The organism is Mesorhizobium sp. B2-7-1, assembly GCF_006440735.1.
Taxonomy (GTDB): domain Bacteria; phylum Pseudomonadota; class Alphaproteobacteria; order Rhizobiales; family Rhizobiaceae; genus Mesorhizobium.
Map to the genome: position 1 here is coordinate 1 of NZ_VFUA01000029.1, position 57,252 is coordinate 57,252.

A 57,252-nucleotide genomic window follows, 5' to 3' on the forward strand; every position below is an offset into this window, starting at 1 on the left:
GGACTGTAACCGAAGCTCCGGGGGCGGACAGCGATTTCAAGGCTTTTCGTTAAGCGGCGCGGTTAAGGAATTGCTACCTTGCCAATGGCTTAGGTTCGACAACCGGGACCGAGCCGTCTCATAGGTCCAATTCGCCTCAGCCGCCGACGCCGCAACGCTTTACTAGACTTAACCAGATGGCTAGGAGAGGCGGCCTTGCGCTAGGGTGAGCCGGCATCCTATTTAGACCGTAACCGATCCAGAACGATTCCGCGCGATTGCTGATATACCGAGGCGCCGGAATCCATCTCCAACAAGGGTAGTCCATGAATAACCCCGTTGAAACCTACATGAACCTCGTTCCGATGGTGGTCGAGCAGACCAATCGTGGCGAGCGTGCCTACGACATCTTCTCGCGCCTCTTGAAGGAACGCATCATCTTCATCACCGGTCCGGTCGAGGACGGGATGGCGACGCTGGTTTGTGCACAGCTTTTGTTCCTCGAGGCGGAAAACCCCAAGAAGGAAATCAACCTCTATATCAATTCGCCGGGTGGCGTCGTCACCTCGGGCATGGCGATCTATGACACGATGCAGTTCATCAAGCCGGCGGTGTCGACGCTCTGCATCGGCCAGGCCGCCTCGATGGGCTCGCTGCTTCTGACCGCCGGCCACAAGGACATGCGCTTCGCCACCCCGAACGCCCGGATCATGGTCCACCAGCCGTCCGGCGGCTTCCAGGGTCAGGCTTCGGACATCGAACGTCATGCGCAGGACATCATCAAGCTGAAGCGCCGCCTGAACGAGGTCTATGTCAAGCACACCGGCAAGAGCTATGACGAGATCGAGAAGACGCTCGACCGCGACCACTTCATGACCGCGGACGAGGCCAAGGACTTCGGTCTGATCGACAGGGTAATCTCAAGCCGCGAGGCCGTCGAGACCGCTACGGCTTCAGCCTGACCATCGACGGCAAATGGCAGCATAACGCGGTTTTGGCGTGTCTTGCGGCATTTCGGCCACATTTGGCTGTTCCCACAGGCGTTGGGATTGCCTACGTTAAGGCTATGTTGATTTTCGACGGCTTAGCTTTGCGTGGGGTTGCTGCGAATCATTGCCGCGTTTTCTGAATTGTGTTTCGTACGGAATGCGCTGTGTGAGCCGGAACACTGGCGGTGGCGGATTCCCGCGATAGATTGGTGAGACGTCACTCAAAGCCAGGCGGTCGCAGGGCGTCGGTGAAAGGACAGTAAAATGAGCAAGGTCAGCAACGGCGGCGGTGATTCAAAGAACACGCTTTACTGCTCGTTTTGCGGCAAGAGCCAGCACGAAGTCCGCAAGCTGATCGCCGGGCCGACGGTCTTCATCTGCGACGAATGCGTCGAGCTCTGCATGGACATCATCCGCGAGGAGAACAAGACCTCGATGGTGAAGTCGCGCGAGGGCGTGCCGACCCCGCAGGAGATCCTCAAGGTCCTCGACGACTACGTCATCGGCCAGCCTTACGCCAAGCGCGTGCTGTCGGTGGCGGTCCACAACCACTATAAGCGCCTGGCGCATGCCGGCAAAAGCAACGATGTCGAGCTGGCCAAGTCGAACATCCTGCTGATCGGCCCGACCGGCTGCGGCAAGACGCTCTTGGCGCAGACGCTCGCCCGCATCATCGACGTGCCGTTCACCATGGCCGACGCCACGACGCTGACCGAGGCCGGTTACGTCGGCGAGGACGTCGAGAACATCATCCTGAAACTGCTGCAGTCCGCCGACTACAATGTCGAGCGCGCCCAGCGCGGCATCGTCTATATCGACGAAATCGACAAGATTTCGCGCAAGTCGGACAATCCTTCGATCACCCGCGACGTGTCGGGCGAGGGCGTGCAGCAGGCGCTCCTGAAGATCATGGAAGGCACGGTCGCCTCCGTGCCGCCGCAGGGCGGCCGCAAGCATCCGCAGCAGGAGTTCCTGCAGGTCGACACCGCCAACATCCTGTTCATCTGCGGCGGCGCTTTCGCGGGCCTCGACAAGATCATCTCGGACCGCGGCCGCAAGACCTCGATCGGCTTCGGCGCGACCGTTGCCTCGCCCGAGGACCGGCGCACCGGCGACCTGTTCCGCCAGGTCGAGCCCGAGGATCTGCTGAAATTCGGCCTGATCCCGGAATTCGTCGGCCGTCTGCCGGTGCTGGCGACGCTGGAAGACCTCGACGAGCCGGCGCTGATCCAGATCCTGACCGAGCCGAAGAACGCGCTGGTCAAGCAGTATCAGCGGCTGTTCGAGATGGAGAATGTCGACCTGACCTTCCACGAGAACGCGCTGTCGGCGATCGCCAAGCGCGCCATCGAGCGCAAGACCGGCGCGCGCGGCCTGCGCTCGATCATGGAAGCGATCCTGCTCGACACCATGTTCGAGCTTCCGGCGCTGGAAGGCGTGCGCGAGGTGGTGATTTCGGAAGAAGTGGTGACCGGCAGCGCCCGGCCGCTCTACATCTATTCCGAGCAGAAGGAAAAGAAGGGCAATGTCAGCGCCTGAATGGCGTTTGACCCCACAATTTTCATGGAACGGCGCCCGCGTGGCGCCGTTTTGCTGTGAGAGGCGTGGCGCTATGCAATGGAAGGGATCGAGCAACCGTGTTAGCTCTTGATCTTTGCCCCGGCTGCATCCACCTAACACTGGAAGGCCGAGGCGCCGAATTCTGTGCTGTAAAACTCCCGTCACAAACGGTGGTAGGCGGAACGACACTCGGTCGTTAATATGAGATTCGCGGTTGGCTAAATAAGCAGCCGCGACATGAAAGGTTGGACAATGGCCAAGATATCCAAGGCTTCCGGCGACGGCGTTTTCGCAGTCCTCCCACTGCGCGATATCGTCGTGTTCCCGCATATGATCGTTCCGCTCTTCGTGGGCCGTGAAAAGTCGATCAAGGCGCTGGAAGAGGTGATGGGTCAGGAAAAGCAGATCCTGCTTGCCACCCAGATGAATGCAGCCGACGACGATCCTGAGCCCGATGCGATTTTCGACATCGGCACGCTCGCCAATGTGCTGCAGCTTTTGAAGCTGCCCGACGGCACCGTGAAGGTTCTGGTCGAGGGCGCCTCGCGCGCCAAGATCGTCTCGTTTACCGACCGCGCCGATTTCCATGAGGCCCGCGCCACCGCGTTGACCGAACCGGAAGAGGAAGAGGTCGAAATCGAGGCGCTTGCCCGCTCGGTCGTCACCGACTTCGAGAATTACGTCAAGCTGAACAAGAAGATCTCGCCCGAAGTGGTGGGTGCCGCCAGCCAGATCGACGACTATTCCAAGCTCGCCGATACGGTTGCCTCGCATCTCGCCATCAAGATTCCCGAGAAGCAGGAAATGCTCGCCACGCTTTCCGTCAAGGAGCGTCTGGAGAAGGCGATGGGCTTCATGGAAGCCGAAATCTCCGTGCTCCAGGTGGAAAAGCGCATCCGTTCGCGCGTCAAGCGCCAGATGGAGAAGACGCAGCGCGAGTACTACCTCAACGAGCAGATGAAGGCGATCCAGAAGGAGCTCGGCGAAGGCGAGGACGGCCGCGACGAGGCAGCCGAAATCGAGGCGCGCATCAAGAAGACCAAGCTTTCCAAGGAGGCCCGCGAGAAGGCGGAAGCCGAACTGAAGAAGCTGCGTTCGATGTCGCCGATGTCGGCTGAATCGACGGTCGTGCGCAACTATCTCGACTGGCTGCTGTCGATCCCGTGGGGCAAGAACTCCAAGGTCAAGCAGGACCTTGCGTTCGCCCAGAACGTGCTCGACACCGATCATTTCGGCCTCGACAAGGTCAAGGAGCGTATCGTCGAATATCTCGCCGTGCAGAGCCGCCAGAAGAAGCTGAAGGGGCCGATCCTGTGCCTCGTCGGACCGCCCGGCGTCGGCAAGACCTCGCTCGGCAAGTCGATCGCCAAGGCGACCGGCCGCGAGTTCATCCGCATGGCGCTTGGCGGCGTGCGTGACGAGGCCGAGATCCGCGGTCACAGGCGGACCTATATCGGCTCGATGCCCGGCAAGGTCATCCAGTCGATGAAGAAGGCCAAGAAGTCCAACCCGCTCTTCCTGCTCGACGAGATCGACAAGATGGGCCAGGACTTCCGCGGCGATCCGTCATCGGCCCTGCTCGAGGTGCTCGATCCGGAGCAGAACTCGACGTTCATGGACCATTACCTCGAGGTCGAATACGACCTGTCGAGCGTGATGTTCGTGACGACGGCGAACACGCTGAACATCCCTGCGCCCTTGATGGACCGCATGGAGATCATCCGCATCGCCGGCTACACCGAGGACGAGAAGATCGAAATCGCCAAGCGTCACCTGATGCCCAAGGTGATCCGCGACCACGCGCTCCAGCCGAACGAGTTCTCGGTCGGCGAGGACGCGATCCGCGGCATCATCCAGACCTACACGCGGGAAGCCGGCGTGCGCAGCCTTGAGCGCGAGCTGATGAAGCTCGGCCGCAAGGCGGTGACCGAGATCCTGCGGACGAAGAAGAAGACGGTGAAGATCACGGCGGACAACCTTGCCGATTATCTCGGTGTGCCGCGCTTCCGCTTCGGCCAGGTCGAGGCCGACGATCAGGTCGGCGTGGTCACGGGTCTTGCCTGGACCGAAGTCGGCGGCGAGCTGCTGACGGTCGAAGGCGTCATGATGCCCGGCAAGGGCCGCATGACGGTGACCGGCAATCTGCGCGACGTGATGAAGGAATCGATTTCGGCAGCGGCGTCCTATGTCCGCTCGCGCGCCATCGATTTCGGCATCGAGCCGCCGCTGTTCGACAAGCGTGACATCCACGTCCACTTGCCGGAAGGCGCGACCCCGAAGGACGGCCCGTCCGCCGGCGCTGCCATGGCCACGGCCATCGTGTCGGTACTGACGGGTATCCCGGTCCGGGCTGATGTGGCGATGACCGGCGAGATCACGCTGCGTGGCCGTATCCTGCCGATCGGCGGCCTGAAGGAGAAGCTGCTCGCGGCACTGCGCGGCGGCATCAAGAAGGTGCTGATACCGGAAGAGAACGTCAAGGATCTGGCGGAGATTCCGGACAATGTGAAGAACGGCATGGAGATCGTGCCGGTCTCGCGGGTCGGCGAGGTGCTCGCGCACGCGCTCACCAGGATGCCGGAGCCGATCGAGTGGGTCGAGCCGGTCAATACGCCGGCTCCGGTCGACAGCGGCGACGATGCCGGAAAGTCGCTTGCACATTAGCTTTTGCTAACGTTGCAACGCACAAAGAGAGAGCCGGGCTTCGAGCCCGGCTTTTTCATGTGAAAAAGCCACGAAAAAATGCAAAAAAGCCCGGAATTCCGCGGTTTTTGGCTTGGGTTCCGGAACGCTTCTTTCTAAAGTCCGTTTCCTGCCGGATGAGTCGTAAGTTCCGGTTTTCTCATGGAAGGGAATTTTTATGAACAAGAACGAACTGGTGTCCGCCGTCGCCGACTCCGCAAGCATTTCGAAGGCTGATGCGCAGTCTGCCGTCGATGCGGTGTTCTCCGTGATCACTGGCGAACTGAAGAAGGGCGGCGATGTCCGGCTTGTCGGCTTCGGAAATTTCACCGTGTCAAAACGCGCTGCTTCGACCGGCCGCAATCCGCAGACCGGCGCGGAAGTGAAGATTCCGGCGCGCACCGTGCCGAAGTTCTCGGCCGGCAAGGGCCTCAAGGACGCGGTCAACTAAGATCTTTTTCTTTAAGAGCAGAAAAGCCGGGCTTGCCCGGCTTTTCTTTTTTGCAGCTGATGGGCGGCGGCTCAGGCCGTCGGCGCGTCGGCGCGCATCAGGCCTTCCTGTTTCAAATCCGCCCACAGCGCCGCCGGTATCTTGGTGTCCAGCAGCGCGCGGTTGCTTTCGACCTCGGCCGGCCGCTGGCCGCCAGGGATCACCGACATGACCGAAGGATGCTGCAGCGGGAACTGCAGAGCCGCCTCGATCAGGCGTACATTGTGGCGCTTGCAGACGGCTTCGATACGCGCCACGCGATCCAGGATCTCTTTCGGCGCCTCGCTGTAATTGTAGAAGGCGCCGGGCTTCGGTCCGGTTGCAAGCACGCCGGAATTATAGGGGCCGCCCAGCACGATACCGCTGCCGCGCTTCTGGCAAAGCGGCAGGAAGGATTGCAGCGCCTCCTGCTCGAGCAGCGTGTAGCGGCCGGCCAGCAGGAACAGGTCGAAGTCGCCGCGTTCGGCAAGCGTCTGGGCGACCTGCCACTCGTTGATGCCGCCGCCGAAAGCCTTGATGACGCCCTGGTCGCGCAGCGCCAGCAACCCGTAATAGCCGGACGACATGAACTCCTCGATGCGGGCATCCGAGGCTTCCCTGCTGCCATGGGTGAAGATGTCGACGTCGTGGACGAACAGGATGTCGATGCGATCGACACCAAGACGCTCCAGCGAGGCCTCGAAGGAGCGCATGACGCCGTCATAGCTGTAGTCGTAGACCTCGCGGCGCGACGGCGTCTCGAAGAACTTGCCGATGCCGGTGCGCTGGTCCGGCGGGGCGACGCGCATGATGCGGCCGACCTTGCTCGACAACACATAGTCGTCGCGCTTTTTGCCGCGCAGGAACGGGTTCAGGCGGGTCTCCGACAGGCCGAGGCCGTAAAGCGGGGCCGTATCATAGTAGCGGCAACCGGTCGCCCATGCCGCTTGCAAGGTGGCATTGGCGTCCTCGTCGGAGACGGCGCGGTAGAGATTACCGAGCGGCGCGGTGCCGAAACCCAGCTCGGTGAAGGTGATGCCGCCATTGCCGATGCGGTCGAAATGCCGTGTCTTCATGTCTGACGATGTCCCGGAGTGATTTGTCTGACATGACACTATCACGCTCGTGGCCCAGCAAAAGTGCCGAGGCTCGTTGGACAGCGATTTTCGCGGTGGTAGCATGAACAAAAACAAGCCTTTCGCAGGCGGTCAGCCGCCAAATCCGTAGAGCCAAGCGATACCTCGGCAGGAGGGTGGGCCGTCATGACCAAAGTCGGATCAGTCCTGTTCGCGACCGCGCTGGACGAGCTTGGCGCGGTGCTGGCGCGCACGGATGAAGCCCGGATCGACGCCGCCTGCGCAATGCTTGCCGGCGCCGGCAGGATTGCCGCCTATGGCTGCGGCCGCGAGGCGCTGCAGGTGAAGGGCTTTGCCATGCGGCTCTACCATCTCGGCCTGCCGGTGTCGGTCGTCGGCGACATGACCACGCCGCCGCTCGGAGAGGGCGATGTCTTCCTGGCGAGCTCAGGGCCCGGCGAGACCAGCACGGTGCTGACCCTGATGCGGGTTGCCCGCGAGGCCGGGGCGAAAGTGCTGCTTTTGACGGCCGAACCGGCAGGCAGCGCCGCAAAGCTCGCCGATTTCACCCTGCTCATCCCGGCGCAGACGATGGCCAGCGACCAGGGCGCGGCAAGGACCTCAGTGCTGCCGATGGGCTCGCTGTTCGAAGGCGCGCTGTTCCTTCTGTTCGAAATCATGGTGCTGAAGCTTAAACGCCTGACCAATGCCACGCCGGAAGCGATGCGCGCCAGGCACACCAATATGGAGTAGGGGATGCGCTACGAGCTGATGCTGCCGCACCAGATCCGCAAGGCGATCGAGGAGAACTGGCCGGTCGTGCTCCCACTCGGCGTGCTCGAATACCATGGCGAGCACATGGCGGTCGGCATGGACACGCTGGCCGTCATCAAGACGGTGGAACTGATCGAGAAGGAGAGGGACATCGTCATCCTCCCACCTTTCTACTACGGCGCGGCAAGCTATGCGGTCGCGGTGCCGGAAGGCAGCGGCTCGGTGCAGGTCGGCGGTAAGGTGCTTTCGCCTTTCGCGGAGGAATTGTTCTATGGCCTGCTGCGCATCGGCTTTCGCAACATCCACGCCATCATCCACCACCAGACCGAGAATTTCGCGGCCGGCATGCCGACAGACCTCGCCTTCAAGACCGCCGGTCGGCAGGCGATCTTCCGCTTCCTGGAGAAGGAGCGTGGCGAGGGCTGGTGGGGTTCCAACAGCATGGCCGATTACTATGCCGGCCATGCGCAGGGCGAGAATGTCTTCAATTGGGTGCAGGTGCATCCGCTGATGCCGGCGACGATGAACGGCAAATATCCGTTCGACCATGCCGGCATCGGCGAAACCTCGCTGATGCTGGCGCTATGCCCCGAGGCGGTGGACGAGAAGCATTTCGCGGACAATACCGGCTGGTACACCAGGGGCGCTTCGGAAGCTTCGGCCGGTCTCGGCAACATCGGCGTCGCCATGATCCTCGACCATTTAAGGTCGATCTTGGTGCGATAGCGTGGCTCTTCCTTCTCCCCTTGTGGGAGCCTTGTGGGAGAAGCGGATGAGGGGTGTTCCAGGGAACGCCGGCGTCTCGCTCCGCTGGAACACCCCTCATCCGTCTTGGCGCTGCGCGCCGATCCACCTTCTCCCTCAGGGGGAGAAAGAGAGGCTCCCGCCTATTTCACCGAGCCGGCGGTCATGCCCATGATCAGGTAGCGCTCGAGCGCGATGCCGATGATGGCCAGCGGCGCGATCGCTGCCGTGGCAAGGGCCGCCATCGACCACCAGTTGATGCCTTGCGAGCCGGTCTGGCTCGCCACCATGACGGGGATTGTCTTGGCATCGGTCGACGTCAGAAGCGCGGCGAAGAAATACTCGTTCCAGCACAGCACCATCGCCAGGATGAAAGCGGCGACCATGCCCGGCAGCGCGATCGGCATGACGATGCGGAAGAAGGCGCCCCAGATCGACAGCCCGTCGACCAAAGCTGCCTCCTCCAATTCGACGGGAATGGAGTTGAACTGGTCGCGCATGATCCAGATGACGATCGGCAGCACCATCAGCGTGTAGAGGAGCACGAGCCCGATGCGCGTGTCGAGGAGGGCGACTTCGCGGTAGAGCACCAGGAAAGGCAGCGCCAGCACGACCGGCGGCAGGATCAACTGCGACAGGAAGAAGAAAGAGATGTCCTCGTTCTTGAACCAGGCGAACTTGTAGCGGTAGCGAACAAGGCCATAGGCCGCGAGGCTGCCGATGATGATGGCGAGGCCCGATGCGCCGACGGAGGTGATGACCGAATTCATGAAGCGCTTGAGGAATTCGTCGCGCACGGTCGATGTCTGGAAGATCGAATCCGGCGACAGGCCGAGCGAGCGCCAGCCCTTCCAGTCCGGCTGGAAGTCGACGAAGGGAACGAGATGGCCTTGCGTGACGTCGACCGCCGATTTGAACGAGGTGGTGATCGTCCAGTAGATCGGGAACAGGCACACGAATGCCCAGAAGACAAGCGCGCCGTAGATGAAGACGCGGCTGGCGATGAAGGCCGCCGGTGAGCGGATTTCGGAAACGGTGTAGTCGGTGGTCTGGACGCTCATGACGGCCGCTCAGTTGACGTTGCGCACGAAACGACTGGCGAATTTCAGGAGCCAGGTCACGAACACGACGATGATGATCAGATAGGCCATGGCCAGCATGGTGCCGTAGCCGACATTCGAGCGGTCACGGTATTCGCGGTAGATGAAGCTCGACACGGAATCGGTGGCGCCGCCGGGTCCGCCGGAGGTCAAGGTGATGATGATGTCGGCAAGCTTCAGCTTGAAGATGATGCGCAGGATCACGGCCGTCACCGACACCGGCAGCATCAGCGGAAAGGTGACCTGCCAGAATGTCTGCCATGCGGTCGCGCCGTCGACGCGGGCGGCTTCCAGCACCTCGCGCGACATCGCCTGCAGGCCGGCAAGCAGCATGATCATCATGAACGGGATGAAGGTCCAGGCGTCGAGCATCATGATCGAGATGCGGGCGGTGATCGGGTCGGAGAAGAAGGCGGGATTGTCCCAGCCGAGATGACGCGCCAGCGTCGCCGCCGGTCCGAACCGGTACTCCATAAGCGATTTGCCGACCATCCAGGACACGGCGACCGGCGACAGCATCAGCGGCAAAAGGAAGACGACACGGAAGAATTTGCGGGCCCGGATCTGGGCGTTGAGCAGCAGCGCCAGGCCGAAGGCGATGACATATTCGACCAGCACCGCAAGCACATAGAGCACCATGTTGAACAGCGCGTTGCGGTAATAGGGATCAGCCAGCATCTGCCAGAAATTGTCGAGGCCGTTGAACCTGCGTCCGGCAAACGAGCTGAGGTTCCAGTCGGTCAGCGCGATATAGAAGCCGAACAGGGTCGGGAAGATCACCATGGCGATGGTGAAGAGCAGCGCCGGCAAAAGGAACAGCGCGCGCTGGCCGTCCTCTCCACGCGTCAAGACCTGCCAGGCGCCGAGCGCCGCGCCCCACACGATGTAAGCGTAGATCACCGGTCGCCAGGTGTCGAAACCGACCGTGGACATCTCGGTCTTGTAGAGGACCTGCACGACGATGATCGCCAGCAGGCCAAGCGTCGCGAGGGCCAGCAGGCCCCAGCCGAGGCGCTTGCGGCCCGCCGGGATCAGGTCGGCCGGATCTGCCGGCCACGCATTCGCGGTCGAAGTCTGCTCAGCCACGCCTTGCCTCTTTGCGCTTCAAACCGGCCGGGCCGGTAAAGATGCGGCCCGGTGACGATGTGCCACCGGGCCGCGACGTCTCATAAGCCAGCCTACATGCCGAGCGAGGCTTTGTAGAGCTTGATCTGGTTTTCGCGGCCGATCTGGTCGGTCAGCTTTTCCCAGGCCGCGGCGATGGCGTCGGCGCCTTCCTGTGCCTTCATCTTGCCGGCGAAGGTGTTGGCAAGGATGTCCTCGGCGGCGGAGTAGTACTGGAAGATGCCGGGGATGCGCGGCTCGATCGCCGCGTTCGGATGGTTGTAGCTGTCGCCTTCCGACTTGAGATAGGAGGTGATGAAGGCCTCGTCATAGCCTGCCGCCACCCATTCCGGAATGTTGAAATGGGAGTTGCGGTAGGGCTGGAAGCCCGACGGATACATCGCCGTCCAGATCGACAGGTCCTTGCCGCCGAGATGGGCGGCGGCGGACCATGCGGCCTTCTTCTTCTTCTCGTCCTTGTCGACGCGCGCCATGACATAGACGCCCCAGCCGAGATAGGCGCAGTTCGGCGCATAGTTGGGCCCACTGGCGAGCTTGTCCCACTTGCCGGTCTTGGAATTGTAGACGTCGTCGGAGCCCGGCAGGATCGAGAAGCCGGTGACGTCGCCGATGACCGAAGAGTCGTTGGTCTTCACGTTCGAACCGACGTCGCCCCACCAGGGGATCATCGAGCCGGTGCCGGCCAGGAACTGCTGGAAGGCGGTCGTGTTCGGATCGGCATTGATCTGGTCTGCGGGCTCGGAGGGCAGGGCGTCGATCACGTCCTGGATGGCGCGCACCCAGGCCGGATTGTTGACGCGCGGCTTCATCGTGTCGGCATCGAACAGCCAGGCCTTGTCGTCCGGATGCTTGGCATAGGCGGTGGCGCGGCTGCCGAGGAAGTAGAAGCCGAAACCGCCCCAGGGCTTGGGCGCGTCGAGATAGCCATAGACGTCCTGGCCCTTGAATTTCTTGCCCTTGAGGAACTTGGTGACGGCCTGCACTTCCTGCCAGGTCTTCGGCACGCCCCATTCCGTCGTTGCGCCGCTATCCTTCCACTGCTTGGCGAGGTCGGCATCGGAGAACACGTCGGTGCGGTAGTTGAAGTTGTGCGTGTCGCCGTCGATGGTGACGCGATACTGCTTGCCGTCCCAGGTGCCGACCGGCGGCTTCAGGTAGTTGACGAGATCGTCGAAGTCGATCTGCTTCTTGACCCAGTCGGGCATCTCGGAGGTGAGGCCCTTGCCGCAGACATCGCCTTCGAAGGGCGCGCCCATCTCGATGATGTCGAAGTCGACGGTGCCGGTGGCGATCGACTGCTGCAGGCGGGCGTTGTAGTCGGCCTGGGCGAGGTCGATCCAGCTGATCTTGGCGCCCGTATAGGCCTCCCATGGCTTCAGGAAGCCACGGAACAGCACGTTGTGCAGGTTTTGGTTGTTGAGGCCCATGAAGGTGAGCTCGACACCGGCGAACTCGCCTTCCTTGACATTGGCTTTGGTCGCTTCGAGGCAGAGCTCGCCGACCTTCTGGAAGTCGGCATCGGTCGGCTGGCCCTTGCCGACGCCGGGAATCTGCAGGATTTTCTTACGCAAATCATCGTCGGCGGCGGCGGGCCTTGTCAACGCGCCGAGCCCGGCGCCTGATGCGGCGGCGATCGCGGCCATGCTGGCCGCGCCTTTCAGCAGATCGCGGCGGCTGGCGCCGGCGCGCATCAGTTTTTCATACAGGTCGACTCTCATCTACAGGTTCCTCCCAGAACAACAGCGATTGAATTGAAGTGCCAATCTCTCGGACGTCGAAACGTCTCTCGGTTCTCCTCGATCATACGGGGACGTGGGACCCCACCCTGCGTCGCCGGAGCTCCGATCTCAGGGTAACAGGCCTGCTCTCGGATTGGCACTCGCCACTATTCGCGTAATCGATTACCTTGTCAACAAGATTGGCTTTTTATCTATAAGATACCGACTTGCCGTTGCCGTTGGCAATGGCTAGCTTCACCGCAAACGATAAAGGGGAGACGATGGCTCAAGTCGCGATCAGCAGTGTGGCCAAGGCGTTCGGAACCGTCAAGGTCCTGCATGAGGTCAGCGTCGATATTGCCGACGGACAGTTCGTCGTGCTGGTCGGCCCGTCGGGATGCGGCAAGTCCACGCTCTTGAGGATGGTGGCCGGGCTGGAGACCGTTTCCGGCGGCACGATCTCGATCGGCGACCGCGTCGTCAACAACCTGCCGCCAGCCAAGCGCGACATCGCCATGGTGTTCCAGAACTACGCGCTCTATCCGCACAAGACGGTGGAGCAGAACATGGCCTTCGCGCTGAAGCTGCGCGGTACAGATCCGGCCGTCGTCGCCGAACGGGTCAAGCGCGCCGCCGACATCCTCGACCTCGCGCCCTATCTCAAGCGCTACCCGCGCCAGCTTTCCGGCGGTCAGCGCCAGCGCGTCGCCATGGGCCGCGCGATCGTGCGCAATCCGCAGGTGTTCCTTTTCGACGAGCCGCTTTCCAATCTCGACGCCAAGCTGCGCGTGCAGATGCGCACCGAGATCAAGGAACTGCACCAGCGGCTGAAGACGACCACCATCTACGTCACCCACGACCAGATCGAGGCCATGACCATGGCCGACAAGATCGTGGTGATGCGCGACGGCCGCATCGAGCAGGTTGGCGCGCCGCTCGAATTGTTCGACCGACCGGCGAACCTTTTCGTCGCCGGTTTCATCGGCTCGCCCTCGATGAACCTGCTCAAGGGTACTGTAAAAAATGGGGGTACCGTGAAGAAAGCTGCGAAGCCGGTCGTCGAGATCGCCGGCACGGCGTTCCCGATGCCGTCGAGCGCGGTTGCCGAGGACGGCCAGGCCGTCGTCTATGGCGTGCGGCCGGAACATCTGGAGATCCACCCGGACGGCGTCGCATCCACCGTCTCGGTGGTCGAGCCGACAGGCTCCGAGACGCTGGCCTTCGTGCGCTTCGGCGAGGGCGAGATGGTGGCGCTGTTTCGCGAGCGCCACGACTTCAAGCCGGGCGACACGCTCAAGCTCAAGCCGCGTCTCGACCAGGTCCACCTGTTCGACGCCGGGACCGGCAAGCGTCTTTAGAACTTTACGCAATTCCGGACGGAAAACCGCTCACACTTTTCCTGGAATTGCTCCAGACCGCATCAACCCTTCAAGAGGAAACCATGCTCAAAGGGATCAATCCGCTGCTCAATGCCGATGTGCTCCAGGCGCTGCGGGCGATGGGTCATGGCGACGACCTGATCATCGCCGACACCAATTTCCCGTCCGATTCCGTGGCGCGGCAAACCGTGCTCGGCAAGCTGCTGCGCATCGATGCAACGGCGGCCGAAGTGGTGAAGGCGGTGCTGTCGGTCTTGCCGCTGGATACTTTCGTCAACGATGCCGCCGCGCGCATGGAGATCGTCGGCAAGCCGAACGAAATCCCGCCGGTGCAGAAGGAGGTTCAAAACGAGATCGACGCGGCCGAGGGCAAGCCCTGGCCGATGATCTCGATCGAGCGCTACGCCTTCTACGAGCGCTCCAAGAAAGCCTATTGCGTGATCCAGACCGGCGAGCGCCGCTTCTATGGCTGCTTTGCCTTCCGCAAGGGCGTCGTGCCACCGAATGCGGAGTAAGGACATGGCCGCAGGCAAGCCCGTCGTCATCCTGGGTGTATTCGTCGCCGACACCGCCTATCGCGCCGATCGCCAGCCGCGGCTGGGCGAGACGATCCTGGGCAATTCCTTCAAGCTCGGCCCGGGCGGCAAGGGATCGAACCAGGCCGTAGCCGCCGGCAAGCTCGGCGCGGACATCACCTTCCTGACGCGCCTCGGCGTCGATGCCTTCGCCGATATGGCCAAACAGACGTGGAAGGACGCAGGCGTGAAAAGCGCCGTCATCGACACGCCCGACAGCTATACGGGCGCGGCCTATATCTTCGTCGAGGAAGGCACCGGCAACAACGCGATCATCGTCAGCCCGGGCGCGGCAATGCTGATTTCCCCGGCCGACATCGAGGCGCATGCCGGGCTGATCCGGTCCGCTGGCGTCTTCGTCACCCAGCTCGAACAGCCGATCGACGCGGCATTGAAGGCGCTCGAGATCGCGCGCGGGGCAGGGGTGACGACCATCCTCAATCCGGCGCCGGCCGCCAGCCTGCCGGATCGCATCTACACGCTTTGCGATTATGTCACGCCCAACGAGACTGAGGCAGAAGGGCTGACCGGCATCAAGGTTTCGTCGGTCGACGACGCCCGCCGCGCCGCCGATGCCCTATTGGCCAAGGGTGTCGGCTCGGTCATCGTGACGCTCGGCGAGAAGGGCGCCTTGCTCCACACCAAGACCTTTTCCGAACATGTCGGCGCGGTCAATGCCGGCCCGGTGGTCGAGACCACGGGGGCGGGCGACGCGTTCAATGGCGGCCTGGCCGCAGCCTTGGCAAAAGGCGTCGAGCCATTGGAGGCCATCCGCTTTGCCTGCGCAGTCGCCGGCATTTCGGTGACCCGCCCGGGCACCGCGCCGTCGATGCCGGCATTGCAGGAAGTGGAAACCCTCCTTGCCAGGTGAGGTTGCTTCACCGTCGCCGGCAACATCCATGGAAAAGATGCGAGCGTCTCGCAACCGCAGCGCTCCGACTGTGGATTTCACAACCAATTGCTATGAGAATGATTGGCAGATCATGCTTGCGAGGGGTTATTTGCGCGTCGTCCTCGACCGTTGCTGCCATGATTTCAACCGGCGCCGGCTGGTCATCAACAATGTCAGGGAGCGCGCTCGGGTGGAAGCGGCCGCGGCGGCGGCGGTGGCCCGCGGCGATATCGACGAATATCTGTTCGTGGATGATCATGCCGCGGCCGCCTTGGAGTTTTTCCAGGTCAGCAAAACTTCCCTTGGCCGCGGCTATCTCTATTCCATCAGCGAATTGGTTGCGCTTCACATCAGTGATGCCAGCTACCTGCTCTATTATAAGGGCGATTCTTATCCGAAGCGCCGGTTCCGCTGGATCGACGACGCTGTGGGGCTGATGGAGGGCAGTGGCGATCTCGTCGTCGCAAATCTGTGTTGGAACGATCGGTTCGACCTGGCAAGATCCGAAAGCTTCGGCCAGCAAGGCGACTTCCTCGTTGGATATGGATTCTCAGACCAATGTTTCCTGGTAAAGATGTCCATCTTCCGCGCGCCGATCTACAACGAGGAAAATCCGGCTTCTGCACGCTATCCCGACTATGCCGGCGAATCCTTTGAAAAGCGCGTGGATGCCTATATGCGCAACCACGAATTGAAGCGCCTGACGCACCGCCGGCAAAGTTATGTTCACAAGAACGTTCCGAAGCGCGGTCTAGGTCGAATCCTGCGGCGATTGAGACCGCTCGCGTAGAGACTGCCTCGCTCGCAAGCTCCACTCCTCCAGCTTTCAAGGTCCGGAACGCAACGGGAGCCAGCGCGTTTGCTGCTTTGACCGACACGAATGAAATCGGTTCGGAACAGCGGAATGAAGAAATCCTATCAAAAGCCGAGGCTGCTCAAACACGGCACGCTCATACGGCGGACAGCTCAGATCCTTGCCTCCGGCATCGTGCTGGGTGAATGATTTCCCGCGTCGTGCCGGGGCGGCAGGGCCGAGCGCTGGCGCTCTAAAGAATCCTGCTGGTCAACTCCAGCATCGTCGTTGCGCCTTGCTCGCTACCGGGCATGTGCACCACCCGCAGGACGCGAAGGTCCTGGTTCGATCCTTCGACCGGCATCGACACGCTTTCGCCTATCCGCGGCAATTCCTGGAATGCCAACTCGTCCACATCCCTGGCATCGTCGATGGAAATACGGCATCTCACAGCCATCTGATCTCTCCCGTCTTTTCGCCCGTGGGCTGAACGGGACAAGATTGGAATGGTTCCGAGAAAGACCTCACCTGGCGAACCTGCCGCGATATTCGCGCGGCGTGAGCCCCTTCAACGCCTTGAATTGACGCCCGAAATTGGCCAGCGATCGATAGCCGACCAGCTCGGCGATGTGGGCGATCGGCTTGTCTTCTTCCGCGAGGAGGGCGCAGGCCTCGCCGATGCGCAGCCGCGTCACGTACTCAATCAAGGTCAAGTGCGTGTGCCGAGTGAACATGCGGTGAAAGCCTGAAGGGCTGAGCGCGGCTAGCCGGGCGAGACGATCGATCCTGAGATCGTCCGTATAGTGCGCGTGCAGATAGTCCAGCACGCGGTCTATCCGCGATCCGCTTGCAGGGATGGTGGACGAGGGCGAGCGGGACGGCGCCGTCAGCGGCTCGGCCTCGTCATCCCCGGCGAGCGTCAGCAGGACCGAGATGAGGTCGAGCAGCCGCTCCGCGGGTGGCTTGTCGAAGATCGCTTCGATCCGCGCCCTGACGCGCCCGGTGGCGCCTTGCGAGAATTTCAGCCCGCGCGCCGATCTTTCCAGCAGGCCGGCTACCGGCCGAAGCTCCGTCAGGAGACCGGTCAATCCACGTGCCCATTCGGGGCGGAACCAGATGACCATGACCAGGTGCGGCCTGCCGCCGTCGATCTTGCTCGAAGAAGACCAGGTGTGCGGTAGGCTCGGGCCGAGCAACACGAGATCGCCGTCGTCATAGCCACCGACGTGGTCGCCGACGAAGCGGCGCCCGCGCGAGTTCAGGGTGAGCGTCAGTTCATATTCCGGATGATGGTGCCATTCGAACGGAATGGTCGGGTCGCGCAGGACCCTTACCATCGACCATGAGGCGTCATCGGCGACGGTGACCTTCTCCAGATAGGGCTTCATGGCCTACCCCTAAGGAATTCGCCTCGAACGGCGTGAGAGACATAACGAACGCCAGAATAGTATCACTCCAGGCCTGTCAGGGACAACATGCGCGGCCATCGTTCAGTTAGCCTCGTCTTCGGCAGGCAAGGCAGAGGAGGAAAACGATGGCCCATGCGAAAGACATCACCAAGGACGATCACCCGACATCCAGCCGTGCAACGGCCCAACTGTCCAAGATCGAGAAAACGCTTCCGCTGCGCGTGCTTTCAGACGCGGATTTCGCGCACTGGCAGAGGCGAGGCTTCGTGATCGTGCGCAATGCGGTGCCGCAGGCAAATGTCGAGCGCCTCAAGGCATTGCTTTGGCAATTCGAGGAAAAGGACCCAAGCGATCCGACGACGTGGGATGTGACCCAGCGGCGCGACTATGCCCTGAAGGAAATCAACAACGCCGGCATGGTCGAGATCTACAACCACCAATTCCTGTGGGACAACCGCATGGCGCGTCGCGTCTACGACGCCTTCGTCGACATATGGGACATTGAGGATCTGTGGGTCGCCATCGATCGCGCCAACCTCAACACCCCCAACAAGGGCAGGCGCGCATCTCCCGGCTTCATCCACTGGGACGCCGACACCTCGCTCGAGCCCAAGCCGATCTCGGTGCAGGGCGTCCTGTCGCTCGTCCATCAGGACGGCGGCGACATCGGCGGCTTCCAATGCGTGCCGTATCTGTTCGAGCATTTCGACGAGTGGGTGAAAACCCAACCCGCCGATCGCGACCCGCATCACCCTGATATGAGGGGGATCGAGGACAGGATCGAGAAGCTCGAACTTTTCCCGGGCGACCTGATGATCTTCAATTCGCTGCTGGCGCATGGCGTGGCGCCGAACACGTCCGACGACAAGGTGCGGATGGCGCAGTACATCTCCATGTTCCCTGCCGATGAGGGCAATCTCGTCGAGCGCGAGGCGCGTATCCGGTCCTGGCGCGAGCGCGAGGCGCCGCAGCGCGCCGGTTTCGCCGGCGATCCGCGCGGCTGGGAGAAGAAGCATGCCGAGACGGCAAAGCTGACACCGCTCGGCGAAAGGCTGCTGGGGCTGATCAGCTGGAACGGGTAACGTCGGAGGATCGCAACGGTGGGAGGGCTTCGCCGTTTTGCGTCAGTTTGTCGGCGGACTGGTGGGCGATGACGGGCTCGAACCGCCGACATCTTCGGTGTAAACGAAGCGCTCTACCAACTGAGCTAATCGCCCGCTTGAGCGCGGACCTTTAAGCAGTTAGGGCCGCATTCGCAAGGCCAAATGAACGGATGGCGCGCCCACCGCGGCGCGGATTTCCCCAGCCCTGGCGCCGCTGTCAAAAAACCTTCTCCTGTTTGCTGTTATGCTTGAATGCCGCGCTTGACACCCGCAAACGAACCCCTTATCCACCGCCCAACGACGAACACGCCTGACACGTGCTCGTCAAGTGCGCGGGTGTAGCTCAGTCGGTTAGAGTGCCGGCCTGTCACGCCGGAGGTCGCGGGTTCGAGCCCCGTCACTCGCGCCATTCTTCCTTGACAGGATCAATTGGAAATTCGGTTATGGGACACGTCTAGCACGTGTTCCGGCTGCAGTAAGCGGCAGCGGACCTTGCTGGGCCGCCACCTGGCTTGGCTGGTTCAGGCCGCTACTGCCTGACGTAGCAGCGCTTGGGGGCGCCTGGAGCGGGATCATCGCCGAAAGCGTTGTTGCCGCAGCGAACGCCATTCCTGAAAACATTCTGCGTGTATTGGCCACGTGCGCCGTATCTGACCATCGCGCGGCCGCGGAAATCGCAGAACTCACCCTCCCTGGCGCAGGCGACCCATTCGCCGCGGTCCGGGCGTGAGCCGTAGTCATTGCCCCCGTAATTGTTGTCATCGCCATAGCCGCCGCCGCGCGCCACGAAATAACAGGCCTTTTCGCGGCCAGGAGCGGGGTCGCCAAACAGGCGATTCGAGCAGGGCACGGACTGACGGTCGAAAAACCGCGAGGTTGTTCGACCCCGTGCGCCGTAAACCACCTCCGTGGGATAGGGCAAGCGGCATATGCCGCCTTCATTGGCGCACCGGCGCAGCTGCTGCGCCGAGGCGGTGGCGGGGAAAAGGGCGGACGCCGCGGCGACCAGGCCGGCCAGGAACATGAAGGCCAGCGTCGTTCGGATCGAGACGTGAAAAGTTTTTAACACGAATTGTCTCCCGGTTTGGTTGTACACCGATATCCTACCGCAGACCGATTAAATGCGCGATGAATGCCTGATCGCGTCGGGAAGCTATCATTAACTCGATGTGCGAGCATGGAGCGCAGGGCCGTTGCCGTCCGGCATACGGCCCGGCTGAGTATTTTCAGCTCAGTATTTGATCACCCGCCGCTCGATCAGGACGACGAGGCAGAACAGCGCGATCGACAGCGACGAGGACAGCACGATCGCCGCGTAAAGCCGGTCGGACTGGTAGTTGAAGGTCGCCTGGATGATCAGCGCGCCGAGCCCTTTGTCCGAGCCGATCCATTCGCCGACGATGGCGCCGATGACGGCGGTGGCCGAGGCAATTCTGAGCGAGGAGAACAGCATCGGCAGGGCGCGGGGCAGGCGCAGGCTCCAGAAGATCTCCGAGCGTGTCGCCGACAGCACCCGGAACAGCTCGTGCTCGTTGTCGCTAGCCGAATCGAGGCCGCGGATCATGTTCACCAGCGTTGGGAAGAAACAGATCACCGCGGCGATGACGATCTTCGGCGTCATGCCGAGACCGAAGATCAGGATGATGATCGGCGACAGCGCCAGGATCGGAATGGTGTTGAAGAAGAGCACGATCGGAAAATAGGCGGCCTGCAGGACGCGGCTGTGGACGAAGAGCACGGCCAGCAGCACCGCGGCCAGATTGCCGATGACGAAGCCGGCCAGCGCCTCGATCAGCGTTGGCCTGAGATTGTCGATGAGGAGCGAAAAGTTCTTCTGGAAGACGCCGAAGATCGCCATCGGCGTCGGTACGATATAGGCCGGCACGCCGAGCAGCGGCAGGAGGTATTGCCACGCAACCAGGATCGAAGCCGCCCCCAGGACGGGAAGCGCGACGGTCATTTGCGGGGAGAGCGGCGCCGGTCTCACGATGCGCGCTCCAGCGCCGTGCGCAGATCGGCCATGGCGGCAACGATTGCCGGATCCTCGCGCTTGCAGCGATTGCCTTCCTGCTTGAAGGGCCGCATGTCGAGGTCCTTGACCACGCGCCCCGGATTGGCAGCCAGCACGATGACGCGCTCGCCGAGATAGGCGGCCTCGGCGATCGAATGGGTCACGAAAAGGACCGTCGTGCCGGTGCGCCGCCAGAGCGCCAGCAATTCGTCGTTGAGACGGTCGCGCGTGATCTCGTCGAGTGCGCCGAAGGGTTCATCCATCAACAGCAGTTTGGGTTCGCCGAGCAAGGCGCGGGCGATGGCGACACGCTGGCGCTGGCCGCCGGAAAGCTGATGCGGCAGGCGCTCGCCAAAGCTACCGAGGCCCATGAGCTCCAGAAGTTCGGCGCTGCGGTCCTCGATCTTTCGGGTGAGGCTGCGCTGGCCGACGCCGAGCGGCAGGCGCACATTGTCACGCACCGTGCGCCAGGGCAGGAGCGTCGAATCCTGGAAGACGAAGCCGACGTCGCGGCGCGAGCGCACCGCGTGCGGCGTCTCGCCGAGCACGCTGATCGTGCCGCCGAGCGGATCAAGAAGGTCCGCCACCACCCTGAGCAGGGTCGACTTGCCGCAGCCGGACGGTCCCAGGATCGACAGGAAGGAGCCGGCCGCGACGGTCAAGTCGAGGCCGGCGAGCACCTTGACGGCCGCCTGCCGGCCGCCATAGCCGACATCCAGCTGCCGCGCTTCGATCGCGTCCGGCATTAGATCAGCACGACATTTGATTGAATCGTCATACCGATCTAACTCTTTGTTGAAGCATGATCTTTTCCAAAGACCGGTTCCCATTTTCTGGGATCATGCTTAGGCCGCCGGTGCGTCGAGCTTGGGCCGGTCGGCGACCGAGAGCTCGAGGATCTTGGTGGTGTAGACATCCTTGGCGGCCGGGCGTCCGTTCGGATACTGGCCGACCTTGTCGAGCAGCGCCAATTGCTCCTCGATCGAGGCGGGATCGAACGTGCCCCAGCCATCCTTGGCGGTCGCGCCATCGAAGGAAAGCTTCAGCACCAGGTTGACGGTCTTTTCCTCCCAGCCGAGATCCATTTCCGGATAGGCGGCGACCATCTTCTTGACCGCTTCCTGCGGGTTCGCATGCACCCAGCCCCAGCCCTTGCCGACGGCGCCGATGAACTTCGCCAGCGTGTCCGGATCCTTCTCGATCGCAGCATCGGTGGCGAAATAGACGTCGGCATAGGAGCTCAGCCCGAGGTCACGCGTCAGGAGGTCGACGCGGTCGTCGCCGACGACGCTCAGCGCCTGCGTGTTGGTGATCCAGCCGCCAATGGCGTCGACATCGCCGCGCACCAAGGGTGCCTTGTCGAAGCCGACATTGACGATGGTGACCTCCGACGGGTCGATGCCGTTCTTGGCCAGGATCTCGTCGATGACGAAGCGCGCGGTCGGCTGGATGCCGATCTTCTTGCCCTTGAGGTCGGCCACGCCGCGGATCGGCTTGGCCGGCTTCGAGGTCAGCGCGTAAGGGCCGGTGCGGAAGCCGCAGGCAATGATCTTGATCGGCACGCCGCTGGCGCGAGCCGAATAGAGCTGCGGCGTTTCCGAAAACTGCCCAAGCTGCGCGGCCCCCGAAATGACCGGCGGCACGGTCGAAGCGTTGGGACCGCCGGGGCTGAACTCGACCTCCAGCCCGGCGTCCTTGAAATAGCCGTTGGCGACAGCCGCGATGTCGCCGATCTGGCCGTTGGACATCAGCCAGTCATACTGGATTAAGACCTTGCCGGCAGCCTTCGCGCCCGGGGTCAACACCAGCTGCATGCCGGCGGACGCGGCGGCCACGGCGGCCATGCCGCCTTTGACGAAAGTACGGCGGTTCAATTCGAAGTCCCTGTTCCCATTCATTTTTCGCTCCTGTTGCAGACTTTCTCGTCTCTTCTTCAGGCGCCGCTCCCTTCAGCGCGGCGTCGTCTACGGCTGTTCGTCGTGGTAGTCGCCGGGGCCGCCGTCGAGCCAGGCGTAAAGTTCCCAGAGCGTGTCGTCCGGGTCGGTGAAATAGGCGCAGCGCGCATTCCAGACGTAGTTTTCGGGCGGGCCGTAGAAGGGCACGCCCTTGGCGCTGAGCTCGGCGTGCATGCGGTCGATGTCGGCCGGCGTGTCGAGCTACACGGCGACGCAGACCTTGTGCGCATGGCGCGGCGACTTCAGGTTGGAGACGCCGGTGTGCCGGTTGATGTGGTCGAGTTCCCAGGCGGCGAGCGTCACGCCCTCGCCATGGAAATCGGCAAAGCCTTCGGCGCGGCGGCGCAGGCGGAAGCCGAGCTTGTCGACATAAAATTCGACCGTCCTGTCGATATTTTCCACCAGCAGGCAGATATCGGAGATGCGGGTGATGCTTGCCGGCATGTTATTTCGCTCCGTTGGCTTTCGAGAGCGGCAGCCTGACGCCGACGCGGTTGGCAGCGCCGACGATGTGCGCCCGCATTGCCGCCTCCGCCGCAGCCGGATCGCCCGCCACCAGCGCGTCATAGATGCGCACATGCTCGCCGACATTGATCTCGACGAGGTCGTGCAGCGGGTTGGTCATGCGCGCGTAGTGGATCGAGTGCCGGATCTGTTCGCAGACGAACGATATGAAGGTGTGGATGTAGCTGTTGCCGGTGGCGCGCGCGATCTCGCGATGGAACAGAAGGTCGGCGTCGATGCTGCCTTCCTCCCAACGCTCTTCGCCGCCCATGCGGTCGAGCGCCGCCTTGATCGAATCGAGATGCTCTTTGCTGCGCCGCGCCGCGGCGAGCGCCGCCGACTCGGCCTCGAGGATGCAGCGCAGTTCGAACAGCCGCTCCATGTTGTGCGTGTCCTTGAGCGCCTCGCGGTCGATGCGGATCGCGGCGCGCTGCTCGGGCGCCAGCACGAAGGCGCCGATGCCTTGGCGCGCCTCGATCATGCCGTCGGCCCTGAGCTGGGCGATCGCCTCGCGCACGACGTTGCGGCTGACGCCGAATTTTTCCGACAGCTCCTGCTCGGTCGGCAGGCGCGCGCCGGGGTTCAATTCGCCGGATTCGATCTCGCGGCTGAGGAAGGTGGCGACCCGGTGCGGCAGCGTCTCGACGGTGCCGATGGCGGCCAGTCTCTGCTTCATGGGAAAGTCTCCGTCGCGGGCAACAGACAGCCGGGATTCATCAGGCCCTTGGGGTCGAGGGCGCTTTTCAGCGCCGCGACCATGCGGCGATGCGTCGGCGAGAGTCCGGCCCAGAATTCCTTGCGCCGGCTGCGGCCGATACCGTGCTCCGCGCTGATCGAGCCGCCGAGGCCGACGGCGATCTCATAGAGCCCAGCGACAACCTCAACGCCCCGCGCACGAGCCTCTTGCATGGCCAGTTCGAGCGGCGGCAGCACGTTGAAATGGACGTTGCCGTCGCCGGCGTGGCCGTAGGCGAGGGGAATCCAGCCGGGATGCTCCTTCGCGACGAAGCGGCGGGCGCGCTCGATCAGGGCAGGGATATCGGAAATCTTGACCGACAGATCGGTGCGCACATGATAGCCGCGCTTGGCCTGGCCTTCGACAAGGCCCTCGCGGATTGCCCAAAAACTCCTGGCCTGCACGCTGCTCGCGGCGAGGACAGCGTCAGTCACCAGGCTATTTTCCATGGCATCGCCGAGGAAGCCGGCAAGCAAGCCGCTGAGGTCGATGGCGGCGCTGGACGACAATTCGATCAGCACCTGGACGGGCGCCGAGACCGGCTCTCTCGTTGCTGGGTCGATCAGCCGGGCAAGCTCGATGCATTCCGAGCCGATGATCTCGAAAGCGGAGATCAGATCCGAACAGTCGCGGCGCGCCTGGTTGAACAGCGCGATGGCTGCCTCGAACGAGGCCAGTCCGAGATAGGCCGTCTCTGTCCTGGCCGGCTTCGGAAACAGCTTGACCTCGACACCGGTGATGATGCCCAGCGTGCCTTCCGAGCCGATGAAAAGCTGCTTCAGGTCATAGCCGGTGTTGTTCTTGCGCAGGCCGGAAAAGCCGTTCCACAGCTCGCCATCCGCCAGCACGACCTCCAGCCCGAGGACCAGGTCGCGCGCCATGCCATAGCGCAGCACGTTGACGCCGCCGGCATTGGTGGCCGCATTGCCGCCGATCTGGCAGCTGCCTTGCGCGCCGAGCGCCAGCGGGAACAGGCAATCCTGTGCCTCGCACACGTCCTTGATCGTCTGCAGCACGCAGCCGGCATCGGCCTGCAGCGTGAAGTTATCCGTATCGATCTGCCGGATGGTGTTTAGCCGCTCGAGGCTGACGACAACCAGGCCCCTGCCTTTGCTGTCGATCGCGCCTGAGACCAATCCAGTGTTGCCGCCCTGCGGGATCACACCGAGTCCAAGCTCGCCGCAAAGCCGCATCACGGCCTGAACCTCGCCGACCGAGGCGGGCCGCAGCACGGCAAGAGCACTGCCGCGATAGTCGCCAGCCCAGTCGCCCAGATATTTGGCCATCCCGGCCGGTTCGACGGCAATGCCGTTCTGTCCGACGGCGCCTTCCATGGCGCTGAGGATTTCCGGCGAGAGGCGTTGAACGGTCATGAACGTTGATGTCTGGATATCGGGTGATACATATCATCCTACAACTTATTTCGAGTCAATCGCTCTCCTGTTCGGCGACCACGTCATCGGCTCGTTCAAGATAGGGCAGCTCCCATGTCGGCGGAGAAGGCGGGCCTATCGGGCTAGGCCCTGCCTATGCGTTGCCCTGGCCGATTGCCGACCGTCAAAACCGCCGCGATGGTGGGCGGAAGGGGAAAGCTGCGGCTCGTCCTCGATCAGATCGGTCCGGTGAGGAGAAAAGATGATTGAACTGCCTTTTGCCCGCGAAGAGTATCAGCGGCGGCTCGGAAAAATCCGCGCCGAAATGGCCAAGCGCGGCATAGAACTCCTGATCGTCAACGACGTCGCCAATCAGCATTACATCACCGGCTATGATGGCTGGTCGTTCTACACGCCGCAGGTGGTGCTTGTTCCTATCGAGGATATCGAGCCGGTCTGGATAGGGCGCGCCATGGATGCCGCCGGCGGGCTGCTGACGGCCTGGATGAAGGCGGAAAACGTCGTCGGATTCCCGGAGGATCACGTCCAGCGCGCCGACCGTCATCCCATGGACTGGATCGCGGCCTGGATCGCCGCCAAGGGCTGGGGCAATCGCCATATCGGCATCGAGCTAGAAGCCTATTATTTCTCGCCGAAGGCGCATGCGCGGCTCGTCGCCGGGCTGCCCAATGCGAAATGGTACGACGCCGATCTGGTCGTGAACTGGATCCGCGCGGTCAAGTCGGCGCCAGAAGTCGCCTATCTTCGCAAGGCGTCGAGGCTGGCCGAGGCGGCAGTCGCGCGGGCCTACGAAGTCATTGCGCCGGGTGTGCGGGAGTGCGACGCGATCGCCGCCATCCAGGCGGCGCAGATCGCCGGCAGCCCGGATTTTGCCGGCGACATCACGGCGCTGCCGCCGACGATTCTCGGCGGTGAGAACGCATCCGCGCCGCACATCATGTGGAGCGACCGGCGGTTCGGAAAGGACGAAACCATCGCGCTCGAGCTTGCCGGCGTCTGCCGCCGCTATGCCGCCGGGCTCGCCAGGACGATGCAACTCGGCAAGACGCCAGCGGTCGTCGCCGACACGGCAAAGGCGGTGATCGAGGGCATGGATGCGGTGCTCGACACCGTACGGCCGGGCACGACGGCCGAGGCGGTCGAAGCGGCCTGGCGCAAGGTCATAGAGCGTCACGGGCTGAAGAAGGAATCGCGCATCGGCTACTCCATCGGCGTTGCCTATCCGCCGGATTGGGGTGAGCACACGATCAGCCTGCGGCCCGGCGACAAGACGGTGCTGCAACCCGGCAATGTCGTCCATTCCATCCTAGGCATGTGGATGGACAGCTGGGGCATCGAGGTCAGCGAGACCATCCTGGTAACCGACACCGGCAACGAGACGCTGACGAAGTTCCCGCGGGACATCCATGTCAAAGCCTGACCTGCCGTCTTCAGCAAGCGATACCGCGCCCGACATCGATGCCGGAATTCTCGATCGGATGATCGAGATCCGCCGCCATCTGCACCGCCATCCGGAGCTTTCGAACCGGGAGGTGGGCACGCAGCGTTATTTGCGCGAGATGCTCGGAAGGGAAGGGATCGCCGAGATTCGCGACGTTGCCGGCTACGGGCTCGCGGTCGACATCGTCGGCACCGGCCGGCCTTCGAACCGCAAGGTGGCTATCCGGGCCGATATCGACGCCTTGCCGATCGAAGAGGAATCCGGCGTCGACTTCGCATCGGAAAATCCGGGCGTGATGCATGCCTGCGGCCACGACGCCCATGCCGCGATGGGCTTCGCGGTGGCCGCGCATCTCAATCGCTCGCGCGACAGTTTCGGCGGAACCGTCCGCCTGATCTTCCAGCCGGCCGAAGAGGACGAGCCGTCAGGCGGCAAACGGGTGGTGGAGGAGGGGCTTCTCGACGACGTCGATGCGGCGATCTGCGTCCATGTCGATCCGTATACGCCGTCCGGCAAGGTCGCCGTCGGTTCCGGTCCCTACACTTTGGCATGCGACACGTTCGATGTGCTGGTCACCGGTTCGGCCGCGCATGCGGCAAAACCCTATGAAGGCGTCGACGCGCTGGCCGTGGCCTGCGCCATGGTGAGCGAGCTGCAGAAGATCGTTTCGCGCGAGACCGATCCTTACGATCCGCTGGTCATTTCGGTGACCGCCATCAATGGCGGCAATGCCTACAACGTGACCGCCGGCAAGGTCGCGTTCAAAGGCACCATCCGCAGCGGCAACGATTCCACCCGCGAGCGTGCCTGGCGCCGGCTTCGCGAGGTGCTCGAAGGCGTGGCGTCCAGCCACGGCGCCAGTGTGCAGGTCGACCAGCATCGAGGCGAACCCGGCGTCGTCAACGATGCCGAGATGACCGAACTGATCATCGCCGGCGCCAAGGCCAGCATCGGCGCGGACAATGCCTTGAACATGCCTGGCTGGAGCATTGCCGACGACTTCGCCTATTACAGCGAGAAACGTCCGTCGGTGTATTTCCGGCTCGGCATCCGCAACGAAGAGGTCGGATCGGTCTATCCGCTTCACCACGCCAGGTTCCGGGTCGACGAGGCTGCCCTCAAAAACGGCGCGCTTACCCTGGTTTCGGCGGCAACGATGTTCCTGGCCGGGCAGGAAGGTCCTGGCGCGTCGTAGGGACGCGGCAAGCGCCTACCTCCGAGCTGCCACCGGTCAGAGGTACTGCGCGACCTTCTTGCCGACGGTCAGGAAGCGCAGCGGGTCGACCGCCTCGCCATCGTGGCGCACTTCGTAGTGAAGGTGCGGGCCGGTCGAGCGGCCGCTGCTGCCGGTCTTGCCGATGACATCGCCGGCGGCGAGCTTCTGGCCGACGGCGACATCGATCTCGCTCAAATGCCCGTAGCGCGTGGCAAAGCCGTTGCCGTGGTCGACCTCGACCATGCGGCCGTAACCGCCGGCCCAGCCGGCCCTGGTGACGGTGCCGGCGGCCGTGACCTTGGCCGGCATGCCGATCGGCGCCCTGAAATCCATTCCCGTATGCAAGGCGGCGCTGCCCAGGATCGGATCGGTGCGCACACCAAACGGGCTGGTCACCGTATGGCCGGGAGCAGGGTTGGCGAGCGGCAGCTTGCGCGCTTCCTTCTTGACCCCGTCGAGCGCGTCGAGCGCCTCGTCCAGTTCCTTGACCTTGCTGTCGAAAACCATCGAGGGATCGAGCGGAACCAGCGGGCCGCCGACATCGCTCTTGTCGAGCTCGCTGTCGACCGGCAGGCCTGCTGCTTCCAGCGCCTGGGCGATGGCATCGGCATTCTTGTAGGCGTTGTCGGCAAGCGTGGTGATGCGCGTAAGCTGCTGGTTCTCGATGGCCTTCAGCGACGCATTGATCGAGACGAACAGCTTGTCGGCGCGATCGGCGGCTGTTTCGCCGTCGAGCGGATCGGACCTTGTCGACCACAACGAGAAGGGCCTTGTGTCGCCCTCACTCAACGATGCGACGGAGTAGGTCGGCGCCTGCGACAGGCTGCCGGTGACCTCGGCGTGCTCGTCGGGCTTGGGCGTCGCCGCGCCTGCCGCCGGCGCGTCGCCGACTTCGTTCTCGGCGCGCTCGAGGATCGGCCCTAGCCGTCCATGGCGCTCGCTGAGCTGGGTCTGCCTGGCCAGCAGCTCGCTGACCTTGGTTTCCATCAGCTGCTGGTCGAGAAGCTGGCGGCTGGTGATGCGGTCCACCTGGGCACGAAGAGCCGAGATGCGGTCCTCATAGGCCTGCTGCATGCGCGCCTGCCTCGCCGTCGTGGCGCCGATCAGGTCGTCGCGCAGCACGAGGTAGGACGTCGCGAGCAAATAGCCGATAGCGATCGCCGCCAGAGCCGAGCCGATGAAGGCCGCGAGCCATGGGCGGATGGTGAAATGCCTTATCTCGTTGCCCCGGGCGATGATGACCGTATGCGGTTCCTTACGCTTGCCGAAGATCGCTGACTGACCGGTTGCGTTCACGGGACCAAGCTTTCATTTACGACACCACGACAGCTTGATTACACATTATTAGGGTTAACAAAGGCTTGCCGTGTCGATTGCGCGGCGCCGAATGCACGCAACACGGGCAAGAGGTTGCGCGAAAATCTCCAGGACGCGGACGCCATGCCGCGAAATCGTTGACGATGAACACCAATGTTCTGCCAGGAGCAGCCTGTAGCTCACAAAGCAAGGCTCGGATTTCTTAACTGTCTTCGATTGCGTTTAGTTGACGCTTTTCGAGTAAAGGCGTGTTGGTATTTGGGAATCACCGTGACGGTAGGAATGCTGGACGACCTGGTTGGCAAGATCCTCGACAAGATTTCGGGCACCAGTCTGCTGGCGACCGGACTTTTGCTGCTGACTGCCTTTGTCAGCGCGCTTGTGGCCTATTGGCGCACGGTCGAGGAGAAGAGCTGGAGGGAGTTTTTCGAGTTCGCCATCCCGCACGAGGTCATCACCCATCCCTCCGCGAAGGCCGACCTCATGTTCTGGGTCACGAAGAAGGCCCTGATGCCTTTCCTGATGCTGCCCGCTGGAATCGTCTTCGTCACGGCGGTGGGGTACGGGACCAACTGGCTGTTTTCGACACTGTTCCACTTCCAGCCGCCTCTGATCGAGGGGCCGGCAGGGCCGGTGACGGTTCTGATCTTCACCGTCAGCATGCTCCTCGCCTACGACATTTCCTATTATCTCTATCACGTCGCCCAGCATCGCTATCCGCTGCTTTGGGAACTGCACAAGGTGCATCACTCGGCCGAGGTGATGGTCGGAATCACCAAGGACCGGGTCCATCCGCTCGACGAGTTGATGAACCGAGCTTGGGACGGCATCATCGTGGGGCTCTGCTTCGGCATCTGGTCGCTGATTTCGCTGAACCTTGTCGAACTGACCGTTTTTGGCGTCAACGTCTATGTCATGCGTAACATCCTGATGATGGATTTCGTCAGGCACACGCATTTCAAGATCTCGTTCGGCCCGCTCAACAATTTGATCCTGTGTCCTCACTGGCATCAGTTGCATCACAGCGTCGATCCGCGCCACTACGACAAGAACTTCGGACTGCTCTTCTCGTTCTGGGACCGGCTCTTCGGAACATTGTGTGTGCCGAGGCCCGACGAGGACTTCAAGTTCGGGCTGGTCGACCGCGATGTGCGCGACTATCAGTCGCTCGCAGGCCTTTACGTCATGCCGCTGAAGCGGATGTGGGGGCATATCGCCAGGCGCATCCGGCCCGGAAAGCCACAGTCACGCACCTCGCGATCCTCGGAGGGGACACGGCCATGAACGCTCCCGTTGTGCTCGCAGTTCCGCGGACACGCACCTTCGAAGTCGTGACATCGGCGGTGCGCCTGGCCGAGATCGCACCGGCCTGGAGCGCGCTCTGGCAGCGGGCTGGCGGGCTTGTCTTCCAGCACCCGGACTGGATCGCGGCCTGGTGGCGCACCACCCCGCAGCAGGAGCGGCGCGCGCTCAGGATCGGGCTTGCCTGGAACGGCGACCGGCTCGAAGGCGTGATAGCGCTCGCGACCTTCAGGCGTTCCGGCATCCGCATACTCGAATGGGCGGCGAAGGATCACAGTGACTATGGCGACGCGCTGGTTGCACCTGACAGCGACCCGCGGGCGATCTCCCGCCTCTGGCAGTATGTTTTCGACCAGGGTGGCTTCGACCTGATCTATCTCAACCGTCTGCTACCGGATGCCGGTGTTCATGCCCTGCTGGAGCCGGCTCATGGCAAGGCGCTCCGGCCCAACCACCGTACTGAAATCAGCTATCGTGTCGCTGGCTCCTGGCAGCGTGGGGCGGAATGGTTCGAGACGTTGTCCAAGAAGGGCCGGCAGAACTATCGCCGTGGCCGCAAGCTCATGGAAGAAAGCGGTGCATTGCGTTTCCGGCTGCTGGATGCGGAGGAGCCGCGCGAGCCGGTGCTCGAGCGCGTCGCGACGTTGAAGCGCCTCTGGCTCGCTCGCCATGGTCGTGCCTCGGATCTGTTCGACAAGGGCTCGCCGGTTCTCGCCGCGCTTATTTCGGTGCTGGCCGACCTCGGGCTGTTGCGCATCTTCGTGCTGGAGCTTGACGACACGATCGTCGCTGTCTCGATCAATTTCGAGCAGCAAGGCACGATGATGGCTTTCGTCACCACCTATGATCCCGAATACGAGCGCGCCTCGCCGGGTATGGTGCTGATGATGGACTATATCCAATGGTCGTTCGACCGTGGCCTTGCCACGATTGATTTTCTCTGCGGCGGCGAGGATTTCAAGCGGCGCTTCGCCACGCAATCAGTCACGCTGTCGTCCATGATGGGTGCGCGCGGCTTGCGTGGCAATCTTGCCGCGCTGGCCGATCAAGTGAGCCATGTTTCGAAATCCTGGAGGACGCGGCGGCAGCCGAAGGCCGAGGCACCTGACGAGTAACGACCATAATTGTCGATTGCTTTGGTGGGCTTTGGCGACGCTCAGAGTGCGCGCACGGCCTCGAGTACCGCTTCGGCATGGCCCTTGACGCGAACCTGGCGCCAGATGCGGACGATGCGGCCGTCCTTGCCGATCAGGAAGGTGGCGCGCTCGACACCCATGTATTTGCGCCCGTACATCGTCTTCTCGACCCACAAATGATAGGCCTCGATCACCTTGCGCTCCTCATCGGCAACGAGGTCGACCGTCAGATCATACTTCGCCTTGAATTTGTCGTGTTTCTTGACGCTATCGGGCGATAGCCCGATGACCGCGGCACCGGCCTTCTCGAACTCCGGCTTCAACTGCGAGAAGCCGATCGCCTCGTTGGTGCAACCTGTGGTGTCGTCCTGCGGATAGAAGTAGAGTACAACGGGCTTGCCCCGGAACGCAGCGAGACTGAGGGAGTCCCCGCCGTCACGCGGAAGATCGAATTGGGGTGCTGCGTCGCCCACTTCGAGATCAGCCATATCGATGTCCTTGTTTGCGGTTACGCGCGGGAAATCATCGATATAACGTGAAGCGGGGATTCGTCCACGACGAGTTCGTCACAACGGAATATTGCTTGGATCAGGAAGAACCGCAGCACGAGAAGATCAGGTTCAGGCGTGACGAGATCACCGACCTGGCAGCACTTCCGTCCGCGTGCAGCGTGCCGCCGCTTGGCCGCGCGGCGGTGCGTCGGCGCTTCCATATTCTCGGTCGCGTGTTTGCCGGGCTTTGCGCGTTCGTGCTTCTGGCGGCGGCGGGCGTCTACGTCCTCGGCGCCTCGGGCATCGGCACGGAACGACTTCGGGCCGAGGCCGAGACAGCCATCGAGAAGCTGGCCGGCGTCGATGTCAACGTCACTGTCGGCGCGGCGCGACTGACGCTCGACGGGTCGAGCTTCGTCGCCCTGCAGGTGAGCGATGTCGGCCTGAAGACGGCCGACGGCAAACCGATGGCCGATATCGGGCGCGTGCGTTTCGGCATGCGCCTGCTGCCGCTGCTTTCCGGCGATGTCCGGCTGACCAGCGCCAGATTTTCCAACGCCCACATCGTGGTGGCCGCCATGCCCTCCGGCGGCGGCGACTGGACGGCGGCGCTGCGCAACGAGGACGGCCTTGTCGACCCGGAGAAAGTGTCGGCGGCGGTGTTTTCAGGCGTCAACGACGCGCTGGATGCCGTGCGCGAGGACTCGATGCGCCAGATCGATCTGCGCAATGTCGAGTTCGAACTGCCGGACACCGGGCTGGTCAAGCGCGTGACCGTCGCCTCGGCGACAGTCGCGCAGACCGGTACGGGAAGCATCCAGCTTTCTTACGATGCCGATGTCGACGGCAGGCACGCGACTTTGACCGCCTCGGCGACGCGCGATGCGACGGCAAGGCGCATTTCGTCGCTGGATGCCAACCTCGAGATAGCCGGCCCCTCCGGCGAGGACAGTTCGACCGGGACCGCTCCGGCGGCCGATGGCGCCAAACTGGGTTCGATCGCGTTGAAGCTTTCGGGCTCGGAAGCGTCGGGCGACAACCCGTCGCGCCTGGCGGCTTCGCTGTCGCTCGCCGGTTCGGTGCTCGACCTGGACGAACGCGGGCTGCTGCCGACCGATGTCGATGCCGATGCCACGCTGGTGGCCGGGTCGAACAAGATCTCGATCGACCGGCTGCTGATCAGGAGCGGGCGCTCCAGCTTCGACTTTGCCGGATCGATCGGGCCGAAGCCGGCAACAGCGGGAGAGGAGCCGGCCTACCGCTATGACCTCACCAGCGACGGCTCGACGCTGGCGCCTTCGGAATCGCCGGAACCGGCGCTTCAGTTCCTGGCCCGTGTCGCCGGGGTCTACCAGCCGAAGAGCCGCAAGCTCGTCGCCGAGCAGATCGGCGTGCGCTCCGGCGGACCGGGCGAGGTGCTGGGCGCCGCCACGGTCGCCTTCATCGACAACGGCCCGCCGGGAGTATCGCTGTCGCTCAACGTTCACGACATGCCGGTCTCGCATGTCAAGCAATTGTGGCCGTGGTTCTCGGCCCGCAACGCGCGGCTTTGGGTGCTGGGAAATCTATTCGGCGGCACGGTGACCGACGCCAACCTGCAGTTCCAGATCGTTCCGGGGCGTCTGGGCAACGGCGTGCCGCTTAACGGCGACGAAGTGTTCGGCCGTTTCCAGATCGAAGGATCGCGTTTCGATACCGCCGGGCGCATCCCGCCGATCCGCGACGCCGTCGGCGCCGTTGCGTTCCACGGCAACGATGTCGACATCGCGCTCTCCTCGGGCAGCGTCTATATGCCGAGCGGCCGCACCGTGGCGGCAAGCGGCGGCACGCTGACGATCAAGAACGCGAACCTGCCGATTGTGGTCGGTGGGCTCGACATCGACGTTGCGGGCGAGGCGCCGGCGATCGCCGAGCTGGCTTCCTACGAGCCGATCAATGCCATGCGCCATGTCGGACTGGCACCCGAGGACCTCTCCGGCGCCGTCACGGGTCACGTCAGGGCGGACATTCCGCTGACCAGGGGCATGGATACCTCGAAGCTCGATTGGCTGGTTTCGCTCGACTATCAGGATCTGTCCTTGGCCAAGCCTTTCGAGGACCAGACGGTGACCGACGCCAATGGCTCGATCACCGTCGGGCCGAAGCAGGCGGTGATTTCCGCCGAAGCCAAGCTCAACGGCATTCCGGCCGAGCTCGACCTGGTCGAGCCGCTTGAAGATGACGGGCCGGCGCGCAGCCGCAAGGTCGCGCTGATCCTCGACGACAAGACGCGCAATGCCAGCATGCCCGGCCTGTCGGACCTGCTCTCGGGCACGATCAAGGTGGCGATCGACAAGAGCGGCGAGGGCGCCCAGCAGGTTTCGGCGGACCTGACCAATGCCAGGCTCGACATTCCCTGGGCGGGCTGGAGCAAGGGTGCCGGCATTCCCGCCAAGGTTGCTTTCAACATGGCGAAGTCCGGCAGCACCACCACGCTGTCGGACTTCGATCTCGACGGAAAAAGCTTTTCGATCGACGGCAATGTGACGCTGGTCAACGGCGCGTTGTCCGCGGCCCGCTTCAGCAAAGTCGCGTTGAACAGAGGTGACGACGTCGCCGTTTCGGTGAAGCGCGCCGGCAAGAGCTACGCCGTCGATGTCAGCGGCGCGTCGCTCGACGCCCGCTCGCTGATCAAGCAGTTCACCTCGGACGTCGATACCGCCACGAAGGGCGCCGGCAGCGACGCGATCTCGGTGAGCGCCGATGTGGCAGCGCTGACCGGTTTCCACGACGAGGTGCTTTCCAACCTCAAGCTCGAGTACAGCGCCGCCGGGTCGCGCGTGAACGGGCTCAACGTCACCGCCGCGGCCAGCTCGGGCGCCGCAATCGCGATCAGCAACACGACCAGCGAAGGCGGCCGCGTGCTCAGGGTGAAATCAGCCGATGCCGGCGCGATCCTGCGTTTCCTCAACGTCTACGAGCATATGGAAGGCGGCGCGATTACGCTGTCGCTGTCCGGCGCCGCCGACGGGCCGATGAAGGGGCAGGTGGACGCCAGTAATTTCTATATCGTCAACGAGCCCAAGCTGGCCTCGATCGTATCGACCACGCCGGTCGGCGATACACGCAGCCTGAACGAGGCCGTCAAGGGCAATATCGACACGTCCAGGGTGCAGTTCGAGCGCGGTTTCGCCGAGATCGACAAGGGTTCCGGCTATCTGAAACTGGCGAACGGGTTGCTGCGCGGCCCGCGCATCGGCACGACCTTCCAGGGCACGCTCTACGACCCGAACAACAACATGGACATGACCGGCACCTTCATGCCGGTCTACGGGCTGAACCGCATCTTCGGCGAACTGCCGCTGTTCGGGCCGCTATTGGGCAACGGGCGCGACCGCGGCCTGATTGGCGTCACCTACCGGCTGCGCGGCAACGCCAACAAGCCGACGCTCAACATCAACCCGCTATCGGTTGTGGCGCCCGGCATATTCCGCTCGATCTTCGAGTACAGGCAGCAACCGTCCCAAAATGCGCGATAAGGTGCGGCCGGTCAGGCCGGCCGCACCAGCACGTGCTTCTTCTTGCCGAGCGAGAGCTTCACGACGCCTTCCGGGCCGAGGTCCTGAACCGTGACGACGCGCCGGTCGTCGGTCAGCGGCTGGTCGTTGATGCGCACCGCGCCGCCTTGGATGTGCCGGCGAGCCTCGCCGTTCGAGCCGGCCAGCCCGGCGGTGACAAACAGCGCCAGGATGCCGATCCCCGCCTCAAGTTCCGACTTGGTTACCTCGATGCTGGGCAGCGTGTCGGCGAGCGCGCCTTCCTCGAAGGTCTTGCGCGCGGTTTCGCTTGCAGTCTCGGCCGCGTCGCGACCGTGCAGCATGGCCGTGATCTCGGTGGCGAGGATCTTCTTGGCCTCATTGATCTCCGAGCCGCCGAGCTTTTCCAGGCGCGCGACTTCGTCCAAGGGTAGGGTCGTGTAGAGCTTCAGGAAGCGACCGACATCGGCGTCCTCGGTGTTGCGCCAATACTGCCAGAACTCGTAGGGCGAGAGCATATCGCCATCGAGCCAGACCGCGCCTGACGCCGACTTCCCCATCTTGGCGCCGGACGAGGTCGTGAGCAGCGGCGTGGTCATGGCGAAGAGCTGCACGCCTTCCATGCGGTGGCCGAGGTCGATGCCGTTGACGATATTGCCCCACTGGTCCGAACCGCCCATCTGCAGCCGGCAGCCGACACGCTTGTAGAGCTCGACGAAGTCGTAGGCCTGCAGGATCATGTAGTTGAATTCGAGGAAGGACAGCGACTGCTCGCGGTCGAGCCTCAGCTTCACGCTATCGAAGGCGAGCATGCGGTTGACGGAGAAATGCCGGCCGACATCGCGCAGGAAGTTGACGTAGTTGATCTGCATCAGCCAGTCGGCGTTGTTGACCATGACCGCATCGCCGGGGCCGCTGCCGAATTTCAGGTAAGGCGCGAAATTGCGGCGGATGCCCACGAGATTGTCGTCGATGTCCTGCGGGGTCAAAAGCTTGCGCGCCTCGTCCTTGAAGGACGGATCGCCGATCATCGAGGTGCCGCCGCCCATCAGCGCGATCGGCCGATGGCCGGTCTGCTGCAGCCAGTGCAGCATCATGATCTGGATCAGCGATCCGGCATGCAGGCTCTTCGCGGTGGCATCGAAGCCGATATAGGCGCTCACCGTTTCCTTGGCGAAAAGCTGGTCGAGGGCGGATTCATCCGAAATCTGGTGGATGAAGCCGCGCTCGCTCATGATGCGCAGGAAATCGGATTTGAAGGCGGACATTTTTTCTTCCTGGAGATCGCCGGGCACTTGGCCATGCTTTACGTGAAGGCGCGCGTTTAGCATCCAAGCGCGATCAGCAAAAGTGGTTTCCGGTTTTGCGTCCGATCGCGCTTCAACCAACAAACACGCGATCAGCAAAAGTGGTTTGCGGTTTTGCGCCTGGTTGCGTGGGGCAGCCGTCCTTGCTTCACCTTCCTCGCTGGCGTAATGAAGCGCCGCGCAAAGACAGGCGCGCCGCGACGGGGCTATCCCGCAGTTTCAGATCGGAAAAGCTCCCGCGATGAACAGGAACTACCTCTTCCTCTTTCTGTTCAGCATCGTCATGACCGTCAGCGGGCTGGCCAGCCTGCCGCCGGTGGACCGCGACGAATCCCGCTTCGTCCAGGCTACCAAGCAGATGGTCGAGACAGGCGATTATGTCGATATCCGCCTGCAGGACGTCACCCGCTACAAGAAGCCGATCGGCATCTACTGGCTGCAGTCGGCGGCCGTGGCGCTGAGCGGCGAGGGGGCCGCGGCGCCGATCTGGATCTATCGCCTGGTTTCGATGCTGGGCATCGCGCTCGCCGTCGTCGGGATCGGCTGGACCGGGACAAAACTCTTCGGCGCCAATGCCGGGGTGGCCGCCGGCCTGATGATGGCGGCGATCTTCGCCACCGCCTTCGAGGGGCGCGACGCCAAGACCGACGCCATGCTTCTCGCCTGCTGCGTGGCGGCGCAAGGCGCGCTGGCACAGGTCTATTGGGCGGCAAAGCGCAACGAGCCGGTACCCGGGCACCTGCCCTGGATCTTCTGGATCGCGCAAGGGTTGGGCATCCTCATCAAGGGGCCGGTCTCGCCGCTCTTGTCGCTGCTGACGGCCGCGGCGCTCTTTGCCTTCGACCGCGACTGGCGCTGGCTGCTGAAGATGAAGCTGGCGCGCGGCGTCCTGATCGTGCTCGCGATCGTGCTGCCCTGGCTGATCCTCATCACCTGGAAGAGCGGTGGCGCCTTCTTCCAGGAAGCGGTCGGCAAGGACATGCTGAACAAGGTGGCGCAGGGCGAGGAATCGCACGGCCTGCCGCCCGGCTTCTACATGCTGACCTATTCGCTGTTCATGTGGCCCTTCGGGCTGATCGCGGTCGGCGCCGGACTGCAGGCGATCAACCGGTTCCGGGACGATCCGCGCCTGCGCTTCTGTCTCGCCTGGTACATTCCGTTCTGGCTGGTGTTCGAGGCGATCCCTACCAAGCTGCCGCACTATGTCATGCCGGCCTATCCGGGCATGGCGCTGCTTATCGGCTGGCTGCTCACCTTGCCGGCGGACCAGGCCAATGCGCCGCTGAAGCGCTGGCAGACTTGGCTGTGGTGGGCAACTGCCTTCGGCCTTGCCGTGGTGGCGATCGGCCTTGCCGTGGTCTGCGTCGGCGCGCCGCTTTATCTGGCCAAGGCCTTCTCCTGGTGGAGCATACCTGCGGCGATCGCCGCTCTGGTCACCGGTTATCTTGCCTTCCCGCGGCAATTGCAGGTGCCGCTTTCGCGCATTGCCGCGATCGCGGTCGGCGCCGGCATCACCTTCAGCCTGCTCTTCGGCGTCATCGCGCCGTCGCTGAAGCCGATCTGGCTGAGCCCCGCCATCAAGGCCGCGGTCGAGGCCAACCGTCTTTGCGACACCACCGTGCTTGCCTCGGCGAAGTTCCAGGAGCCCAGCCTGGTCTTCCTGGTCGGCACCAAGACCGTGCTGACCGACGTCGAGGGTGTGGCGCGGCATCTGCTGACCGATCCATCCTGCGCGCTTGGGCTGGCGCCGATCAAGGACGAGCAGCATCTTGCCGACGTGCTGGCCGCCCAGGACAAGTCGGCGAAGCGACTGACCGAGATCGACGGGATCAACTATTCGTCAGGAGACAAGCTCTCGCTCGGCCTTTACCGGGTGGCGCCGTGATGAATAGCGTCGGGCATAGAATGCCCCTATAAGCTCGCGACCAGAGCCGGATGATTTCAGGTCAAAAACGACCTGAAATCTGAATCCGGCTCTGAATCAAAGAGATAGAGCATGATGTCGCCCGAAAACCGCCGCACACTTTTCGGCATCATGCTCTAGCATGTCCGCCGCGCCCCTTGCCCTCTACCGCCGCTCGCTCGGCAATTTCCGCGACACGATGACGATCGTCAGGCGACGCTTTGCCGTGCGGCCGGCGCGCTATCCTAGGATTCTATGGGGCGTCTGGCTGCTGGCCTGGGCGCTGGTCACCGTGGCGGTCTTCCTGCGCCTCGATGCCGGCGCCGGCGAGATGCGCGGCGAATGGTCACCCGGCTTCGTGCGCTTCACCGATTTTTTCACGCAATTCGGCTTGGGCGGCTGGTACCTCATTCCGGCAGCGCTCTGCCTCGTCGCCGCCAATCTGACGGACTGGCGCGGTCTGTCCCGGCATGGCCGGATGGTCGTCTACAACTGGACCTGTTTCGCCTTCCTGGTGCTCTGCGCCGTCGGCTTGTCCGGCCTGGCGGTCAACGTGTTGAAATACGGCATCGGCCGCGCCCGGCCGCTTTATTTCGACAGTTTCGGCGTCCTGTCGCTGCATCCTTTCGCCATGGACGCGCGCTTTGCCGGTTTCCCCTCCGGCCATGCCACGACGATGGGCGCGGTGTTCGGCATCCTGCTGCTGCTGTTCCCAAGACGTTGGTACATCTCGCTGGTGGTCACCGCCTGCATCGCTTCGACCCGCGTCTTCGTCGGCGCGCATTATCCCAGCGACACGGTCGCAGGCTTCGGCCTCGGGCTGGCGTTTGCGGTGGTCTCGGGGCTGGTGTTCGCCCGGCTCGGCTTCATCTTCCGCCAGACAGGCTCGAAGCTGCCGGTGCGCAAGCGGACATTCCGGCTGAAACCGTCCAACGCGCCAAGAGGCGGAATTTCGATGGCCGGCCTGGTTGAGGGCGGCGAGATCGGCGCCGACAGAACGCAGACCCATTAAAGCGCCCGGATTTCGCAGCGTTCCGCGCTAGCGAGGTTCTCCCTTTCATGGAAACGGCGAACCGCTCTATCTCTTTGTTATTTAAACAATTCCAGACGAAAGGCTACGGCGAGGTCGCCGAGCCTAACCACTCACACTTTTCTTGGAATTGCCTAGCGCAGCCGCTTCGGCCGTGGATCGGCGAGCTCGCCGGCCAGCCGCCGATCGAGATAGTCGGCGCATTCCTGGAGCAGCAGCTCGGAATCGTTGGCGAAGAAGTGGTTGGCGCCGGGAATCGTCTTCTGGGTGATGGTGATGCCCTTTTGCGTGTGCAGCTTGTCGACCAGGCCCTGCACGTCCTTGGGTGGCGCCACCTTGTCGGCGTCGCCATGGATGATCAAGCCGGATGACGGGCAAGGCGCCAGGAAGGAGAAGTCATAGGTGTTGGGCTGAGGTGCCACCGAGATGAAACCCTCGATTTCCGGGCGGCGCATCAGAAGCTGCATGCCGATCCACGATCCGAAGGAATAGCCGGCGACCCAGCAGCTCTTGGAATCCGGATGCAGCGACTGCACCCAGTCGAGGGCCGCGGCCGCGTCCGACAATTCGCCGGTGCCGTGGTCGAACTCGCCCTGGCTGCGGCCGATGCCGCGGAAATTGAAGCGCAGCGTGGTGAAATCGCGCTTCTGGAACATGTAGAAGAGGTCGTAGACGATCTTGTTGTTCATCGTGCCGCCGAACTGCGGGTGCGGGTGCAGCACGATGGCGATCGGCGCGCTCTTTTCCTTCGAGGGCTGATAACGACCCTCCAGGCGACCAGCCGGACCGGCGAAAATGACCTCAGGCATAAAATACTCCACGTGGCATACGAAGGCGCTATCCCGGAACTCTTCTGGCCCCAGCTTTTCTGCGGCCTTGACGCCGGGCGAGCGTCTTCCTAGAAGCTAGTTTAGAATTGTTCAAAACTGGGCAGCCGAAACGCAATGGTTTGGCCGTCCGCGCCGCAAGCCGGGTAAATAGGACGGCTTGCCTTGCAATTTCAAGGAAATAACGCGCTATCCTCGCGGGATAGTTGGCGAAAGGACGAACTGAGCGAAAATGGCCGCAACCCGCGCCTATCTCGACTACAACGCCAGCGCGCCGCTCATTGCGGAAGCGCGGGCGGCGATGGTCGCCGCGCTCGATGCCGCCAATCCGTCATCCGTCCACACCGAAGGCCGCGCCTCGCGCCGGCTGGTCGAGGATGCGCGCCGCGACGTGGCGCGGCTGGTCAACGCCCGACCGGAACATGTCGTCTTCACCTCCGGCGCCACCGAGGCGGCCTCGATGCTGCTTGGGCCCGACTGGCAGATGGGGCGCGGCGCCATCCGCATGAGCCACCTCTATGTCTCGGCGGCAGACCATCCCTGCATCCTGAATGGCGGGCGATTTGCGGCAGCACAGGTGACGAAGGTCGGCGTCGACCGGAACGGCATTGCCGATCTCGGTGCGCTGGTCGCCGCGCTTGCCGCGCATGACAAGGACGCCGGCCTGCCGCTGGTGGCGATCCATGCCGCCAACAACGAGACCGGCGTTGTGCAGCCGGTCGGTCGCATCGCCGAAATCGTCAAGGCCGCCGGCGGGGTGCTGGTGGTCGACGCCGTGCAGGCTGCCGGGCGGATTCCGCTCGATATGTCAGTTCCTTATGCCGATTACCTGATCCTGTCCTCGCACAAGATCGGCGGTCCGAAGGGCGTCGGCGCGATCATCGCCGCGTCCGACCTGATGATGCCGCGGCCGCTGATCAATGGCGGTGGCCAGGAGAAGGGTCATCGCGCCGGCACGGAAAATGTCGCCGGGATCGCGGGTTTCGGCGCCGCCGCGCGCGCCGCGCTGACCGGTCTCGACGGCATGGACGCCATCGCGCAGCGGCTCGACGCGGTCGAGGCGATCGTGCGCGACCTCGCGCCGGACGCGGAAATCTTTGGAACGGCGGCACCAAGGCTTGCCAACACGACATTCTTCGCTATTCCCGGCATCAAGGCCGAGACGGCGCAAATCGCTTTCGATCTCGCCGGCGTCGCATTGTCGGCGGGTTCGGCCTGCTCGTCGGGAAAAGTCGGACCGAGCCATGTGCTGAAGGCGATGGGCCATGGCGAGAGCCTGGGCGCCTTGCGCGTTTCGATCGGTCGCGCGACCGGCGCCGAGGATATCGAGGCTTTCCGGGCGGCGCTGGCCGGGATCGTCGCTCGCCGCGCGGGCAAGGAAGAAGCCGCCTGACAGCGGCAAAGATGAATTCAGGCCATACGGCCTGGTAGAGCCGTGCGTTTTGTCCTGGCCGGGTGAATTTCCGGCGGACACGCACTATATGGAACTTACTCCGCCGCGAGTCCCATCTGGGGCACGATTTCGGCGGTGCCATAGTTTGAAAACTGCCGGGCCTTGACCCCGGCGTGGATGGAGAACGCTTATGCCTGCTGTGCAGGAGACGATCGATCGGGTTCGAAAGATCGACGTCGACCAGTATAAATACGGATTCCAGACAGAGATCGAGATGGACAAGGCCCCCAAGGGCCTGAGCGAAGACATCATTCGCTTCATCTCGGCCAAGAAGGATGAGCCGGACTGGATGCTGGAATGGCGTCTGGAGGCCTATCGCCGCTGGCTGACGCTGGAAGAGCCGACCTGGGCGCGCGTCCACTATCCGAAGATCAACTTCCAGGACATTTATTACTACGCCGCGCCGAAGAGCACGCCGGGCCCGAAGTCGCTGAGCGAGGTCGACCCTGAGTTGCTCAAGGTCTATGAGAAGCTCGGCATCCCGCTCAAGGAGCAGGAAATCCTGGCCGGCGTGCAGAAGACCGGGGCGGCTGACACGGAAGAAGAAGAGGTAGGCGACAACGTCTACAAATCCGGCCGCGTCGCGGTCGACGCCGTTTTCGATTCCGTTTCGGTGGTCACCACCTTCAAGGAAGAGCTCGCCAAGGCCGGCGTCATCTTCTGCTCGATCTCGGAAGCGATCCGCGAGCATCCGGAACTGGTCAAGAAGTACCTGGGCTCGGTCGTGCCGACCTCGGACAATTTCTACGCGACGCTGAATTCCGCGGTGTTCACAGACGGCTCGTTCGTCTTCGTGCCGAAGGGCGTCCGCTGCCCGATGGAGCTGTCGACCTATTTCCGCATCAACGAGAAGAACACCGGCCAGTTCGAGCGCACGCTGATCATCGCCGAGGAGGGGGCTTACGTCTCCTATCTCGAAGGCTGCACGGCGCCACAACGCGACGAGAACCAGCTGCATGCCGCGGTGGTCGAGCTGATCGCGCTCGACGACGCCGAGATCAAGTACTCGACGGTGCAGAACTGGTATCCGGGCGACGCCGAGGGCAAGGGCGGCATCTACAATTTCGTCACCAAGCGCGGCGACTGCCGCGGCGACCGCTCGAAGATCTCGTGGACGCAGGTCGAGACCGGCTCGGCGATCACCTGGAAATATCCGAGCTGCATCCTGCGCGGCGACGATTCCCAAGGCGAGTTCTATTCGATCGCGGTCTCGAACGGCTACCAGCAGGTCGATAGCGGCACCAAGATGATCCATCTCGGCAAGAACACGTCGAGCCGCATCATCTCCAAGGGCATCGCCGCCGGCTTCTCGCAGAACACCTATCGCGGCCAGGTCTCGGCGCATCGCAAGGCGGCCAACGCGCGCAACTTCACCAATTGCGATTCGCTGCTGATCGGCGACCAGTGCGGCGCGCACACCGTGCCATATATGGAAGCCAAGAACGCGACGGCGAAGTTCGAGCACGAGGCGACGACGTCGAAGATCTCCGAGGACCAGAAGTTCTACGTCATGCAGCGCGGCATTCCGGAAGAAGAAGCGATCGCGCTGATCGTCAACGGCTTCGTCAAGGACGTCATCCAGCAGCTGCCGATGGAGTTCGCGGTCGAGGCGCAGAAGCTGATTGGCATCAGCCTCGAGGGTTCGGTCGGCTGACCGCAATACGATATTCAGGAAGAGATTATGCTTGAGATCAAGAATTTGCATGCCCGCATCGTCGATGACGGGACCGAGATCATCCGCGGCCTGAATCTCACGGTGAAAGCCGGCGAGGTCGCCGCCATCATGGGCCCGAACGGTTCGGGCAAGTCGACGCTGTCCTACATCCTCGCCGGCCGCGAGGACTATGAGGTGACCGAGGGCGACATCCTCTATAACGGCCAGTCGATCCTGGAAATGGATCCGGCCGAGCGCGCCACCGCGGGCATCTTCCTCGCCTTCCAGTATCCGATGGAGATACCCGGCGTGGCGACCATGGAATTCCTGAAGGTGGCCATGAACGAGCAGCGCAAGGCGCGCGGCGAGGAGCCGCTGAAGGTTCCGGAATTCCTGAAGCGCGTGAAGGAAGCCGCGGCCTCGCTCAGCATGGACATGAACATGCTGAAGCGGCCGCTCAATGTCGGCTTCTCCGGCGGCGAGAAGAAGCGCGCCGAGATCCTGCAGATGAAGCTCTTGGAGCCAACGCTCTGCGTGCTCGACGAGACCGATTCCGGCCTCGACATCGACGCGCTGAAGATCGTCTCGGACGGCGTCAACGCGCTGCGCTCGCCGGAGCGCGCCATCGTCGTCATCACCCACTACCAGCGTCTGCTCGAGCACATCGTGCCCGACAGTGTGCACGTGCTCTACAAGGGTCAGGTCATCAAGTCGGGCGACAAATCGCTGGCGCTCGATCTCGAGGCCAATGGCTATGCCGGCGTGATCGGCGAAGCCGCGTGAGATGGGAGCGGTCGAGGCAAGAACAATGAACATGCACGCACAGCCCCAGCGGACATTGGCCGAGACGGCGCTGATCGATGCCTTCGGCGAGCGGCTGTCGCTGCTGCCGGGCGACGGCGCGGTGATGGTCAAGCGCGACGACGCGATCGAGGCGATCAAGCACGGCCTGCCGACGCGGCGCGTCGAATCCTGGCATTACACCGACCTGCGCCGGCTGCTGACCAAGGTTCCGGCTTTCGAGGCCGGCGCCGTCGTCAAGGCGCTGGCACCGATCCTTGAAGGCTCGGCGGTGCTGCCGGTGCTGAACGGCGTCTCCAGCGCCAAGGCGCCGGAGATCGAAGGCGTCACCGTGCAGCGCCTGTCGGAAAAGCTCACCGATGGCAGCGTGGCTCCGGGACTGGGCCCATACGGCAGCGACGACGCGATCGGCGCGCTCAACACCGCCTTCGTCGCCGACGGCTATTTCGTCGATATCGCCGACGGCGCCGAGCTGGAAAAGCCGGTCGAATTGCAGAACCTCCAGGCCGGCGGCCAGTCGCATGTGCGGCTGCTGACGCGTGTCGGGGCCGGCGCCAAGGCGGTCATCGTCGAGCGCCAGGCGGGCGAGGGCGACGAGGCGCTGGTCTCTTCGGTCAGCCAGCTCGTGGTTGGCGACGGCGCGGAAGTGACCTGGCTGATCGTACAGGAGCAGCCGGAGACGGCCACGCATCTCGCCCAGTTCAAGGCGCATATCGGCAAGGATGCCAAGCTGACGCTGTTCGTGATGAATGCCGGCGGCAATCTGGTGCGCCAGGAGGTAGTCGTCAGGACGACGGGCGAGGGCGCCGACTTCAAATTGCGCGGCATCAACCTTCTTGCCGGCGACACGCATACCGACACCACCATGGTGCTCGACCATGCGGTGCCGCACACGACCTCGACGGAAGTGATCCGCAATGTGGTGACCGGCAAGGCGCGTGGCGTCTTCCAGGGCCGCATCAACGTGCATCAATACGCGCAGAAGACCAACGCCAAGATGGCCTGCAACACGCTGCTTCTGTCGGACGACGGCGAGTTCTCGACCAAGCCGGAGCTGGAAATCTTCGCCGACGACGTCGTCTGCGGCCATGGCGCGACGGTCACCGAGATCGACCACAACCATCTGTTCTACCTGATGGCGCGCGGTATCGACGAGAAGTCGGCGCGGGGCCTTCTGGTGAAGGCATTCGTGGCCGAAGTGATCGAGGAACTGGACGACGAGGCGCTGGTCGAGGCGCTGGAAGAGCGGCTCGACGGCTGGTTTTCGACGCACGGGTAGCGGCACAGGCGAAAGCCGCGCCCCCTCATCCGGCCGCTTCGCGGCCACCTTCTCCCCGAGGGGAGAAGAGGCAGACGGCGACGTTGGCGACCTCCTCTCTCCCGCCGGGAGAGGGTGGCCGGAGCGAAGCGGAGGTCGGGTGAGGGGGAGCCACATTGGAAGGTTGATTGCTGTGGACCAGAAGATCGAAACCACTCCTTATGACGTCGAGGCGATCCGCCGCGACTTCCCGATCCTGTCGCGCGAGGTCTACGGCAAGCCGCTGGTCTATCTCGACAATGGCGCCTCGGCTCAGAAGCCGCAGATCGTGCTCGACACCATCCAGCACGCCTATTCCCAGGAATACGCCAACGTCCATCGCGGCCTGCATTTCCTGTCGAACGCCGCGACGGATGCCTATGAGAACGCGCGCAAATCCGTACAGCGTTTCCTCAACGCGCCGAGCACCGACAACATCGTCTTCACCTCCAACACCACCTCGGCGATCAACACGGTCGCCTATGGCTATGGCATGCCGCGGATCGGCGAGGGCGACGAGATCGTGCTGTCGATCATGGAGCACCATTCAAACATCGTGCCCTGGCATTTCATCCGCGAGCGGCAGGGCGCGAAGCTCGTCTGGGTGCCGGTCGACGATCTCGGCGCCTTCCACATCGAGGAATTCGAGAAGCGCCTGACCGACCGCACCAAGCTCGTCGCCATCACGCAGATGTCGAATGCGCTGGGCACGGTGACGCCGATCAAGGAGATCGTGCGCATCGCGCATGCGCGAGGAATTCCGGTGCTGGTCGACGGCAGCCAGAGCGCCGTCCACATGCCGATCGACGTGCAGGACCTCGACTGCGATTTCTTCGTCTTCACCGGCCACAAGGTCTACGGCCCGTCCGGCATCGGCGTGCTCTACGGCAAGAAGGATCGGCTGCAAGAGATGCGGCCCTTCATGGGCGGCGGCGAGATGATCGAGGAGGTGACGGAGGACATCGTCACCTACAACGAGCCGCCGCATCGCTTCGAAGCAGGCACGCCGCCGATCGTGCAGGCGATCGGCCTGGGCGCGGCGCTCGACTATATGGAGAAGGTCGGCCGTGAACGGATCGCAGCACACGAGGCGGACCTCAAGACTTACGCGCATGAGCGGCTGCGCGCGATCAACTCGTTGCGCATCTTCGGCGACGCGCCCGGCAAAGGCGCCATCATCTCGTTCGAATTGCAGAGTATCCATGCGCATGACGTGTCGATGGTCATTGATAGGCAGGGTGTTGCCGTCCGCGCGGGCACGCATTGCGCCCAGCCGCTGTTGAAACGCTTCGGCGTGACCTCCACATGCAGGGCATCATTCGGCATGTATAATACCAGGGCCGAGGTCGACGCCTTGGCCGAGGCGCTGGAAAAGGCGCGAAAGTTCTTCGGGTGACGATGATGGACGATGTGAGCACCACCGCAGAGACTGCAGCGAACGGCATTGTCTCGGCCTCGGCGATCCCCGCCGACGAGCTGGCGCGGCTGACCGACGACATCGTCTCGGCGCTGAAGACGGTCTACGATCCGGAAATCCCGGCCGACATCTACGAGCTCGGCCTCGTCTACAAGATCGACATCGAGGACGACCGCTCAGTCAAGATCGACATGACGCTGACCGCGCCAGGCTGTCCGGTGGCCGGCGAAATGCCTGGATGGGTCGAGAACGCCGTCGGCGCCGTCGAAGGTGTGTCAGGCGTCGAGGTGAAAATGACCTTCGATCCGCCTTGGACGCCGGACCGGATGTCGGAAGAGGCGCAGGTCGCGGTCGGGTGGTATTGAGCTTGACTTGCACGCTAGGTGAAAGTTCACCATCTTAAGGGCAGACTCATTCCGTGGGCCTTGAACGTGCGTGAACGTGGAGAATGACATGGGACGCTTCGCCGTCATCACGATGACCGACAGGGCCGCCGACCGCGTGCGCGAGATCGTGGCTGCGCGCGACAACGCGCATGGCATCCGCCTCGGCATCAAGAAGGGCGGCTGCGCCGGCATGGAATACACGGTCGACCTGGTGACGCAGCCGAACCCGAAGGACGACCATATCGAGCGTGACGGCGCGCATGTCTATGTCGCGCCCGAAGCTGCGCTTTTCCTGTTCGGCACCGAGATGGATTTCGAGCAGACGACGCTGCGCACCGGCTTCACCTTCAAGAACCCGAACCAGAGCTCGGCCTGCGGCTGCGGCGAATCCGTCGAATTGAAGCCGGCGGACCTCAAGGCGCTTGCAGAGGCGCGCGCTTCCTGAATTCTTCTTTCTCCCGTCCAACGGCGAGAAGGAAGCTAATCTACCCACATCCCTGTTCGCTTGTGCCAATCCGCGATCGATTCCTCGGGATAGACGTCGAACACCTTGTCTCGTCTGCCGACCACCGGCTCGACCCAGTTCGCCTTGTATTTCAGCATCAGATGCACCTTTTCGGGTGGTGTCGGCAGGTCGGTGTCGATCGCCGAGGCAAAGGGATGCACAAGCTCCGGCCAGGTCGGGTCGTAGAGCCAGAGCGCCGAGCCGCATTTCCGGCAGAAATTGCGCTCGCCGGTCGACACCTCGCAATGCGGATGCTCGTCATCCTCGATCTCGGCGCGATAGACGCCGAGGCTGGGCTTGCCCCTGATGTTCATCGTCTCATAGGCGGCGCCGAGATTGATGGCGAAACCGCCGCCGCCTTGCTGCTTGCGGCAAATCGAGCAGTAGCAGAGCATGAAGGGCACCGGCGTGTGGCTTTCTACCTCGAAGCGGACGGCGCCGCAGCGGCAGGAGCCTTTGAGCAGGATGGGCATGGCGGGATCTCCGTTTCCAGGTCACAACCTGTCAGCATGCTCTTGGTTGCGGCAATGACAAGGCCGATGCCGGATGAGATGATGCGGCATGGACAATGCCCGCCTTGAAGAACTGTTCGAAAGCCTTGGCCCGATCAGCATCCGTAAGCTGTTCGGCGGCAAGGGCATCTATTGCCACGGCGTCATCGTCGCGGTCGTCGTGCGCGGCGAATTGCTACTCAAGGCGGACGAGGAAACGATTCCCGATTTCGAAGCCGCCAGCTGCCGCCAGTGGACCTATACCGGCTCGCGCCACGGCAAGGAGGTGGCGATGCCGTATTGGAGCATTCCCGACGACGCCTTCGACGATCCGGACGAGATGGCGGTGTGGGCGCGGCGCGCCTATGAGGCTGGGAGACGGGCGGGGAAGTGATTGGCCGGCTGTTGAAACGCTTGTGAAGAGCACGTCGAGGCCGCCCCCTCATCCGGCCGCTTCGCAGCCACCTTCTACCCGCTGGGGAGAAGAGGTTGGCGCAGGCGCTAGCAGCTCCTCTCCCCTCGGGGAGGTCGGATTGCCCCGAATTGCTCTTCGCAATTCGGCCTTGGCAATCCGGGTGAGGGGCTTCGCCGCGTGCCTTTATAGCGCCTTAGCAATCTCCGCCGCCAGCCGCGCGTTGTTCTCGACCAGCGCGATGTTGGTCTTGAGGCTGCGGCCACCGGTGAGTTCCAGGATCTTCGACAAAAGGAACGGCGTCACCGCCTTGCCGGTGACGTTGAGCGCTTCGGCGGCCTTCTGCGCGGCCTGGATGTAGCCGGCCATTTCGTCAGCCGGGATTTCGTCGTTCTGCGGCACTGGATTGGCGACCAGGATGCCGCCGCCGAGGCCCAGCGCCTGACGCGTGCGGTAGAAATGCGCGATGTCTTCAGGCGCATTGAGCGTCAGCGGCGCGCGGAAGGGCGACTGCCTCGACCAGAAGGCGGGCATGGTCTCGCAGCCATGGCCGATGACCGGCACGCCGCGCGTCTCCAGCACTTCCAGCGTCTTTTCGATGTCGAGGATCGCCTTGGCGCCGGCCGAGACGACGATGACCGGGGTGCGTGCCAGCTCATCGAGGTCGGCCGAGATATCAAAACTCTTTTCCGCGCCCTTGTGGACGCCGCCGATGCCGCCGGTGGCGAAGACCTTTATGCCGGCCATATGCGCGGCGATCATGGTTGCCGCCACCGTGGTGCCGCCCGTGCGCTTTTGAGCGACCGCGAAGCCGAGATCGGCGCGCGACAGCTTCATGGCGTCGCCGGTCATGGCAAGCGATTCGCGCTCGCCGTCGGACAGGCCGATCTTGATGCGGCCGTCGACCACGGCGATCGTCGCCGGCACCGCGCCGCCTTCCATGATTATCTGCTCGACCTTGGCCGCCATCGCGCCATTGTCGGGGTAGGGCATGCCGTGGGTGATGATGGTGCTTTCCAGGGCCACCACGGGCCGGCCGGCGGCAAGCGCCTCCGCCACAGGCGGGTGGATGTCGACGAAGGGGCGGCCGGTTTGCGGCGTCATTGTATGTCTCCGATCCGAAGGGATTGCTTCGGCATATTTGGTGGCCCTATGCCACCTCCCGTGCCTCCGGCACAAGGGCAAGCGCCTGCGTGAAGTTGCCTGCCGTGAAGGACGGCACGGCCTGAGGGCTCTCGATGGCGAGCATTGCCGCGGCAACGCCCTCACGCAGCGCAGCGCGCAGCGGCAGGCCGCGCAGCAAGGCGGCAACCGTCGCCCCGGTCAGCGCGTCGCCGGCGCCGGTCACGTCGGCGATCTTGCGCGGCGCGGGCGGCGCGATCTCGAAGATGCCGATGCCGTCGAAGCCCAGCACCGGAGCGCCGCCGGCCGTAACCACGCCGGCGTTCAGGCTAATTCGCCTGAGCGCGTCGACAAGGGCTTCTCCGGACAATTCGCCGCCGACCAGCGCGGCGGCTTCGCGGCGGTTCATGAAAAGCACCGACAGATGGTCGAGCAGCGGCGTCAGGCGAACGACCTTGGCCGGCGAGACGGCGATGGCGAAGATCGGCTGGTCGCCGGCAAGCGCCACCAAGCGCTCCAGCGCCGCCGTCGGCAGGTTGGCGTCGCACAGAATGGCGTCCGCGGCGCCGACCGCCTCGCGCACCTTGGCGCGCCTTATTTGCTTGGGGAAGGCGAGGTCATAGAGCGCCATGTCGGCCAGCCCGACGATCAATTCGCCTTCGGCGTCGATCAGCGCCGTGTAGCTCGGCGTCGTGCGGTCGAGGAACACCACCGAGAGGTCCGCTATTCCGGCATTGTCGATCGCCGAGGCAACTGTGTCCGCGGCCGCATCGCCGCCGCGGACCGAGATCAGCGAGGCCGACACGCCGCGCTTCACCACGCTGCGCAGCGCGTTGAAAACGACGCCGCCGACGTCCTCGCGCATCATGCCGGGGTTGGAGGCGGCCGGCACATAAGTGCCCGAGACCTGGCCGCGGCGGTCGATATGGGCGCCGCCCAGCGCCAGGATTGTTGGGGATGTCGGCATGCGGATGTTGTAACCTTGGTTGATCGTGCGGCTGCGCACACTAGAGCGGTTCGGCGTTTTGCGGAAACGCCGAACCGCCGCATCTTCTTGTTTTTACGCAATTCCGGACGGAATTGCTCTAGGTTCCTCACGTCGCCGTGCAATCGGGTCGCGATTCGGACGGCCGGATACCGAAATCTCTCCTGGACCAGTGGGTCTGGTTTGTACCAGCGCGTATTTATCCCTTGACGACAAGTAGGGTTGTATTAGGGTGTTCGCGATTCCGGCATATCATCCTGTGGGCATGATTCCCCGTTGGATGCTTAGGAGGCGACGCGTGTTCGTTCCGGCTGCCCTTCGCAGTTGCGTAGTGTTCATCGGCATTAAGAAGGAGGATGGCAGGTTCCTCCCGAAAGCCACTGGATTTTTGGTTGATGCCGGCGAGGGTTCGTTCTTGCGAGCGCATTTGGTGACTGCCGAGCATGTAGTCATGCACGTGACTAATCTAGTTGCCGCATCAAAAACAAAAGACGCTATGGCCGTTAGGCTTAATACCGTTGATGGTGGCACTCAGACGGTCGATTTGACTGGAGTGCATTGGTGGCATCATCCAGACCTTGAAAACCTGTCTGATGTCGCGGTAACGCCTTTCTCGTTCGCAAGAGAGCAATTCGATCACGCGCCTCTATGGGTGTTTAACCGCGACCTCTCGAACGAAATAGTGCGTGCCGAAGGCGGGGCGTTAGGGCAAGAGATACTTATCCTTGGGCTATTTCGCTACCACACGGGCTCTCTCCGCAATGAACCGATCATTCGGGTAGGTAATCTATCAGCCATGCCCGCTGAACCTTTGTGGACCAGCCATGCCGGTCATATCGAAGGCTATTTGGTTGAGGCGAGGTCCATATCCGGGCTCAGCGGTTCCCCGGTTTTTCTCAATCTGATGGATGTTCATTCGTCTCGGGTGACGGTGACACCGGAAGATTGGTCTACTGCCATGGAAACGAAGGCATCTAAGGATACATTCTTCATTGCTCCGGATCACAACGAAAAGGGTCTGTTGGCCGCGCTTGCCGAAATGCGGCTTGATAATGCGGTGGACCTTGGTCGATATCCATTGCTCGGGCTTATGCATGGACATTGGGACTTACCAGGGTCTGAGGCAGCGGTCATAGAGGATGTCGGAGAACGCAAGGAATCGGTCAATGTTGGCGTCGGAATCGTGATCCCCGCGCGCAAGATTCTGGAGACGCTCTATCAGGAGGAACTGGTGAACGAACGATCTAGGCTTGAGGCAGAAGAGCGTCAGAAGAATGGGGCCGTACCGGATGTTATTTCCGATTCGGACGACGCAGGACAGGACCAGTCAGCCAGCGCTGCAAACCCCAGTCACCGAGAGGATTTCACGTCTCTACTAAACGCGGCAGCGCGAAAGCATAAACGAGACGATTGAACATGGCCTCGTGTGAATGACGGTGGTTGCGGCGATATGAGAACTCGCTGACGTACTTCCACATATGCTTGCTGGAAATATGAACGTGGGTGCCCAGCACGGCGCGCTTGAAGTGCGACCAATGGCCTTCAAGCGTATTGGTGTGGTGAATGCCGCGAACGTACTCTTTCTCGCTGTGAGTGACGGTCTGATGGTCGTAGCCGAACTCACCGAGATTGCGATAGGAGCGGTGCTCGTCAGTGCTAATCGTGCTGCCGCGCTCCAGGTTGTCGAAAATGATGGGTTCCATGGTGAACGTTGAGGTGTCGGGGATCGGGCCGGCGACAATGCGGCCATCCCGCTCTACAAAGCCCATGACGATAGTCTTGTTCGTTCCTTCCTTGCGGCGGTCGTCCTGCGTCTGCCTGCCGCCCATCACGGTCTCATCGATCTCGACATGACCGGAGAGAGGGCCGCTATCGTCGGCGTTCGCCATCAGTTTCCGAAGCTCATGGCACATGCGCCAAGCACATTTGTAGGTGACGCCTAGCTGGCGCTCGACTTCCTTCGCGGCAACACCGTGACGTGTGCTGGTCATGAGGTACATGGCAAAGAACCACTTGGTGAGGTTCGTCCGCGATTTGTGGAAGATCGTTCCGGCGCACGGGTAGATGTGATGGCCGCACTCTTTGCAAGCGTATGCCTTGCGCTTGGTCATGGCGTGAAAGGTGGTCTCGACACCGCACCCGGGACACATGATTCGGGTGCCGCCGTAGTTGATCTCCATCAGCTTTGCGAGACAGGCCGCATCGTCCGGATATTCGGCTTGGAAGGCCTTGAAGGTGTATTTGGACACGGCGGCTATCCCCTTACCTGTGGTTGAGGGATAAATTAGTGGAGAGCTTACTTGTCGTCAAGGGATAAATACGGTACCAGCGCTGGTAAGACAAAAATAGAACAAACCCAGATATTGATTATTTTTCCGATAGTTGTTGCCCCTTGCCAAATGAGAACAAAAAAGGTACAAAAACGGCAGGGATCACGGATTGTCCGGCCTTCATTGACGACCAAGGGGTGATGTATCATGGCTCAGAATTCTTTGCGGCTTGTAGAGGATAAGGCAGTGGACAAATCAAAGGCTCTGGACGCGGCGCTGTCGCAGATCGAGCGCGCTTTCGGCAAGGGCTCGATCATGCGGCTCGGCGCCAACGAGCAGGCGGTCGAGATCGAAACCGTACCGACCGGCTCGCTCGGCCTCGATATCGCGCTCGGCGTCGGCGGCCTGCCGCGCGGCCGCATCGTCGAGATCTACGGTCCGGAAAGCTCGGGCAAGACCACGCTGGCGCTGCACACGGTCGCGGAAGCCCAGAAGAAGGGCGGCATCTGCGCCTTCGTCGATGCCGAGCACGCGCTTGATCCGGTCTATGCCCGCAAGCTCGGCGTCGACCTGGAAAACCTCCTGATCTCGCAGCCCGATACTGGCGAGCAGGCGCTGGAGATCTGCGACACGCTGGTGCGTTCGGGCGCCATCGACGTGCTGGTCATCGACTCGGTCGCGGCACTCACGCCGCGCGCCGAAATCGAAGGCGAGATGGGCGATGCGCTGCCCGGCCTCCAGGCTCGTTTGATGAGCCAGGCGCTGCGCAAGCTGACCGCCTCGATCTCACGTTCCAACACCATGGTCATCTTCATCAACCAGATCCGCATGAAGATCGGCGTCATGTTCGGCTCGCCCGAGACGACCACGGGTGGCAACGCGCTGAAATTCTATGCCTCGGTGCGCCTCGACATCCGCCGCATCGGCTCGGTCAAGGACCGCGACGAGGTCGTCGGCAACCAGACCCGCGTCAAGGTGGTCAAGAACAAGCTGGCCCCGCCCTTCAAGGTGGTCGAGTTCGACATCATGTATGGCGAGGGCGTGTCCAAGACCGGCGAGCTCGTCGATCTGGGGGTCAAGGCGGGCGTGGTCGAGAAATCGGGCGCCTGGTTCTCCTATAATTCGCAGCGCCTCGGCCAGGGTCGCGAGAACGCCAAGCTGTTCCTGCGCGACAATCCCGACACGGCGCGCGAAATCGAGATGGCGCTCAGGCAGAATGCCGGACTGATCGCCGAGAAATTCCTCGAGAATGGCGGCTCCGAAGGCGGAGACGACGGTTTCGAGGACGAAGCCGGCGCCGTGTGAGGCGACGGCCGGAGTTTGGCCATAATCTTGTTATATCCGCATATGCTTATGTAATTGAGTTCTAGTATTGCGTACCCGAACCGCCGGCCCTCGTGCCGGCGGTTTTGCGTTTGTGGGCGGTGTTGAGCCGCCGCTCGCCGGCTGATTGGCCTAAAGCGCGTCGCGATCTTTCAGATTCGCTCCATGCGCTTTAAGCCTTTGTTTTGATGCATGTCGTTGTCCCAGAACCGCTGCGCACTTCTGGGCGACATGCATTAGGTTTTTGATTTTACGCATGTCTTTATCCCGAAACCGGTTCCCACTTTCGGGAGACATGCTTTAACTCCGTGTTTCTGGACAGGCTCAAGAGCTATCGCTAAAAGGCCCATCTATCTTCTGAAACATGAAAGCCCATCAGCCGCCGGCAGCGCCGGCGGTTCTTGCGAAAAAGGCAGTATGCAATGAGTGGCGTGAACGACATCCGGTCGACATTCCTCGACTACTTCCGCAAGGAGGGTCACGAGATCGTCGCCTCCAGCCCGCTGGTGCCGCGCAACGATCCGACGCTGATGTTCACCAACGCCGGCATGGTGCAATTCAAGAACGTCTTCACCGGGCTGGAGAAGCGTCCTTATTCGCGGGCGTCTACCGCGCAGAAGAGCGTGCGCGCCGGCGGCAAGCACAACGACCTCGACAATGTCGGCTACACCGCGCGCCACCTCACCTTCTTCGAGATGCTCGGCAATTTCTCGTTCGGCGACTATTTCAAGGAGTGCGCGATCGAGCTTGCCTGGAACCTGATCACCAAGGGTTTCGGCCTCAAGAAGGACAAGCTGCTCGTCACCGTCTATCACACCGACGACGAGGCGGCGACTTATTGGAAGAAGATCGCCGGCTTCTCGGATGACCGCATCATCCGTATCCCGACCTCGGACAATTTCTGGGCGATGGGCGACACCGGCCCCTGCGGCCCGTGCTCGGAAATCTTCATCGATCGCGGCGAGCATATCTGGGGCGGCCCGCCCGGCAGCCCGGAAGAGGACGGCGACCGGTTCCTGGAATTCTGGAACCTGGTCTTCATGCAGTATGAGCAGGTGACGAAGGAAGAACGCATCGACCTGCCGCGTCCCTCGATCGACACCGGCATGGGCCTGGAGCGTATGGCCTCGATCCTGCAAGGCGTCGAAAGCGTCTTCGAGACCGACCTGTTCAGGCATCTGATCGATGCCGCGTCCTCCGCGCTCGGCCAGGGTCCGGACCAGGAGAATGTCGCGTCGTATCGCGTGATCGCGGATCATCTGCGCTCGTCCTCCTTCCTGGTGGCCGACGGCGTGCTGCCGTCCAATGAAGGCCGCGGCTATGTGCTGCGCCGCATCATGCGCCGCGCCATGCGCCATGCGCAGCTGCTTGGCGCCAAGGAGCCATTGATGTGGCAGCTGGTGCCGGCGCTGGTCCGCGAGATGGGCCAGGCCTATCCCGAGCTGGTGCGCGGCGAAGCGTTGATCACCGAAACGCTGAAGCTCGAGGAAACGCGCTTCCGCAAGACACTGGTGCGTGGCCTCGGCCTGCTTTCGGACGCCACCGAAACGCTGCATGCCGGCGACATGCTGGACGGCGAGACGGCCTTCAAGCTCTACGACACTTACGGCTTCCCGCTCGACCTGACGCAGGATGCGCTGCGCCAGCGCAGCATTTCGGTCGACATCGCCGGCTTCACCGACGCGATGGAGCGGCAGAAGGCCGAGGCGCGCGCGCACTGGGCGGGCTCGGGCGAAGCCGCGACCGAAACCGTGTGGTTCTCGGTGCGTGAAAAGACGGGTGCCACCGAGTTCCTCGGCTATGAGACCGAGCAGGCGGAAGGCATCGTCCAGGCGCTGGTCAAGGACGGCAAGGCCATCGACAGTGCGAGCCAGGGCGATGCGATCGCCGTGGTCGTCAACCAGACGCCGTTCTACGGCGAATCCGGCGGCCAGATGGGCGATACCGGCGTGATCTCCGGCGAAGGCTTCTCGATCGAGATTTCCGATACGCAGAAGAAGGCCGACGGTCTGTTCGTGCATCTCGGCAAGGTAGCCAAAGGCACGGTGAAGACGGGCGCTGCGGTCGAGCTCAAGGTCGACCACGCGCGCCGCTTGAAGCTGCGCGCCAACCATTCCGCCACGCATCTCATCCACGAGGCGCTGCGCGAGGTGCTTGGCACCCATGTCGCGCAGAAGGGCTCGCTGGTCGCGCCGGACCGGTTGCGCTTCGACATCTCGCACAACAAGCCGATCTCGGCCGATGAGCTCGAGGTGGTCGAGCGGATGGCCAACGAGATCGTCGTGCAGAACAGCCCGGTGTCGACGCGCCTGATGTCGGTCGACGATGCCATCGCCGAGGGCGCCATGGCGCTGTTCGGCGAGAAATACGGCGACGAGGTGCGCGTCGTGTCGATGGGCACCGGCCTGCACGGCGCCAAGGCCAATCGTCCTTATTCCGTCGAGCTTTGCGGCGGCACGCATGTGAGGTCGACCGGCGATATCGGTCTGGTGCGCATCCTTTCGGACAGCGCGGTGGCGGCGGGTGTGCGCCGCATCGAGGCGCTGACCGGCGAGGCTGCGCGCAAGCATCTCGACGAGCAGGACAAGCGACTGAAAGCCGCGGCGGCGACCCTCAAGATCTCGCCTGCCGACGTGCCGGCGCGGGTCGAGACGCTGCTCGAAGAGCGCAAGAAGCTCGAAAAG

49 protein-coding genes, 2 tRNA genes and 1 pseudogene (1 of these 52 only partly in view) are annotated in these 57,252 nt (G+C 62.9%); 30 read left to right on the forward strand and 22 right to left on the reverse strand.

Annotated features, from left to right (window positions below):
• The first annotated feature begins 305 nt into the window (after positions 1–305).
• The 4 genes from FJ471_RS13570 to hupB all read left to right on the forward strand — a co-directional run bounded on the left by FJ471_RS13570 (position 306) and on the right by hupB (position 5,661).
• Complete coding sequence (locus FJ471_RS13570; protein WP_140803784.1) at positions 306–941, forward strand: ATP-dependent Clp protease proteolytic subunit; 636 nt, start codon at positions 306–308, stop codon at positions 939–941.
• A 291-nt stretch (positions 942–1,232) separates the two neighbouring features.
• Positions 1,233–2,507: an ATP-dependent Clp protease ATP-binding subunit ClpX gene (gene clpX / locus FJ471_RS13575; RefSeq protein ID WP_140677331.1), complete on the forward strand. Its 1,275-nt coding sequence runs from the start codon at positions 1,233–1,235 to the stop codon at positions 2,505–2,507.
• A gap of 273 nt (positions 2,508–2,780) precedes the next feature.
• Positions 2,781–5,192, forward strand: a complete 2,412-nt coding sequence (gene lon, locus FJ471_RS13580) for an endopeptidase La (protein WP_140803786.1) — start codon at positions 2,781–2,783, stop codon at positions 5,190–5,192.
• 196 nt (positions 5,193–5,388) lie between these two features.
• Positions 5,389–5,661 (forward strand): DNA-binding protein HupB, encoded by a 273-nt coding sequence (gene hupB, locus FJ471_RS13585; RefSeq protein ID WP_027166452.1) that lies wholly within the window; start codon positions 5,389–5,391, stop codon positions 5,659–5,661.
• 71 nt (positions 5,662–5,732) lie between these two features.
• Here hupB and FJ471_RS13590 read toward each other — a convergent pair whose 3' ends face one another.
• Positions 5,733–6,755, reverse strand: coding sequence for an aldo/keto reductase (locus tag FJ471_RS13590; protein WP_140803789.1), 1,023 nt, complete (start codon positions 6,753–6,755; stop codon positions 5,733–5,735).
• 186 nt (positions 6,756–6,941) lie between these two features.
• On the opposite strand from FJ471_RS13590, the gene FJ471_RS13595 reads away from it, so the two are divergent.
• Together FJ471_RS13595 and FJ471_RS13600 are read left to right on the forward strand one after the other, a co-directional pair.
• Positions 6,942–7,508 carry an SIS domain-containing protein gene (locus tag FJ471_RS13595; protein ID WP_140803790.1) on the forward strand — a complete coding sequence of 189 codons (567 nt, stop codon included), beginning with the start codon at positions 6,942–6,944 and terminating at the stop codon, positions 7,506–7,508.
• 3 nt (positions 7,509–7,511) lie between these two features.
• A complete protein-coding gene (locus tag FJ471_RS13600; RefSeq protein WP_140803792.1) occupies positions 7,512–8,255 on the forward strand; it encodes a creatininase family protein in 744 nt (247 codons plus the stop codon).
• Between the two features lie 161 nt (positions 8,256–8,416).
• On the opposite strand, the gene FJ471_RS13605 is transcribed toward FJ471_RS13600, so the two are convergent.
• From FJ471_RS13605 to FJ471_RS13615, 3 genes are all read right to left on the reverse strand, one after another.
• Positions 8,417–9,334, reverse strand: coding sequence for a carbohydrate ABC transporter permease (locus FJ471_RS13605; protein WP_140803794.1), 918 nt, complete (start codon positions 9,332–9,334; stop codon positions 8,417–8,419).
• 9 nt (positions 9,335–9,343) lie between these two features.
• Entirely contained in the window at positions 9,344–10,459 is a 1,116-nt protein-coding gene (locus tag FJ471_RS13610; RefSeq protein ID WP_140803796.1) for a sugar ABC transporter permease, read from the reverse strand.
• A gap of 92 nt (positions 10,460–10,551) precedes the next feature.
• Positions 10,552–12,216 (reverse strand): sugar ABC transporter substrate-binding protein, encoded by a 1,665-nt coding sequence (locus tag FJ471_RS13615; protein ID WP_140803798.1) that lies wholly within the window; start codon positions 12,214–12,216, stop codon positions 10,552–10,554.
• A 281-nt stretch (positions 12,217–12,497) separates the two neighbouring features.
• Between FJ471_RS13615 and ugpC the strand changes: the two genes are divergently transcribed.
• The 4 genes from ugpC (at position 12,498) to FJ471_RS13635 (ending at position 15,852) form a co-directional block, all read left to right on the forward strand.
• A complete protein-coding gene (gene ugpC, locus FJ471_RS13620) occupies positions 12,498–13,574 on the forward strand; it encodes a sn-glycerol-3-phosphate ABC transporter ATP-binding protein UgpC (protein WP_140803800.1) in 1,077 nt (358 codons plus the stop codon).
• Between the two features lie 83 nt (positions 13,575–13,657).
• Complete coding sequence (locus FJ471_RS13625) at positions 13,658–14,110, forward strand: RbsD/FucU family protein (RefSeq protein WP_140803802.1); 453 nt, start codon at positions 13,658–13,660, stop codon at positions 14,108–14,110.
• Positions 14,111–14,114: 4 nt separating this feature from the next.
• A complete protein-coding gene (rbsK, locus tag FJ471_RS13630) occupies positions 14,115–15,041 on the forward strand; it encodes a ribokinase (RefSeq protein WP_140803804.1) in 927 nt (308 codons plus the stop codon).
• A gap of 28 nt (positions 15,042–15,069) precedes the next feature.
• Positions 15,070–15,852 (forward strand): hypothetical protein, encoded by a 783-nt coding sequence (locus FJ471_RS13635; protein ID WP_140803806.1) that lies wholly within the window; start codon positions 15,070–15,072, stop codon positions 15,850–15,852.
• 256 nt (positions 15,853–16,108) lie between these two features.
• On the opposite strand, the gene FJ471_RS13640 is transcribed toward FJ471_RS13635, so the two are convergent.
• Together FJ471_RS13640 and FJ471_RS13645 are read right to left on the reverse strand one after the other, a co-directional pair.
• On the reverse strand, positions 16,109–16,312 hold the full coding sequence (locus FJ471_RS13640; RefSeq protein WP_140803808.1) for a hypothetical protein: 204 nt from the start codon (positions 16,310–16,312) through the stop codon (positions 16,109–16,111).
• A gap of 67 nt (positions 16,313–16,379) precedes the next feature.
• Positions 16,380–17,243 (reverse strand): AraC family transcriptional regulator, encoded by an 864-nt coding sequence (locus tag FJ471_RS13645; RefSeq protein ID WP_140803810.1) that lies wholly within the window; start codon positions 17,241–17,243, stop codon positions 16,380–16,382.
• Positions 17,244–17,389: 146 nt separating this feature from the next.
• Between FJ471_RS13645 and FJ471_RS13650 the strand changes: the two genes are divergently transcribed.
• Positions 17,390–18,346 carry a phytanoyl-CoA dioxygenase family protein gene (locus FJ471_RS13650; RefSeq protein WP_140803812.1) on the forward strand — a complete coding sequence of 319 codons (957 nt, stop codon included), beginning with the start codon at positions 17,390–17,392 and terminating at the stop codon, positions 18,344–18,346.
• 59 nt (positions 18,347–18,405) lie between these two features.
• Here the strand turns inward: FJ471_RS13650 and FJ471_RS13655 are convergent.
• A tRNA-Val gene (locus FJ471_RS13655) sits at positions 18,406–18,481 on the reverse strand.
• A gap of 218 nt (positions 18,482–18,699) precedes the next feature.
• On the opposite strand from FJ471_RS13655, the gene FJ471_RS13660 reads away from it, so the two are divergent.
• Positions 18,700–18,776, forward strand: a tRNA-Asp gene (locus FJ471_RS13660).
• A gap of 120 nt (positions 18,777–18,896) precedes the next feature.
• Here FJ471_RS13660 and FJ471_RS13665 read toward each other — a convergent pair.
• From FJ471_RS13665 to FJ471_RS13695, 7 genes and pseudogenes are all read right to left on the reverse strand, one after another.
• Positions 18,897–19,463: a hypothetical protein gene (locus FJ471_RS13665; protein ID WP_348643337.1), complete on the reverse strand. Its 567-nt coding sequence runs from the start codon at positions 19,461–19,463 to the stop codon at positions 18,897–18,899.
• Between the two features lie 135 nt (positions 19,464–19,598).
• The gene (locus FJ471_RS13670; RefSeq protein ID WP_140803815.1) at positions 19,599–20,354 is read right to left on the reverse strand and encodes an ABC transporter permease; all 756 of its coding nucleotides are present in this window, start codon (positions 20,352–20,354) and stop codon (positions 19,599–19,601) included.
• Positions 20,351–21,124 carry an ABC transporter ATP-binding protein gene (locus FJ471_RS13675; RefSeq protein ID WP_140803817.1) on the reverse strand — a complete coding sequence of 258 codons (774 nt, stop codon included), beginning with the start codon at positions 21,122–21,124 and terminating at the stop codon, positions 20,351–20,353. Before FJ471_RS13675 ends, FJ471_RS13670 begins: the two co-directional genes overlap by 4 nt.
• 99 nt (positions 21,125–21,223) lie before the next feature.
• Positions 21,224–22,276 carry an ABC transporter substrate-binding protein gene (locus FJ471_RS13680; protein WP_181179384.1) on the reverse strand — a complete coding sequence of 351 codons (1,053 nt, stop codon included), beginning with the start codon at positions 22,274–22,276 and terminating at the stop codon, positions 21,224–21,226.
• 66 nt (positions 22,277–22,342) lie between these two features.
• Positions 22,343–22,777: pseudogene (locus FJ471_RS13685) on the reverse strand (VOC family protein).
• 1 nt (position 22,778) lies between these two features.
• Entirely contained in the window at positions 22,779–23,513 is a 735-nt protein-coding gene (locus FJ471_RS13690) for a FadR/GntR family transcriptional regulator (protein ID WP_140803819.1), read from the reverse strand.
• Complete coding sequence (locus tag FJ471_RS13695; RefSeq protein ID WP_246684713.1) at positions 23,510–24,946, reverse strand: FAD-binding oxidoreductase; 1,437 nt, start codon at positions 24,944–24,946, stop codon at positions 23,510–23,512. The genes FJ471_RS13690 and FJ471_RS13695 overlap by 4 nt, the downstream gene beginning before the upstream one ends.
• A gap of 262 nt (positions 24,947–25,208) precedes the next feature.
• Between FJ471_RS13695 and FJ471_RS13700 the strand changes: the two genes are divergently transcribed.
• Both FJ471_RS13700 and FJ471_RS13705 read left to right on the forward strand, forming a co-directional pair.
• A complete protein-coding gene (locus FJ471_RS13700) occupies positions 25,209–26,387 on the forward strand; it encodes a M24 family metallopeptidase (protein WP_140803821.1) in 1,179 nt (392 codons plus the stop codon).
• Entirely contained in the window at positions 26,374–27,603 is a 1,230-nt protein-coding gene (locus tag FJ471_RS13705; protein ID WP_140803823.1) for an amidohydrolase, read from the forward strand. Before FJ471_RS13700 ends, FJ471_RS13705 begins: the two co-directional genes overlap by 14 nt.
• A gap of 36 nt (positions 27,604–27,639) precedes the next feature.
• On the opposite strand, the gene FJ471_RS13710 is transcribed toward FJ471_RS13705, so the two are convergent.
• On the reverse strand, positions 27,640–28,920 hold the full coding sequence (locus FJ471_RS13710) for a M23 family metallopeptidase (protein ID WP_140803825.1): 1,281 nt from the start codon (positions 28,918–28,920) through the stop codon (positions 27,640–27,642).
• Between the two features lie 303 nt (positions 28,921–29,223).
• Here FJ471_RS13710 and FJ471_RS13715 point away from each other — a divergent pair, with 303 nt between their 5' ends.
• Both FJ471_RS13715 and FJ471_RS13720 read left to right on the forward strand, forming a co-directional pair.
• A complete protein-coding gene (locus FJ471_RS13715; protein ID WP_140803879.1) occupies positions 29,224–30,225 on the forward strand; it encodes a sterol desaturase family protein in 1,002 nt (333 codons plus the stop codon).
• The gene (locus tag FJ471_RS13720; RefSeq protein ID WP_140803827.1) at positions 30,222–31,358 is read left to right on the forward strand and encodes a GNAT family N-acetyltransferase; all 1,137 of its coding nucleotides are present in this window, start codon (positions 30,222–30,224) and stop codon (positions 31,356–31,358) included. The genes FJ471_RS13715 and FJ471_RS13720 overlap by 4 nt, the downstream gene beginning before the upstream one ends.
• A gap of 41 nt (positions 31,359–31,399) precedes the next feature.
• Here the strand turns inward: FJ471_RS13720 and FJ471_RS13725 are convergent, their stop codons facing one another.
• Positions 31,400–31,867 carry a peroxiredoxin gene (locus FJ471_RS13725; RefSeq protein ID WP_140803829.1) on the reverse strand — a complete coding sequence of 156 codons (468 nt, stop codon included), beginning with the start codon at positions 31,865–31,867 and terminating at the stop codon, positions 31,400–31,402.
• Positions 31,868–31,962: 95 nt separating this feature from the next.
• Here FJ471_RS13725 and FJ471_RS13730 point away from each other — a divergent pair, with 95 nt between their 5' ends.
• A complete protein-coding gene (locus tag FJ471_RS13730) occupies positions 31,963–35,388 on the forward strand; it encodes a DUF3971 domain-containing protein (protein ID WP_140803831.1) in 3,426 nt (1,141 codons plus the stop codon).
• An 11-nt stretch (positions 35,389–35,399) separates the two neighbouring features.
• On the opposite strand, the gene tyrS is transcribed toward FJ471_RS13730, so the two are convergent.
• Positions 35,400–36,653 carry a tyrosine--tRNA ligase gene (gene tyrS / locus FJ471_RS13735; RefSeq protein WP_140803833.1) on the reverse strand — a complete coding sequence of 418 codons (1,254 nt, stop codon included), beginning with the start codon at positions 36,651–36,653 and terminating at the stop codon, positions 35,400–35,402.
• Positions 36,654–36,933: 280 nt separating this feature from the next.
• Between tyrS and FJ471_RS13740 the strand changes: the two genes are divergently transcribed.
• Together FJ471_RS13740 and FJ471_RS13745 are read left to right on the forward strand one after the other, a co-directional pair.
• Positions 36,934–38,577 (forward strand): glycosyltransferase family 39 protein, encoded by a 1,644-nt coding sequence (locus FJ471_RS13740; RefSeq protein WP_140803835.1) that lies wholly within the window; start codon positions 36,934–36,936, stop codon positions 38,575–38,577.
• A gap of 160 nt (positions 38,578–38,737) precedes the next feature.
• Positions 38,738–39,607 (forward strand): phosphatase PAP2 family protein, encoded by an 870-nt coding sequence (locus FJ471_RS13745; RefSeq protein WP_181179386.1) that lies wholly within the window; start codon positions 38,738–38,740, stop codon positions 39,605–39,607.
• Between the two features lie 152 nt (positions 39,608–39,759).
• Here the strand turns inward: FJ471_RS13745 and FJ471_RS13750 are convergent, their stop codons facing one another.
• Positions 39,760–40,434, reverse strand: coding sequence for an alpha/beta hydrolase (locus FJ471_RS13750; RefSeq protein WP_140803837.1), 675 nt, complete (start codon positions 40,432–40,434; stop codon positions 39,760–39,762).
• Between the two features lie 250 nt (positions 40,435–40,684).
• Between FJ471_RS13750 and FJ471_RS13755 the strand changes: the two genes are divergently transcribed.
• The 7 genes from FJ471_RS13755 (at position 40,685) to sufA (ending at position 47,905) form a co-directional block, all read left to right on the forward strand.
• Positions 40,685–41,845 carry a cysteine desulfurase family protein gene (locus tag FJ471_RS13755; protein ID WP_140803839.1) on the forward strand — a complete coding sequence of 387 codons (1,161 nt, stop codon included), beginning with the start codon at positions 40,685–40,687 and terminating at the stop codon, positions 41,843–41,845.
• A gap of 190 nt (positions 41,846–42,035) precedes the next feature.
• The gene (gene sufB, locus FJ471_RS13760; protein ID WP_140803841.1) at positions 42,036–43,559 is read left to right on the forward strand and encodes a Fe-S cluster assembly protein SufB; all 1,524 of its coding nucleotides are present in this window, start codon (positions 42,036–42,038) and stop codon (positions 43,557–43,559) included.
• A 27-nt stretch (positions 43,560–43,586) separates the two neighbouring features.
• A complete protein-coding gene (gene sufC, locus FJ471_RS13765) occupies positions 43,587–44,342 on the forward strand; it encodes a Fe-S cluster assembly ATPase SufC (protein ID WP_140803843.1) in 756 nt (251 codons plus the stop codon).
• Positions 44,343–44,367: 25 nt separating this feature from the next.
• Positions 44,368–45,639 carry a Fe-S cluster assembly protein SufD gene (gene sufD, locus FJ471_RS13770; protein ID WP_140803845.1) on the forward strand — a complete coding sequence of 424 codons (1,272 nt, stop codon included), beginning with the start codon at positions 44,368–44,370 and terminating at the stop codon, positions 45,637–45,639.
• Positions 45,640–45,811: 172 nt separating this feature from the next.
• Entirely contained in the window at positions 45,812–47,053 is a 1,242-nt protein-coding gene (locus FJ471_RS13775) for a cysteine desulfurase (protein ID WP_140803847.1), read from the forward strand.
• Positions 47,054–47,058: 5 nt separating this feature from the next.
• Positions 47,059–47,439, forward strand: a complete 381-nt coding sequence (locus FJ471_RS13780) for an SUF system Fe-S cluster assembly protein (protein WP_140803849.1) — start codon at positions 47,059–47,061, stop codon at positions 47,437–47,439.
• A gap of 88 nt (positions 47,440–47,527) precedes the next feature.
• Positions 47,528–47,905, forward strand: coding sequence for a Fe-S cluster assembly scaffold SufA (gene sufA / locus FJ471_RS13785; protein ID WP_140803851.1), 378 nt, complete (start codon positions 47,528–47,530; stop codon positions 47,903–47,905).
• 35 nt (positions 47,906–47,940) lie between these two features.
• On the opposite strand, the gene FJ471_RS13790 is transcribed toward sufA, so the two are convergent.
• Positions 47,941–48,438, reverse strand: coding sequence for a GFA family protein (locus FJ471_RS13790; RefSeq protein WP_140803853.1), 498 nt, complete (start codon positions 48,436–48,438; stop codon positions 47,941–47,943).
• 88 nt (positions 48,439–48,526) lie between these two features.
• On the opposite strand from FJ471_RS13790, the gene FJ471_RS13795 reads away from it, so the two are divergent.
• Positions 48,527–48,850, forward strand: coding sequence for a TfoX/Sxy family protein (locus FJ471_RS13795; RefSeq protein WP_140803855.1), 324 nt, complete (start codon positions 48,527–48,529; stop codon positions 48,848–48,850).
• 204 nt (positions 48,851–49,054) lie between these two features.
• Here the strand turns inward: FJ471_RS13795 and FJ471_RS13800 are convergent, their stop codons facing one another.
• Together FJ471_RS13800 and FJ471_RS13805 are read right to left on the reverse strand one after the other, a co-directional pair.
• The gene (locus FJ471_RS13800) at positions 49,055–49,972 is read right to left on the reverse strand and encodes a pseudouridine-5'-phosphate glycosidase (RefSeq protein ID WP_140803857.1); all 918 of its coding nucleotides are present in this window, start codon (positions 49,970–49,972) and stop codon (positions 49,055–49,057) included.
• Positions 49,973–50,018: 46 nt separating this feature from the next.
• On the reverse strand, positions 50,019–50,957 hold the full coding sequence (locus FJ471_RS13805) for a carbohydrate kinase family protein (RefSeq protein ID WP_140803859.1): 939 nt from the start codon (positions 50,955–50,957) through the stop codon (positions 50,019–50,021).
• Positions 50,958–51,273: 316 nt separating this feature from the next.
• Here FJ471_RS13805 and FJ471_RS13810 point away from each other — a divergent pair, with 316 nt between their 5' ends.
• Positions 51,274–52,389: a hypothetical protein gene (locus FJ471_RS13810; RefSeq protein WP_140803861.1), complete on the forward strand. Its 1,116-nt coding sequence runs from the start codon at positions 51,274–51,276 to the stop codon at positions 52,387–52,389.
• Here the strand turns inward: FJ471_RS13810 and FJ471_RS13815 are convergent.
• Positions 52,340–53,224, reverse strand: a complete 885-nt coding sequence (locus FJ471_RS13815; protein WP_140803863.1) for an IS1595 family transposase — start codon at positions 53,222–53,224, stop codon at positions 52,340–52,342. The two genes, FJ471_RS13810 and FJ471_RS13815, sit on opposite strands and share 50 nt — an antisense overlap.
• A gap of 228 nt (positions 53,225–53,452) precedes the next feature.
• Between FJ471_RS13815 and recA the strand changes: the two genes are divergently transcribed.
• Positions 53,453–54,550, forward strand: coding sequence for a recombinase RecA (gene recA / locus FJ471_RS13820; RefSeq protein ID WP_140803865.1), 1,098 nt, complete (start codon positions 53,453–53,455; stop codon positions 54,548–54,550).
• Positions 54,551–54,990: 440 nt separating this feature from the next.
• Positions 54,991–57,252 carry the 5' portion of an alanine--tRNA ligase gene (gene alaS / locus FJ471_RS13830; protein ID WP_140803867.1) on the forward strand. 408 nt of this gene lie beyond the right edge of the window, so 2,262 of the gene's 2,670 nt are visible here — the first part of the coding sequence; the start codon lies at positions 54,991–54,993; its stop codon lies beyond the right edge, outside the window.

Excerpts from the sequence above, each read along its gene's own strand:
- FJ471_RS13570 (WP_140803784.1), top strand. The coding sequence starts at position 306 with ATGAATAACCCCGTTGAAACCTACATGAACCTCGTTCCGATGGTGGTC.
- FJ471_RS13805 (WP_140803859.1), bottom strand. The coding sequence starts at position 50,957 with ATGCCGACATCCCCAACAATCCTGGCGCTGGGCGGCGCCCATATCGAC.
- sufA (WP_140803851.1), top strand. The coding sequence starts at position 47,528 with ATGGGACGCTTCGCCGTCATCACGATGACCGACAGGGCCGCCGACCGC.
- FJ471_RS13595 (WP_140803790.1), top strand. The coding sequence starts at position 6,942 with ATGACCAAAGTCGGATCAGTCCTGTTCGCGACCGCGCTGGACGAGCTT.
- FJ471_RS13800 (WP_140803857.1), bottom strand. The coding sequence starts at position 49,972 with ATGACGCCGCAAACCGGCCGCCCCTTCGTCGACATCCACCCGCCTGTG.
- FJ471_RS13640 (WP_140803808.1), bottom strand. The coding sequence starts at position 16,312 with ATGGCTGTGAGATGCCGTATTTCCATCGACGATGCCAGGGATGTGGAC.
- FJ471_RS13695 (WP_246684713.1), bottom strand. The coding sequence starts at position 24,946 with ATGACCGTTCAACGCCTCTCGCCGGAAATCCTCAGCGCCATGGAAGGC.
- rbsK (WP_140803804.1), top strand. The coding sequence starts at position 14,115 with ATGGCCGCAGGCAAGCCCGTCGTCATCCTGGGTGTATTCGTCGCCGAC.
- ugpC (WP_140803800.1), top strand. The coding sequence starts at position 12,498 with ATGGCTCAAGTCGCGATCAGCAGTGTGGCCAAGGCGTTCGGAACCGTC.
- sufD (WP_140803845.1), top strand. The coding sequence starts at position 44,368 with ATGAACATGCACGCACAGCCCCAGCGGACATTGGCCGAGACGGCGCTG.
- FJ471_RS13700 (WP_140803821.1), top strand. The coding sequence starts at position 25,209 with ATGATTGAACTGCCTTTTGCCCGCGAAGAGTATCAGCGGCGGCTCGGA.
- hupB (WP_027166452.1), top strand. The coding sequence starts at position 5,389 with ATGAACAAGAACGAACTGGTGTCCGCCGTCGCCGACTCCGCAAGCATT.
- FJ471_RS13605 (WP_140803794.1), bottom strand. The coding sequence starts at position 9,334 with ATGAGCGTCCAGACCACCGACTACACCGTTTCCGAAATCCGCTCACCG.
- FJ471_RS13790 (WP_140803853.1), bottom strand. The coding sequence starts at position 48,438 with ATGCCCATCCTGCTCAAAGGCTCCTGCCGCTGCGGCGCCGTCCGCTTC.
- FJ471_RS13740 (WP_140803835.1), top strand. The coding sequence starts at position 36,934 with ATGAACAGGAACTACCTCTTCCTCTTTCTGTTCAGCATCGTCATGACC.
- sufB (WP_140803841.1), top strand. The coding sequence starts at position 42,036 with ATGCCTGCTGTGCAGGAGACGATCGATCGGGTTCGAAAGATCGACGTC.
- FJ471_RS13650 (WP_140803812.1), top strand. The coding sequence starts at position 17,390 with ATGGCCCATGCGAAAGACATCACCAAGGACGATCACCCGACATCCAGC.
- FJ471_RS13715 (WP_140803879.1), top strand. The coding sequence starts at position 29,224 with ATGCTGGACGACCTGGTTGGCAAGATCCTCGACAAGATTTCGGGCACC.
- FJ471_RS13725 (WP_140803829.1), bottom strand. The coding sequence starts at position 31,867 with ATGGCTGATCTCGAAGTGGGCGACGCAGCACCCCAATTCGATCTTCCG.
- FJ471_RS13675 (WP_140803817.1), bottom strand. The coding sequence starts at position 21,124 with ATGCCGGACGCGATCGAAGCGCGGCAGCTGGATGTCGGCTATGGCGGC.
- tyrS (WP_140803833.1), bottom strand. The coding sequence starts at position 36,653 with ATGTCCGCCTTCAAATCCGATTTCCTGCGCATCATGAGCGAGCGCGGC.
- FJ471_RS13705 (WP_140803823.1), top strand. The coding sequence starts at position 26,374 with ATGTCAAAGCCTGACCTGCCGTCTTCAGCAAGCGATACCGCGCCCGAC.
- FJ471_RS13625 (WP_140803802.1), top strand. The coding sequence starts at position 13,658 with ATGCTCAAAGGGATCAATCCGCTGCTCAATGCCGATGTGCTCCAGGCG.
- FJ471_RS13750 (WP_140803837.1), bottom strand. The coding sequence starts at position 40,434 with ATGCCTGAGGTCATTTTCGCCGGTCCGGCTGGTCGCCTGGAGGGTCGT.
- FJ471_RS13690 (WP_140803819.1), bottom strand. The coding sequence starts at position 23,513 with ATGAAGCAGAGACTGGCCGCCATCGGCACCGTCGAGACGCTGCCGCAC.
- FJ471_RS13615 (WP_140803798.1), bottom strand. The coding sequence starts at position 12,216 with ATGAGAGTCGACCTGTATGAAAAACTGATGCGCGCCGGCGCCAGCCGC.
- FJ471_RS13600 (WP_140803792.1), top strand. The coding sequence starts at position 7,512 with ATGCGCTACGAGCTGATGCTGCCGCACCAGATCCGCAAGGCGATCGAG.
- FJ471_RS13745 (WP_181179386.1), top strand. The coding sequence starts at position 38,738 with ATGTCCGCCGCGCCCCTTGCCCTCTACCGCCGCTCGCTCGGCAATTTC.
- FJ471_RS13755 (WP_140803839.1), top strand. The coding sequence starts at position 40,685 with ATGGCCGCAACCCGCGCCTATCTCGACTACAACGCCAGCGCGCCGCTC.
- FJ471_RS13635 (WP_140803806.1), top strand. The coding sequence starts at position 15,070 with ATGGAAAAGATGCGAGCGTCTCGCAACCGCAGCGCTCCGACTGTGGAT.
- clpX (WP_140677331.1), top strand. The coding sequence starts at position 1,233 with ATGAGCAAGGTCAGCAACGGCGGCGGTGATTCAAAGAACACGCTTTAC.
- sufC (WP_140803843.1), top strand. The coding sequence starts at position 43,587 with ATGCTTGAGATCAAGAATTTGCATGCCCGCATCGTCGATGACGGGACC.
- lon (WP_140803786.1), top strand. The coding sequence starts at position 2,781 with ATGGCCAAGATATCCAAGGCTTCCGGCGACGGCGTTTTCGCAGTCCTC.
- FJ471_RS13645 (WP_140803810.1), bottom strand. The coding sequence starts at position 17,243 with ATGAAGCCCTATCTGGAGAAGGTCACCGTCGCCGATGACGCCTCATGG.
- recA (WP_140803865.1), top strand. The coding sequence starts at position 53,453 with ATGGCTCAGAATTCTTTGCGGCTTGTAGAGGATAAGGCAGTGGACAAA.
- FJ471_RS13720 (WP_140803827.1), top strand. The coding sequence starts at position 30,222 with ATGAACGCTCCCGTTGTGCTCGCAGTTCCGCGGACACGCACCTTCGAA.
- FJ471_RS13680 (WP_181179384.1), bottom strand. The coding sequence starts at position 22,276 with ATGAATGGGAACAGGGACTTCGAATTGAACCGCCGTACTTTCGTCAAA.
- FJ471_RS13795 (WP_140803855.1), top strand. The coding sequence starts at position 48,527 with ATGGACAATGCCCGCCTTGAAGAACTGTTCGAAAGCCTTGGCCCGATC.
- FJ471_RS13780 (WP_140803849.1), top strand. The coding sequence starts at position 47,059 with ATGGACGATGTGAGCACCACCGCAGAGACTGCAGCGAACGGCATTGTC.
- FJ471_RS13590 (WP_140803789.1), bottom strand. The coding sequence starts at position 6,755 with ATGAAGACACGGCATTTCGACCGCATCGGCAATGGCGGCATCACCTTC.